54 protein-coding genes and 1 pseudogene (1 of these 55 running past the window's edge) are annotated in these 56,543 nt (G+C 69.7%); 29 read left to right on the top strand and 26 right to left on the bottom strand.

Annotated elements, in window-relative coordinates:
• On the bottom strand, positions 1-207 hold the 5' portion of the coding sequence (locus C464_RS11165) for a DUF1405 domain-containing protein (protein WP_049911090.1). It extends 492 nt beyond the left edge of the window; only the first 207 of its 699 coding nucleotides appear in the window; it begins with the start codon at positions 205-207; the stop codon falls past the left edge of the window.
• A 107-nt stretch (positions 208-314) separates the two neighbouring features.
• On the opposite strand from C464_RS11165, the gene C464_RS11160 reads away from it, so the two are divergent.
• Genes C464_RS11160 through C464_RS11130 form a run of 7 tightly spaced genes read left to right on the top strand, consistent with a single transcriptional unit; the run spans position 315 to position 9,591 of the window.
• On the top strand, positions 315-4,172 hold the full coding sequence (locus C464_RS11160; protein WP_006113805.1) for an ATPase, T2SS/T4P/T4SS family: 3,858 nt from the start codon (positions 315-317) through the stop codon (positions 4,170-4,172).
• 27 nt (positions 4,173-4,199) lie between these two features.
• Positions 4,200-6,236 (top strand): type II secretion system F family protein, encoded by a 2,037-nt coding sequence (locus tag C464_RS11155; RefSeq protein WP_006113804.1) that lies wholly within the window; start codon positions 4,200-4,202, stop codon positions 6,234-6,236.
• Positions 6,226-6,753, top strand: a complete 528-nt coding sequence (locus tag C464_RS11150) for a DUF7287 family protein (protein WP_006113803.1) — start codon at positions 6,226-6,228, stop codon at positions 6,751-6,753. Before C464_RS11155 ends, C464_RS11150 begins: the two co-directional genes overlap by 11 nt.
• A 1-nt stretch (position 6,754) precedes the next feature.
• A complete protein-coding gene (locus tag C464_RS11145) occupies positions 6,755-7,366 on the top strand; it encodes a DUF7288 family protein (protein ID WP_006113802.1) in 612 nt (203 codons plus the stop codon).
• Positions 7,354-8,343, top strand: a complete 990-nt coding sequence (locus tag C464_RS11140; protein WP_049911089.1) for a DUF7261 family protein — start codon at positions 7,354-7,356, stop codon at positions 8,341-8,343. Before C464_RS11145 ends, C464_RS11140 begins: the two co-directional genes overlap by 13 nt.
• Positions 8,336-8,821, top strand: a complete 486-nt coding sequence (locus C464_RS11135; protein WP_006113800.1) for a DUF7266 family protein — start codon at positions 8,336-8,338, stop codon at positions 8,819-8,821. The genes C464_RS11140 and C464_RS11135 overlap by 8 nt, the downstream gene beginning before the upstream one ends.
• A complete protein-coding gene (locus tag C464_RS11130; protein ID WP_006113799.1) occupies positions 8,818-9,591 on the top strand; it encodes a DUF7289 family protein in 774 nt (257 codons plus the stop codon). The genes C464_RS11135 and C464_RS11130 overlap by 4 nt, the downstream gene beginning before the upstream one ends.
• A 61-nt stretch (positions 9,592-9,652) precedes the next feature.
• On the opposite strand, the gene C464_RS11125 is transcribed toward C464_RS11130, so the two are convergent.
• Positions 9,653-11,476 carry a DUF7289 family protein gene (locus tag C464_RS11125; RefSeq protein WP_006113798.1) on the bottom strand — a complete coding sequence of 608 codons (1,824 nt, stop codon included), beginning with the start codon at positions 11,474-11,476 and terminating at the stop codon, positions 9,653-9,655.
• A 147-nt stretch (positions 11,477-11,623) separates the two neighbouring features.
• On the opposite strand from C464_RS11125, the gene C464_RS11120 reads away from it, so the two are divergent.
• The 3 genes from C464_RS11120 (at position 11,624) to C464_RS11110 (ending at position 13,425) form a co-directional block, all read left to right on the top strand.
• Complete coding sequence (locus C464_RS11120; RefSeq protein ID WP_006113797.1) at positions 11,624-12,421, top strand: alanyl-tRNA editing protein; 798 nt, start codon at positions 11,624-11,626, stop codon at positions 12,419-12,421.
• Positions 12,422-12,505: 84 nt separating this feature from the next.
• On the top strand, positions 12,506-12,826 hold the full coding sequence (locus tag C464_RS11115; protein ID WP_049911088.1) for a transcription factor S: 321 nt from the start codon (positions 12,506-12,508) through the stop codon (positions 12,824-12,826).
• A 68-nt stretch (positions 12,827-12,894) separates the two neighbouring features.
• Positions 12,895-13,425 carry a DUF6517 family protein gene (locus C464_RS11110; RefSeq protein ID WP_006113795.1) on the top strand — a complete coding sequence of 177 codons (531 nt, stop codon included), beginning with the start codon at positions 12,895-12,897 and terminating at the stop codon, positions 13,423-13,425.
• Positions 13,426-13,468: 43 nt separating this feature from the next.
• Here the strand turns inward: C464_RS11110 and C464_RS11105 are convergent, their stop codons facing one another.
• Both C464_RS11105 and C464_RS11100 read right to left on the bottom strand, forming a co-directional pair.
• Positions 13,469-14,041, bottom strand: a complete 573-nt coding sequence (locus C464_RS11105) for a DUF7332 family protein (protein WP_006113794.1) — start codon at positions 14,039-14,041, stop codon at positions 13,469-13,471.
• A 46-nt stretch (positions 14,042-14,087) separates the two neighbouring features.
• The gene (locus C464_RS11100) at positions 14,088-14,468 is read right to left on the bottom strand and encodes a methylglyoxal synthase (RefSeq protein ID WP_006113793.1); all 381 of its coding nucleotides are present in this window, start codon (positions 14,466-14,468) and stop codon (positions 14,088-14,090) included.
• Between the two features lie 138 nt (positions 14,469-14,606).
• On the opposite strand from C464_RS11100, the gene C464_RS11095 reads away from it, so the two are divergent.
• The 4 genes from C464_RS11095 to C464_RS11080 all read left to right on the top strand — a co-directional run bounded on the left by C464_RS11095 (position 14,607) and on the right by C464_RS11080 (position 20,701).
• Entirely contained in the window at positions 14,607-15,359 is a 753-nt protein-coding gene (locus tag C464_RS11095) for a type IV pilin (protein ID WP_006113792.1), read from the top strand.
• Positions 15,360-15,553: 194 nt separating this feature from the next.
• Complete coding sequence (locus C464_RS11090; protein ID WP_006113791.1) at positions 15,554-17,569, top strand: hydantoinase/oxoprolinase family protein; 2,016 nt, start codon at positions 15,554-15,556, stop codon at positions 17,567-17,569.
• The gene (locus C464_RS11085) at positions 17,566-19,197 is read left to right on the top strand and encodes a hydantoinase B/oxoprolinase family protein (RefSeq protein WP_006113790.1); all 1,632 of its coding nucleotides are present in this window, start codon (positions 17,566-17,568) and stop codon (positions 19,195-19,197) included. The genes C464_RS11090 and C464_RS11085 overlap by 4 nt, the downstream gene beginning before the upstream one ends.
• A 91-nt stretch (positions 19,198-19,288) precedes the next feature.
• Positions 19,289-20,701 carry an APC family permease gene (locus tag C464_RS11080; RefSeq protein ID WP_049911086.1) on the top strand — a complete coding sequence of 471 codons (1,413 nt, stop codon included), beginning with the start codon at positions 19,289-19,291 and terminating at the stop codon, positions 20,699-20,701.
• Between the two features lie 132 nt (positions 20,702-20,833).
• Here the strand turns inward: C464_RS11080 and C464_RS11075 are convergent, their stop codons facing one another.
• Positions 20,834-22,759, bottom strand: a complete 1,926-nt coding sequence (locus tag C464_RS11075; protein ID WP_006113788.1) for a beta-CASP ribonuclease aCPSF1 — start codon at positions 22,757-22,759, stop codon at positions 20,834-20,836.
• A 216-nt stretch (positions 22,760-22,975) separates the two neighbouring features.
• Here C464_RS11075 and C464_RS11070 point away from each other — a divergent pair, with 216 nt between their 5' ends.
• The gene (locus tag C464_RS11070) at positions 22,976-23,491 is read left to right on the top strand and encodes a hypothetical protein (RefSeq protein ID WP_006113787.1); all 516 of its coding nucleotides are present in this window, start codon (positions 22,976-22,978) and stop codon (positions 23,489-23,491) included.
• A 24-nt stretch (positions 23,492-23,515) separates the two neighbouring features.
• On the opposite strand, the gene C464_RS11065 is transcribed toward C464_RS11070, so the two are convergent.
• From C464_RS11065 to C464_RS11035, 7 genes are all read right to left on the bottom strand, one after another.
• Positions 23,516-24,382 (bottom strand): SDR family oxidoreductase, encoded by an 867-nt coding sequence (locus C464_RS11065; RefSeq protein WP_006113786.1) that lies wholly within the window; start codon positions 24,380-24,382, stop codon positions 23,516-23,518.
• Positions 24,383-24,445: 63 nt separating this feature from the next.
• On the bottom strand, positions 24,446-25,219 hold the full coding sequence (gene psmA / locus C464_RS11060; protein ID WP_006113785.1) for an archaeal proteasome endopeptidase complex subunit alpha: 774 nt from the start codon (positions 25,217-25,219) through the stop codon (positions 24,446-24,448).
• Positions 25,220-25,223: 4 nt separating this feature from the next.
• A complete protein-coding gene (locus C464_RS11055; protein WP_006113784.1) occupies positions 25,224-25,703 on the bottom strand; it encodes an Rpp14/Pop5 family protein in 480 nt (159 codons plus the stop codon).
• A gap of 7 nt (positions 25,704-25,710) precedes the next feature.
• Positions 25,711-26,334 carry a class I SAM-dependent methyltransferase gene (locus tag C464_RS11050; RefSeq protein WP_006113783.1) on the bottom strand — a complete coding sequence of 208 codons (624 nt, stop codon included), beginning with the start codon at positions 26,332-26,334 and terminating at the stop codon, positions 25,711-25,713.
• Positions 26,315-27,067 carry an RNase P subunit p30 family protein gene (locus C464_RS11045; RefSeq protein WP_049911084.1) on the bottom strand — a complete coding sequence of 251 codons (753 nt, stop codon included), beginning with the start codon at positions 27,065-27,067 and terminating at the stop codon, positions 26,315-26,317. The genes C464_RS11050 and C464_RS11045 overlap by 20 nt, the downstream gene beginning before the upstream one ends.
• A gap of 125 nt (positions 27,068-27,192) precedes the next feature.
• A complete protein-coding gene (locus tag C464_RS11040) occupies positions 27,193-28,026 on the bottom strand; it encodes a DUF6498-containing protein (RefSeq protein ID WP_006113781.1) in 834 nt (277 codons plus the stop codon).
• Positions 28,027-28,092: 66 nt separating this feature from the next.
• Positions 28,093-29,784 carry a pentapeptide repeat-containing protein gene (locus C464_RS11035; protein WP_006113780.1) on the bottom strand — a complete coding sequence of 564 codons (1,692 nt, stop codon included), beginning with the start codon at positions 29,782-29,784 and terminating at the stop codon, positions 28,093-28,095.
• 128 nt (positions 29,785-29,912) lie between these two features.
• Between C464_RS11035 and C464_RS11030 the strand changes: the two genes are divergently transcribed.
• The 10 genes from C464_RS11030 (at position 29,913) to ftsY (ending at position 36,326) form a co-directional block, all read left to right on the top strand.
• Complete coding sequence (locus C464_RS11030; protein ID WP_006113779.1) at positions 29,913-30,197, top strand: DUF357 domain-containing protein; 285 nt, start codon at positions 29,913-29,915, stop codon at positions 30,195-30,197.
• An 82-nt stretch (positions 30,198-30,279) separates the two neighbouring features.
• On the top strand, positions 30,280-31,398 hold the full coding sequence (locus C464_RS11025) for a M20 family metallopeptidase (RefSeq protein WP_006113778.1): 1,119 nt from the start codon (positions 30,280-30,282) through the stop codon (positions 31,396-31,398).
• A gap of 104 nt (positions 31,399-31,502) precedes the next feature.
• Positions 31,503-31,655: a 50S ribosomal protein L39e gene (locus C464_RS11020; RefSeq protein ID WP_004050128.1), complete on the top strand. Its 153-nt coding sequence runs from the start codon at positions 31,503-31,505 to the stop codon at positions 31,653-31,655.
• Positions 31,656-31,934: a 50S ribosomal protein L31e gene (locus C464_RS11015; RefSeq protein WP_006113777.1), complete on the top strand. Its 279-nt coding sequence runs from the start codon at positions 31,656-31,658 to the stop codon at positions 31,932-31,934.
• A 1-nt stretch (position 31,935) separates the two neighbouring features.
• Positions 31,936-32,601, top strand: coding sequence for a translation initiation factor IF-6 (locus C464_RS11010; protein WP_006113776.1), 666 nt, complete (start codon positions 31,936-31,938; stop codon positions 32,599-32,601).
• 105 nt (positions 32,602-32,706) lie between these two features.
• Positions 32,707-33,681 (top strand): ABC transporter ATP-binding protein, encoded by a 975-nt coding sequence (locus tag C464_RS11005; protein ID WP_006113775.1) that lies wholly within the window; start codon positions 32,707-32,709, stop codon positions 33,679-33,681.
• Positions 33,678-34,493 carry an ABC transporter permease gene (locus tag C464_RS11000; protein ID WP_006113774.1) on the top strand — a complete coding sequence of 272 codons (816 nt, stop codon included), beginning with the start codon at positions 33,678-33,680 and terminating at the stop codon, positions 34,491-34,493. The genes C464_RS11005 and C464_RS11000 overlap by 4 nt, the downstream gene beginning before the upstream one ends.
• A gap of 97 nt (positions 34,494-34,590) precedes the next feature.
• A complete protein-coding gene (gene rpl18a / locus C464_RS10995) occupies positions 34,591-34,767 on the top strand; it encodes a 50S ribosomal protein L18Ae (protein ID WP_049911083.1) in 177 nt (58 codons plus the stop codon).
• Complete coding sequence (pfdA, locus tag C464_RS10990) at positions 34,767-35,225, top strand: prefoldin subunit alpha (protein ID WP_006113772.1); 459 nt, start codon at positions 34,767-34,769, stop codon at positions 35,223-35,225. Before rpl18a ends, pfdA begins: the two co-directional genes overlap by 1 nt.
• 15 nt (positions 35,226-35,240) lie before the next feature.
• On the top strand, positions 35,241-36,326 hold the full coding sequence (gene ftsY / locus C464_RS10985; protein ID WP_006113771.1) for a signal recognition particle-docking protein FtsY: 1,086 nt from the start codon (positions 35,241-35,243) through the stop codon (positions 36,324-36,326).
• Between the two features lie 88 nt (positions 36,327-36,414).
• Here the strand turns inward: ftsY and C464_RS10980 are convergent, their stop codons facing one another.
• The 5 genes from C464_RS10980 to C464_RS10960 form a co-directional block, all read right to left on the bottom strand.
• Positions 36,415-37,275: a phosphatase PAP2 family protein gene (locus tag C464_RS10980; RefSeq protein WP_006113770.1), complete on the bottom strand. Its 861-nt coding sequence runs from the start codon at positions 37,273-37,275 to the stop codon at positions 36,415-36,417.
• A gap of 196 nt (positions 37,276-37,471) precedes the next feature.
• Positions 37,472-38,503 (bottom strand): tyrosine-type recombinase/integrase, encoded by a 1,032-nt coding sequence (locus C464_RS10975; protein WP_006113769.1) that lies wholly within the window; start codon positions 38,501-38,503, stop codon positions 37,472-37,474.
• On the bottom strand, positions 38,496-38,876 hold the full coding sequence (locus C464_RS10970; RefSeq protein WP_006113768.1) for a DUF5805 domain-containing protein: 381 nt from the start codon (positions 38,874-38,876) through the stop codon (positions 38,496-38,498). The genes C464_RS10975 and C464_RS10970 overlap by 8 nt, the downstream gene beginning before the upstream one ends.
• 790 nt (positions 38,877-39,666) lie before the next feature.
• A complete protein-coding gene (locus tag C464_RS10965) occupies positions 39,667-41,325 on the bottom strand; it encodes an MFS transporter (protein WP_080510431.1) in 1,659 nt (552 codons plus the stop codon).
• A gap of 298 nt (positions 41,326-41,623) precedes the next feature.
• Complete coding sequence (locus C464_RS10960; RefSeq protein ID WP_080510430.1) at positions 41,624-42,094, bottom strand: DUF1269 domain-containing protein; 471 nt, start codon at positions 42,092-42,094, stop codon at positions 41,624-41,626.
• 572 nt (positions 42,095-42,666) lie between these two features.
• Between C464_RS10960 and C464_RS10955 the strand changes: the two genes are divergently transcribed.
• Positions 42,667-43,995, top strand: a complete 1,329-nt coding sequence (locus C464_RS10955) for a metallophosphoesterase (RefSeq protein ID WP_006113765.1) — start codon at positions 42,667-42,669, stop codon at positions 43,993-43,995.
• Between the two features lie 146 nt (positions 43,996-44,141).
• Here the strand turns inward: C464_RS10955 and C464_RS10950 are convergent, their stop codons facing one another.
• The 4 genes from C464_RS10950 to C464_RS10935 form a co-directional block, all read right to left on the bottom strand.
• Positions 44,142-45,047, bottom strand: a complete 906-nt coding sequence (locus C464_RS10950; RefSeq protein WP_006113764.1) for a hypothetical protein — start codon at positions 45,045-45,047, stop codon at positions 44,142-44,144.
• A gap of 108 nt (positions 45,048-45,155) precedes the next feature.
• On the bottom strand, positions 45,156-46,982 hold the full coding sequence (locus C464_RS10945; protein ID WP_006113763.1) for an alanine-zipper protein: 1,827 nt from the start codon (positions 46,980-46,982) through the stop codon (positions 45,156-45,158).
• A 93-nt stretch (positions 46,983-47,075) separates the two neighbouring features.
• Complete coding sequence (locus C464_RS10940; protein WP_006113762.1) at positions 47,076-47,909, bottom strand: MBL fold metallo-hydrolase; 834 nt, start codon at positions 47,907-47,909, stop codon at positions 47,076-47,078.
• A gap of 222 nt (positions 47,910-48,131) precedes the next feature.
• Entirely contained in the window at positions 48,132-48,785 is a 654-nt protein-coding gene (locus C464_RS10935; RefSeq protein WP_006113761.1) for a potassium channel family protein, read from the bottom strand.
• A 204-nt stretch (positions 48,786-48,989) separates the two neighbouring features.
• On the opposite strand from C464_RS10935, the gene C464_RS10930 reads away from it, so the two are divergent.
• Positions 48,990-50,444, top strand: coding sequence for an APC family permease (locus tag C464_RS10930; RefSeq protein ID WP_006113760.1), 1,455 nt, complete (start codon positions 48,990-48,992; stop codon positions 50,442-50,444).
• Positions 50,445-50,448: 4 nt separating this feature from the next.
• Positions 50,449-51,102, top strand: a complete 654-nt coding sequence (locus tag C464_RS10925) for a potassium channel family protein (protein WP_006113759.1) — start codon at positions 50,449-50,451, stop codon at positions 51,100-51,102.
• Positions 51,103-51,130: 28 nt separating this feature from the next.
• Here the strand turns inward: C464_RS10925 and C464_RS10920 are convergent, their stop codons facing one another.
• From C464_RS10920 to C464_RS10900, 5 genes are all read right to left on the bottom strand, one after another.
• On the bottom strand, positions 51,131-52,495 hold the full coding sequence (locus tag C464_RS10920; protein ID WP_006113758.1) for a glutamate-5-semialdehyde dehydrogenase: 1,365 nt from the start codon (positions 52,493-52,495) through the stop codon (positions 51,131-51,133).
• Entirely contained in the window at positions 52,479-53,354 is an 876-nt protein-coding gene (proB, locus tag C464_RS10915; protein WP_006113757.1) for a glutamate 5-kinase, read from the bottom strand. Before proB ends, C464_RS10920 begins: the two co-directional genes overlap by 17 nt.
• Positions 53,347-54,123, bottom strand: a complete 777-nt coding sequence (proC, locus tag C464_RS10910) for a pyrroline-5-carboxylate reductase (protein ID WP_006113756.1) — start codon at positions 54,121-54,123, stop codon at positions 53,347-53,349. The genes proB and proC overlap by 8 nt, the downstream gene beginning before the upstream one ends.
• Positions 54,124-54,211: 88 nt before the next feature.
• On the bottom strand, positions 54,212-55,246 hold the full coding sequence (locus C464_RS10905; RefSeq protein ID WP_049911092.1) for a glycosyltransferase family 4 protein: 1,035 nt from the start codon (positions 55,244-55,246) through the stop codon (positions 54,212-54,214).
• Between the two features lie 34 nt (positions 55,247-55,280).
• Positions 55,281-56,144, bottom strand: a complete 864-nt coding sequence (locus tag C464_RS10900) for a hypothetical protein (protein WP_006113754.1) — start codon at positions 56,142-56,144, stop codon at positions 55,281-55,283.
• A gap of 119 nt (positions 56,145-56,263) precedes the next feature.
• On the opposite strand from C464_RS10900, the pseudogene C464_RS10895 reads away from it, so the two are divergent.
• Positions 56,264-56,543, top strand: a pseudogene (locus C464_RS10895) (hypothetical protein); the annotation flags it as partial.

Genomic DNA, 56,543 nt, shown 5'->3' with positions numbered 1-56,543 from the left:
CAGCGGCCAGAGGGCGACCGGCACCTCGTCCGCGGTCGGCGCGTAGTAGCCGAGCCCTACGGCGAACATGAACGCCGTGAACGCGCAGACGACGGCGAGGCTCCGCGGCGTCCCGAGCAGCTCCTCGGCCACCGCCGCGCGGACCCGTCGCCTGATCGCGGGTCGCCGGAGTCGCCGGAGCCGTCGAAGTCGATCGGCGGGTGACACGGTCGACCGTCGGTGCGCGGGGACCTAAAATCCGCCCGTCGCACGCCATTATCAATCGCGGTGTTTTGCGAGACACCTTTTTCAACGGATACGGCGTTCTCGCGATTATGGACAGTGAGGACGCAGAGCGGCCCGCCCCCCGATCCGGTCCCGAGGGCGCTCGCTCGGCGTCCGACGCGGGCGGATCCGGGGACGAGGACGCCGACCCGGACGCGGTAGCGGCGGACGCGACGGGTACAGACGCGGTGGAGACGGACGCAGGGGTGGCCGAATCCGAGGAGGAAGGCACCGAGCCGGACGCGACGAACGGGGGCCCTTCGGCCGTCACCGACAGGTACACGTGGCGGTCGCTGCTCGCGGATCGGGGGCACGAGGCGGCCGCAGAGCGCGTCTACGCCGACGTGCCGGACGTGCCGGCGGTCCCCGCCGACGCCGTCGCGCTCCACCGCCCGAACGGCGTCGGCGATGTCGTCCGGGCCGCCGGCGTCGACGAGCCCTTCGAGGCGGACGGCGAGACCGCGGTCCCCGGTCACGGGACTCCGGAGCGAGGCACGCTCGTGGTCGCTCCCGACGCCGTCGTCCTCGACGGGAAGGCCGTCGTCCCGACCGGGGAGCGGCGAGCGGCGTCCCCGGCGGCCGACGGTCCCGAAGACGACGGCTCCGAGGAAGACACCGAAGCCGGGGCCGAAGCGGACGCGGACCCCGAAACCGACAGCGACGCGGACGCGGACCCCACCGAAGGCACGGTGACGGAAGGATCGGTGAGCGACGCTGCGGAGCCGGACGCGGACGAGACCGCGGAGACGGACGGCGATGACGCGGACGGAGACGACGCTGACGAGCGCGCGGACGCGACGCCCCCCGACGGTGACGCGGCGGCCGGTGACGACGTCGGCCGAAGCCGTGAACGCGACTCCGAGGGGGCCGAACCCGTCGACGCGGCCCCGGACACCGTCTTCGACGAGCCGGTCGGTCGCGGCGGCGTCTCCGGCGTCGTCGTCGTCGCGTCCGCGGACGGCGTCGAGTCTGTTCCGTCCCGCCCGCCCACGTCGGAGGAGTGGGACCGGGTCGAGTTCGATCCGGCGGCGCTGCTCGGGTTCGACCCGAGCGAGACGGACTACCGCTTCCGCGCCGCCGCGGCGGTCGGCGACGCCCTCTGGGACCTGTGCGCGGCCCGGTACGACCCCTACTCGGTCCCCGTGTTGAAGGGGTACTACACGTGGGACGACTACCGCGAGGAGTTCTTCCTCGACGAGGAGGGGAACCCGCCGACCGAGGAGAACGAGGAGGGAGAGGCGGTGCCCCTGGAGTTCACCCACGAGGACAAGACCGAGGCGCTCGGCTTCGACCCGGACCGAACGGCGGAGCTGCTCGGCGCGGGCGGCGAGACCGCGTCCGACCTCGCCGACCTCGTCGACGAGCGCACCGTCGACGTCAACCCGGAGATTGACGAGGACGCCTTCTTCTCGACGTCGGAGGGCCGCACCACGCTGACGAACCGGTACGACCTGGAGAAGGCGGTGCCGATGCCGAAGAAGACGCACTTCCGCGAGGAGGAGCGCTACTGGGTGAACAAGCCGTACGCGTTCGTCATCGTCTTCCGGTCGCGGAAGGAGAACGAGGCGAAGTACTACGCCGTCCAGCCGTACCGCACCGAGATCGAGACGGACCTCACGGCGTTCCTCACCGGCAAGCTCCGGACCTCGATCAAGTACACCGACGAGTCGATCGCGGGCGGCGACGAGGCGTTCCGCGAGGAGGTGATAGTCGACGAGGCGCGCTCGCTGCTCGACCGGTACGGGCTCTACGAGGACGACGCCGACGAGCGCGGGATCGCGGACGCGCTCGTCGACCGGTTCGGGGTCGACCCGACCGAGGGGATCGCGGGCCGGATCGCGGAGTCGCTCGGGTACGAGCCCCCGGTCGAATCGCCGTCCGACCCGCCGGAGATCAGCGCTCGGCCCGAACCCGCGGTGCTCGCGGAGGACGCGCGAACCCTGTCCGATCATCAGGTCGAGAAGCTGCTGTACTACCTCAAGCGCGACTTCGTCGGGTACGAGCGGATCGACCCGATCAAGTACGACATCAACGTCGAGGACATCTCCTGTGACGGATACAACTCCCCCGTCTTCGTCTACCACTCCGAGTACGAGCAGATCATCTCGAACATCCGCCACGGCACCGACGAGCTGGACGACTTCGTCGTGAAGCTCGCGCAGCGCTCCGGGAAGGGGATCTCGAAGCGCAGGCCGCAGGTGGACGCCACCCTCCCGGACGGCTCGCGGGCCCAGCTCACGCTCGGCCGCGAGGTGTCCGACCACGGGACCAACTACACGATCCGCCAGTTCAACGACGTGCCGTTCACGCCGATCGATCTCATCAACTGGAAGACGTTCTCGCTCGACGAGATGGCCTTCCTCTGGCTCTCCATCGAGAACCACAAGAGCCTGATCTTCGCCGGCGGCACCGCCTCCGGGAAGACGACGAGCCTCAACGCCGTCTCCCTGTTCATCCCCTCGAACGCGAAGATCGTCTCCATCGAGGACACCCGCGAGGTGGAGCTCCCCCAGCGAAACTGGATCGCCTCCGTCACGCGCCCCTCCTTCTCCGACGACGACAAGGGCGACATCGACGAGTTCGACCTGCTGGAGGCCGCGCTCCGCCAGCGCCCGGACTACATCGTGATGGGCGAGATCCGCGGCGAGGAGGGCCGAACCGCCTTCCAGGTGATGTCGACCGGCCACACCACTTACACCACGTTCCACGCCGACTCCGTCGGCGAGGTGCTCAAGCGGTTCACCACCGACCCGATCAACGTCTCGAAGACGATGTTCACGGCGCTCGATCTGGTCTCCATCCAGACCTCCACCCGCGTCCAGGGGAAGAAGGTGCGCCGGAACAAGTCGATCACCGAGATCAACCACTACGACGCCGAGAACGACGAGATCAACGTCCAAGACGTGTTCCAGTGGCAGGCCGAGACGGACGAGTTCCTCCAGATGGGCGACTCGAACACCCTCGAAGACATCATGTTCGACCGCGGCTGGAGTCGGGCGACGCTCGACGAGGAACTCCGCAAGCGGCGGGTCGTGCTGGCGTACCTCATCGACCGCGGGCTCAACAGCTACGCGCAGGTGGCGGCGACGTTCCAGGCGTTCATCAACGACCCGGAGACGGTGCTGGCGCTGATGGCTAACGACGAACTGGAGCGCTCGCTGGAGGACCTCCGCGAGATGGAGTCCGTACTGATCAACGTCGACCGCGAGAAGGAGGAGCTGGTCCCCCGTCCGACGCCCGACGACGACGGCGAAACGGAGGCCGCCGAGATACTCGACGCGGCCGAGGACCTGTTCGAGACGTACCGCGGCGAGGTCCCCGACTCCGTCGCGGACGCCCTCTTGGAGATGGACCACGCCGCCGACGTCGAGGCCGCGCCGACGGCCGACCGCGAGGCGCTCGCCGAGACGGCGCGCGAGGCGGACGCGGCCTACGAGACCCCAATCGGTCCGGAACCCGCGCCGGACGCGAGCGACCCGGTCGAGCCGGGGTCGACGCGACGGCCCGGGGACGACTCGCCGCCTCCGAGCGCTTCGGCGGCCGCCTCCGACGGCGACTTCGAGGGCGTCCCCGAGGCGGCCGGCGACGGCTCCGGCGAGCCGAGCGACATCGACTTCGGGGAGCCGTTCGACGAGGGCGTCGACGTCCTCTCGTCGCCCGCGGAGTCAGGGCGAGACGCGCGACCCGACCCGGACGCGTCGGCCGACGTGAGCGAGGGGTTCAGCCCCGCGGAGCCCGTGTCGAGCGAGATCGACGAGCCCGAGCGCGAGGCGACCGACAGCGAAGGCGGCGAATCGGTGGGTGACGGCGACGGGGAGGACGCGACCCAGAGCGACGACGACGGCGAATCGGGCGACGACATCGACGACTGGGGGTTCGGCACGGTCGAGCCCGCGGAGGACGGGTGACGCCATGTCCGGCGTGAGGGCCGAGGCGTGAGCCTCGACGTGGACGCGGGCGACGGCGGCGTCGACGCGAACGTCCTCGCGGAGCTGTGTTACCCGGTGTTCGAGCTGCTGTTCGACGACGACGGGGACTTCGTCGGGGACGTCGAGCGCAAGCTGGCGGAGGCGCGGATGCCCGATCAGGTCGAGATGTACGTCTCGCTGGCGCTGGCGGTCGGTCTCCTCGTCGGCGGGGCGCTCTGGGCGTTCGGCACGCTGGTCGGCTACGGCGCGTTCTCGCTCGGCCTCATCGACCCGGAGGCGCTCTCGCTCGGGGCCCCCGCGCCGACGCCGGAGATCCGGACGCTGCTCCGGTCGCTCGTCGTGCCGACGGCGGTGCTGCTCAGCGGGCTCGTCTTCGGCTCGATCGGGTTCGCGGTCGGGTTCGGCGGCGTCGTCGCAGTCCCGTACTCGCGCGCCTCCTCGCGGAAGCGGGAGATCAACCTCCTGCTCGCGGACTCCGTCTCGTTCATGTACGCCCTCTCCGTCGGCGGGCTCAATCAGCTCGAGATCCTGCGCGCGATGGCGACCGCCGAAGACACGTACGGCGAGGTGTCCCGCGAGTTCCAGAGCATCGTCAACGAGACGGAGTACTTCGGCACCGACTACCGCAACGCGATCCGCCAACAGTCGATGGAGACGCCCTCCGACGAGCTCTCGCAGTTCCTCGCGGACATGCTCTCCATCGTCAACTCCGGCGGCGACATGGAGGGATTCCTGAAAGACAAGAAGGAGAAACACCTCCGCACGTCGAAACAGGAGCGCGAGATGACGCTGGAGACGCTGGAGCTGTTCGGCGAGATGTACATGACGCTCTCGCTGTTCCCGCTCCTCCTCATCATCATCCTCGTCATCATGGGGATGATGGGGGAGGCCGACGACCGCCTGCTGTACGTCACGGTGTACCTGCTCATCCCGCTCGTGGGCGTCGGCTTCCTCGTGTTGGTCTCGACGGTCAAGCAGGACGACCCCGGCGACGGCTACCTCCAGCCCGACGGCGGCAGCGAGCGGCTCCGGCAGACGAGCCGGGAGGGACTGCTCCACTTCGGGCTCGTGGAGGCCTTCGTCGGGAGCTTCGGCGTCTTCGACCGCATCCGCGACCGCGAGGGGACGCACAAGACGATGGAGATCCTCTCCGCGCCGCACCTCTTCCTCCGCGAGAACCCGCTGTACACCCTCGCGTTGAGCGTCCCCGCGGCGCTCGCGCTCGTCGGCATCGCGGTCGCGTCCGGCTCGGCTCCGACGACGGTCGACGGCTGGATCGCGCGCCCGGTGTGGTCGGCGTTCGTGTGGCTCTACGTGCCCGCCTACGTCGTGATGATCCCGCTCGGCGTCTTCTACGAGTGGCACCAGCGCTCGCGGCGCGCGGTGACCGGGAAGCTCTCGGAGACGCTGCGGAAGCTCTCGTCGGCGAACGACACCGGACAGACGCTGCTCGAATCCGTGCGCACGGTCTCGGCGACGTCGACCGGGAAGCTCGCGGAGGAGTTCGAGGTGATCCACGCGAAGGTGAACTACGGGATGAGCCTGCGCGACGCGCTGGTGGAGTTCAACAACTCCTACGCGGTCCCGCGGCTCGCCCGGACGGTGAAGCTGATCACCGAGGCGCAGGAGGCCTCCTCGCAGATCACGGACGTGCTGACGACGGCCGCGCAGGCCTCGGAGAACCAAGACGACATCGAGCGCGAGCGCAAGTCCCGCACCCGGATGCAGGTGGCGATCATCGTGATGACGTACGTGACGCTGCTCGGCGTGATGGCCATCCTCCAGACGCAGTTCATCGACGTGATGGGCGATCTGGTCGCACAGAGCGAGGGCGGCGGGAGCGCCGGCGGGGCGGGGTTCGGCGGCGGCGGCAGCATCGACCCCGAGGTCCTCTCGCTCCTGTTCTTCCACGCGGTGACGATACAGGCGATCCTCTCGGGGTTCATCAGCGGCTACATCCGCGACGCGGAGCTGATCTCCGGCGTCAAGTACGCCGTGATCCTGATGACGCTGGCGCTGGGGGTGTGGATCTATGTCGGCTGACCGCGGGCAGACGGTCCTCGACTTCGTCGTCGGGATGTCGGTGTTCCTCGTCGCGGTCGGGTTCACCTTCGCGTTCGTCCCGTCGCTTCTGGAGCCGTACGCGGTCGGCGAGGGCGCGACCGTTATCGTCGCCGAGCGCGGTGCCGCGCGGCTCGCGGAGTCGTCGCTCGCCGGGAGCGGGTCGGCCGCGACGCTGTCGCACGCTTGTACGCTCGCGTTCTTCAACGGGACGGACCCGGAGACGGCGAGCGACGAGTCGGACTGCGCCTGGACGGCGAACGCCGACGACCTCCACGCGGAACTCGGGGTCGACGACGTCCGCGGACTCAACCTCACCGTCACGCAGGGGGGGACTCTCGCGACGCTCGACGCCGGAGGCACCGCGGTCGCCATGCGGGCCGGGCCCGCGCCGCCGCGCGACCGGAGCGTCGCGGCCGCGAGCCGCCTCGTCACCGTCGACGACCCCGAGGACAGGGCAGCGCCCGAGACCTACCGGCTCACGCTGCGGGTGTGGTGAGATGTTCGTCGAACACCTCCCCGACGACCGGGGGCAGGCGCACACGCTGGAGGCGTTCACGGCCGCGATGCTCCTCGTCACCGGCCTCATCTTCGCGACGCAGGCGACGGCGGTGACGCCGCTGTCCGCGAGCACGTCGAACCAGCACGTCGAGAACCAGGCCGCGATCGCGGCGCAGGACGTCTTGGCGACGGCGGGCGACAGCGGAGCCCTGTCCGCGGCGCTGTTGTACCACGACGGGGACGGGTTCGTCGGCGCGGGCGACGACGGCACCTACGCGTCGGTCCCGAACGCCACACACCCGCTCCACGCGCCGCTGCGGGAGGCGTTCGGCGACAGACAGATCGCCTTCAATATCGACGTGTACTTCCCGGAAGACGGGGGGAACAGCACCGGCCGCGTCTCGATGGTCGACATGGGGTCGCCGAGCGACAACGCGGCCACGGCGAGCGCGCGGGTGGCGCTGTACGGCGACGATCGGTTCGGGGCGAGCGACGAGTACGCCCTCGCCGAGAACGGCTCCGCGTCGTACTACGCCCCGCCGGTCGACGCGGACCGCGCAGAGGTCCTGTACACGGTCGCGGAGGTGAGGATCACCGCATGGCAGATGTGAGTAGCTTCCCGCGGCGCGGGCGCGACGCCGACGGCGACGGCGAGGACCGCGCGCAGATCATCCTGATCACGGGGCTGACGCTCGCGGTCCTCTTCGTCGCGGTCGTCCTCCTGTTGAACACCGTCATCTACACCGAGAACCTCGCGACCCGCGGCGCCGACGCGGGCGGGGCGGAGGCGATCGAGTTCCGCGACGGCACCGTCGACGACCTCGCCGGGATCTTGGAGCGCGAACACCGGAACGGAACCGCCGACGCGACGGACCCATTCCTCGCGAGTGCGGAGCGGTACGGGCGCACGGTCGCGGACCTCCGGGCGCGCGACGGGGTGGTCGCCGACGTCCGCGTGAACGACTCCACCGTCGAGCCGGGCTATTTCATCGCGCAGAACGAGACCGACGCCGGGTTCCGCGACATGACGGCCCCCGACGGGACGACCGACTGGACCGTCGCGAGCAACGTCACCCGGACGCGGAACTACCGGCTCACCGTCGACAACGCCTCGCTGTCGGACTCGGCGAGCGGTGCGTTCACGGTCGTGGCCGACGGGACCAACGAGACGTGGTCGGTGGCGCTGTTCGACTCGGGCGGCGACCTCAACGTGACGGTCGACAACGGGACGACGGCGGTCACGGAGACGTTCAGACCGCGGCCGGACGGGAACCACACCGTGGACCTCACCGCCGGAACGGTCAACGGAGAGCCGTTCGACGCGCTCGTCTGGGCAGAGGGGGTCCGGACCGAGAGCGGTCCGTTCGAGATCCGGTACGAGAACGGGGGCGAAGCGCGCGGAACGTACAGCCTCGTCGTCGCCGTCGACGACGGTATCGACCGCGACGAGGCCGGGGTTCCGGACGCCTCTTCGCGCCCGTACGCAGTGAAGGGGATCTACAGCGTCGAGGTCGAGATCCTCCACCGGACGCCGGAGCTGACGTACGGCGACGTGGTCCTGCTCGCGCCGGGTGAGCCCGATGCGTGAGGCCCCCGGCGGGACGGACCGCGCCGTGTCGGTAACCGTCGGCTACGTCATGACGCTCGCGATATCGACGCTGCTGCTCTCGGGGTTGTTCGTCGCCGGCGGATCGTTCGTCGAGACGCAGCGCGAGCGCGCGGCCCACGGGGAGCTTACCGTCGTCGGCGAGCGGATCGCGGCCGACCTCGGAACGGTCGACCGGGTGGCGTCGAGCGCCTCCTCGCCGGACGAACTCACCGTCAATCGCTCCCTGACGCTCCCGAACAGGGTCTCCGCGAGCGGCTATCGGATACGCGTCACCGAGAACGGTACGGCGGGGGCGATCGCCTTGGAGAGCGACGCGACCGACGCGAGCGTCGAGGTCCCGTTCCGCACGAGCGGCGACGTCGCAGTCCGGAACGCGACCGTCGACGGCGGCGACCTCCGGATCTGGTGGGACCCGGACGCCGGGACCGACGGCGAAGTGGTGGTGGACGACCGATGAGGCCGCCCGACTCCGACGCCGGACTCCTCTCTGACGACCGCGGCGTCAGCGAGACGATCGGGTTCGTGCTGGTGTTCGCGCTGATCACGTCCACCATCGCCGTGACGTTCACCGTCGGGCTCGGCGGTCTCGAAGACGCCCAGCTCGCGGAGCGCGATAACAACGTCGAGCGCGCGTTCGACGTGCTCCACGACAACCTCAACGACGTCAGCCGCGACGGCGTGCCGAGCCGGGCAACGGAGATCAGTCTCGGCGGGGGCGAGCTCCGGCTCGAACAGGAGTCGACGTTCCGGCTCAACGGGAGCGGGCTGTCCCGCCCGGTCACGGAGACCGGATCGCTCGTGTACCGCGGCGCCGGCGACACGCGCATCGTGTACGAGAACGGGGCCGTCTTCCGGATGGATGGGGACGACGGCGTGATGATCGAAGCGCCCGACCTCCTCGTCGGCGACACCGTCGTCTACTCGCTGTACGGAGTCGGCGGGCCGGCGCAGTCCGCGGGCGGCGAGCGGACCGTCCTCGTCGTCGGGCAGCGGGCCACCCGGGAGACGGCGGTCGACGACCGGACGGCGACCGGGAACGTCACGCTCTCGATCAACTCGACGCGTGCGAGCGCTTGGCGACGATACTACGAAGACCTCGCGTCCGAGCACGACCAGGTCTACGTGTCGACCGGCGGAGGCCCCGACCTCACCGTGACGTTCGACGCCGACCGCTACGACCGGTTCGTCGTCCAGCGGACCGTCACCAGAATCGAGTTCGTCGACTGAGCGCACGGCGAGCGGCCCGCCGCGTCGGTCGGTGTGCGCCTTCGACGGCCCTCGTCGGTCGTCAGTCGGACTCGACGACGACGCCGTGTCTCGAGACGTGGAGGTGGCTCACCACCGGGACCGAGTTCCCCTCGAACGGCTGCTCCGTCTGGAGCGACTCGTCGTAGTGGATGTCGATCTCGGCGTCGTCGAACGAGAAGGTCTCGAACGTGAACGACCCGTATATCTCCATCTCGTCCGCGAGCGAGGCGGCGCTCTGCGGCGCGTAGAACATGCCGGTGAACCGCACGCCGTTCCCCACACCGCCCTCGAATTCGATGGTGTCCGCGCTGGAGTACGTCCAGAGGTTCCCGCTCTTATCCTCGTCTGCGGTCATCGACGCGGCGTCGTCGATGTCGATGTCGCCGGTGTTGTGGACCTCCAAGCGCGTGTCCGCGCCGGTCGTCACCGACGCTGTGCCCGCGAGACTGAGCGAGTCGTCGACGGACAGATCAGCATTTCCGCCGCCGAGAGACCTAATCGTCGCGTTCTCGGTGAGGTTCACTGCCCCCTCCGTGAGGACCTCGACGTCGCCGCCTCCGGAGTCGAGTTCGACGCGGCTCGCGGTCCCCTCGGCGGTCAGCGTGCCGTTGACGTGGAGGGTCGCGCCGTCGGTGACGATCAGCGTCGCCTGGTCTACGAGCGAGACGTCGCCGTCGACGAACGTGTCGTTTCTTATCTCCTCCACGTCGTCACCGGAGAGGTCGAAGCCGCTTCCGCGGTAGTCGCCGTTCGCGGCGAGGTCTCGGTCCCGGACGTCGTCGATCCGCGCCGTGATCGCTCCGTCGACCGCCGGGAGCGAGTCGAACGCCGCTTCGGTCCGGCGGTCGCCGGTGACGTTCAGTTTGTCGGACTGCCCCGACGGGATATTGTACGACTCCGCGATCAGGTCTCCGCGGATCGTTATCGTCTCCGTGTTACCGCCGCCGCCGGCGGTGAGGCGGAACTGGTCTCTGGTCTGGATGACCGCGCCGTCGGACGGCGTCTGGTTGGCGTACGTCTCGTCCGTCGAGTCGTAGCTGTCCGCCTCGAGGCGGTCGACGCCCCCGGTGTCGAACGTCGACCGACCGGTCGCGGAGACGCCGGCGCTGAGCGTCGGGTGAATCGTCTTCGTCCGGAGCCGCACCTCGACGCGCCGGTCCGTCAGGTCCGTCACGCTCGCGCTCGTCCGCGTCTCGAAGAACCGCCCCCACGCGTCCGCGTAGTCGCTCTGGACCGTGATCGTGACGTTGCCGCCGAGGAGCGGGTTCGAGCCGTTCGGCGACGGGAACACCTGCTCCGGCCGCGCTCCGGACCCCGTGATCCGCACCTCGTCGCCGAGCCGCTCGGAACTGTTCTCGATGGTCACGAGCGGGAGCGTGAGCGTCTCGGTGCCGCCGGTCCCGCGGTAGTGGAACTCCGGCGGCGAGACCATCGTCGACCCGCCGCCGGTCGAGCGCCAGACGCCGCCGCCCTGATACGCCACGGTGTCGCCGCCGCGCTCGTAGACGACCGCGCCGAGCGGGACCGTCTCGTTCGTGGCGTTCGGGCTCTCGCTCGTCGTCACCTCGATCCGCATCCAGCCGGCGTCCTCGTCGACGCGGAGATCGGCGTTCCGACGGACGTCCATCCGGACGCGCTGCGCCGGCGACTCCCCGTGCGCGACGAGGCTGGCCTTCGAGTCCACCTGCGTCATCGCCCCCTCGACGCGCTGGAAGTCCGCCGTCCGCTGGGAGTCGTCGAGCGCGGCCCCGCCGAGCGCGACCGTGGTGCCGACGACGGCGACGGTGAGCCCCAACAGCAGCACCGTGCCGAGCACCTCGCTCTGCGCGCGCTCGGACGGAGCTCCGCGCTCACCGCAGTTCATACGGTCCGGTTGCCCGACGGCGCTGATAAACGTGGAGACCCGTCTATCAGTCGCGATAGCCGTAGCTCCGGCGCGACCGCCTCGGAGGGGTCCGGAGCGACCGCGGAGAGCCGTGGATATATCTCCGTGCCGCGCCTTCGCACGGCCGTGACCGAGCGACTCTACCTCACCGACGACGCGGTGACGACCTTCGAGGCCACCGTCGAGCGCGTCCTCTCGGACCCGGACCGGCTCGTCCTCGACCGGACGCACTTCTACCCGACGGGCGGCGGCCAGCCGCACGACACCGGAACGGTCCGCGAGGCCGACGGCGACGCCCGGTGGCGCGTCGTCGACGTCGAGATGGCGGACACGGTCCATCACGCGGTCGAACCGGCCGAGGAGCACGAGGGTACGGGTGACGCGGCCGACGCGTCCGCGCTCCCGGAGCCGGGGACCGAGGTCGTCTGCGAGATCGACGCTGACCGGCGCGCGGCCCACTCGCGGTACCACACCGCCCAGCACCTGCTGTCCGCGCTGCTGCTCGACGAGTTCGACGCGCGGACGACCGGCAATCAGCTCTACCGCGACCGCGCGCGCCTCGACGCGGCCTACGACCGGTTCACCGACGACGATCTCGACCGGATCGAGGCACGGCTCAACGAGCTCGTCGCCGACGGGCGCGCGGTGTCGAGCTACACGATGGACCGTGAGACCGCGGAGGCGACGCTCGACACCGACCGGACGCGGATCGACCTCCTCCCCGACTCGATCGAGGAGCTCCGGATCGTCGAGATCGCGGGCGCTGACGGTGACGACGAGCCGTACGACCGGACCGCCTGCGCCGGGACGCACGTCGCGGACACGGCCGAGATCGGCGAGGTCGTCGTCACCGGTCGGGAGACGAAGGGCCCCGACGAGGAGCGCGTGCGGTTCGCGCTCGCCGAACACCTCGACGACGACTGACGGCGTCGCTCGCGGGTCAGAGCGCGCTTCGCGCCCCTCGCCCGCGATCCCGCCGCTTATATGCGATCCGCGGTAGGTTCGGGCATGAAGTTCTGCGACAAGTGCGGATCCATGATGAAATCCGGCGCGGGCGAAGACCACTGGGTGTGCGACTCCTGCGGCCACGAGATCGGGCGCGAGTCGGACGACAGCGAGTGGACGACCCAGTCGCAGGTCGAGTCCGAAGTCGTCGACGTGAGCGACGCCGAGGACAAGGGGCTCCCGACGACGACCGCCCAGTGCCCGGAGTGCGACAACGACCGCGCGTACTGGTACATGCAGCAGATCCGCTCGGCCGACGAGTCGGAGACCCGCTTTTTCGTCTGTACCGAGTGCGAACACAAGTGGCGCGAAGACGACCACTGACCGGGTCCCTCACGCCGATATCCCTCGCCGCCCGTCCGTTTTATTCCCGTCCGGAGAGATGCGCATCCATGGAGCCACCAACCGTCACCGGCGACCTCGACGGGTGGACGCTCGTCGCGGAGGCGACCGAGCGCTCCTTCGACGCGGGACCGGTCTCGGTCACCGCCGGCACGGCGCGCTACGAGCGCGAGACCCCGCCGCCGCGGCCGTTCTTCTTCGCGAGTCGGCTCCGGATCTCGCCCGACACCGGACCGAACCGGGCGCTCACGCGACTCGTCGAGTCGCGGGCCCGCGAGGGGTTCCGCGAGCGCCTCGCCGAGCGGAACATCGGTGACCTCGAACGCCGCGACGACCGCCGCCTCGACGTCGACGACCCCGGCGCGTCCCGCGCGACGCTCTCGGTGTTCCACGGGCGCTGCGCGGTCGACGGCGAATCGGTCCCGGTGGAGGCGCTGCTCGCGGTGTGGGCGTCCGGCGAGTACCTCCTCGCGGGCGGGGCCTACCCGACCGGTGACGGCTTCGAGGCGACGAGACAGGCGGTGTTGGCGCTGATACGCGGCGTCAGGCCGGCGGGCTCGACCGGCGAGCGGTCGGGCTGAGCGGTCGGAGAGAGCGGTCGTGACGAGCGGTCGCGGCGAGCGGTCAGCAGTCGACCGCGCCGGCGCTCGACCCGATCGGCGAGCCGTCGTCCTCGTAGTCGGCGTCGCCGACCGACCCGGCGAACATCGGGAGCTGTAGCTCGTACGTGTACAGCACGTCGAACGCCGCGAACGGGTCGAAGCCGTTCGCGACCGCCTCACGCCCCGTGAGCCTGACGCCGGCCGCGAGCGTCACGATCGACTCGCCGTCGAGCCGCCCCGCGGTCTCGAGCCCGAACTCGTTGCCGGCCCGAGGGTCGGTCAGCACCGAGAGGTGGATCACCGTGTCCATCGTCGCGCCCCCTTCGTCGCCGCCGATCGAGATGGGGTATCCGCTCCCGGTGAAACACCGGGTGATCGGCGCGACCTCGCTCCGGTTCGCGTCGACGCCGGGGCCGGCGGTAGCGGGACCGGGCGCGGCCCCCGCGACGGACGCGCGGGTCGGCGCGCTCGACCCGTGGGCCGTCGCTCCCGGCGACGCGGCCTGTCCCGCGACCGCGCCGACGCCGACGCTCGCGAGGACGAGCAGCAGCGAGAGGGCGAGGGCGCGGACGCGAGTCCGTTGCGAGCGCGTCATTACCCGTTCTTCGCGCGGTCGGGTTAAATCACCGCTGGTAGCGGTATCAGTCGAGAGAATCGCCGTCGAGCAGTCCGTCGACGAGCAGCTCCGCAGACGCGACGTTCGTCGCCAGCGGCACGTCCTTCACGTCGCAGACCCGGAGCAGCGCCGAGATATCGGGCTCGTGCGCCTGCGCGGTCAGCGGGTCGCGGAGGAAGACGACCCCGTCGATCCGGTCGTCCGCGATCATCCCGCCGATCTGGAGGTCCCCGCCGTACGGCCCCGACGCCTGCCGGTTCACCGACAGGCCGGTCGCCTCGGCGATGCGCTTCCCCGTCGTCCCGGTCGTCACCAGCTCGCACTCGTCGAGGGCGTCGGTGTGTGCCTCCACGAACGCGACCATCTCGTCTTTGAGCTCGTCGTGAGCGATGAGCGCGACGCGCATACGCATCGTTCACGCGTCCGGTATAAGTGTGTACTGACGACCAGTATCTCGAATGATAGGTGGGTCGACACAGCTATCCGGGCGACGGCGAACCGATCGCGATATGATCCGCAGTCACGTCGAGGGGAACGGAGTGCGATGAACGGACGCGACGACCGCGGCGTCTCCACCGTCGTCGCCACCGTCCTCATGGTCGGTATCGCGGTGATACTCTCGGCGAGTATCGGGATCGTCGCCCTCGACCTCGGAGGCACGCTCACGGAGCCGCAGGAGCCGCGCGCGTTCACCGACGCCACGGTGACGCTCGGGCCCGAACACCGGTCTTGGAGCGGTTGGAACGACGGCGTGACGGACGCGCCGCGCGGCGACGTCGACGTCGTCCGGCTGGCGTACGCCGCCGGCCCGACCTTCGAGGGCGACGAGGTGGGGTCGATACTCGTCCGGTGGGAGGGGAGCGACGGGGAGGGAGGTCAGGTCCGATTTCTGAACCCGAACCGCTTCAGCGACGACACCGAGCAGCGGGAGCACCCGGGGGAAGTCGCCGGCGAATTCTGTACGGCCGATTTCGCCGCCGGCGAGGCGCTGACGATTCGGATGGCGCACAACCGGTACCAAGACGGCGGGCAGACGGACCCGCCGTCCGCCGACGGACCGTTCCGGTACGTCGAGTCGAATCAGAACGACGTCTCGCGCAGCGGCGACGAGCCGTTCTTCCGGGTCGAGAACAGGTACCCCGTCGAGTTCAGCGGCGACCGGCCGATGGAACCCGGCGACTCGGTCGAGATCCGGTTCCTCGGGACCGAGGACGAACTGTCGATCACGCGCGTCACGGCGGTCGCGACCGCGGCGACCGGCGATCCGGCCGAACGGAGCAAACCCGGGTGCCCCTGATCCGGGCCCGGCTCGCGGATCGGCGCACCGCGGAACGGGGTTCCCTGGGGCGGGCGCGGGACGACGCTGACCGCCGCACCGCGGAACGGGGCGGTCTTAAGCCCGTCCGGTAACGATTGGCTCTCATGCCACGCGAGCGAGACATCGCGCCGTCCGGCGTCCGGGGCCCCCGCGACGCCGCGGAGGTGTCGTAGATGGACGGGAGATCGGCGGAGAGTCGGGCGATCGGCGTCGACGTCGGGGGGACGTTCACCGACGTGGCGCTCTCGCTCGACGGCGACCTCGTCACCGCGAAGGTGCCGAGCACCGACGACCAGAGCGAGGGCGTCGCGGCCGGGATCGAGAAGGCCTGCGAGGCGGCCGGCGTCGACCCCGGGAGCGTGCGCGAGTTCTCTCACGCGATGACCGTCTCCGTCAACGCGCTGCTGGAGGGCGACGGCGCGCGGACCGCGCTCGTGACGACCGAGGGGTTCCGGGACGTGCTGGAGATCGGTCGGCAGACCCGCCCGTCGCTGTACGACCTCGACGCCGAGAAGCCGACGCCGCTCGTCCCCCGCCGCCGCCGGTTCGAGGTGGCCGAGCGGACGAGCCCGGACGGGGTCGAGCGGCCCGTCGACGACGCCGAGATCGAGTCGCTCGTCGCCGACCTCCGCGACGTGGGCGTCGAGTCCGTGGCGGTCTGCCTGCTCCACGCGTACGCGCACCCGGAGAACGAGGCGCGCGTCGCCGAGGCGCTGCGCGCGGCGCTCGACGTTCCGGTGTCGGCCTCCCACGAGGTGCTGCCCGAGTTCCGCGAGTACGAGCGGACCTCGACCACGGCGGTCGACGCGTACGTGCGGCCGGCGATCGACGGCTACGTCGGCCGCCTCACCGAGCGGGCCCGAGAGATGGGCCTCCCGCAGCCGCAGATCATGCAGGCCAACGGGGGCGTCACCGACGCCGACACCGTCCGGCGAAACGCCGTGACGACCGTCCTCTCGGGGCCCGCGGCGGGCGTCGTGGGCGCGAGCGCGACGGCGGCGGACGCCGACCGCGACGGCCTGATCACCTTCGACATGGGCGGCACCTCCAGCGACGTGAGCCTCGTCCGCGACGGCGAGGTCGAGCGCACGACGGAGTCGGCGATCGCCGACCGACCGATCGGGACGCCGATGGTCGACGTCGAGACCGTCGGGGCCGGCGGCGGGTCGATCGCGTGGGTCGATTCCGGCGGCGCGCTCCGGATCGGCCCGCGCTCGGCCGGCGCTGAGCCGGGCCCCGCCTGCTACGGCAAGGGCGGCACGGAGCCGACCGTCACCGACGCGAACCTCGTCCTGGGGTACGTCGGCGCGGACACCAGCCTCGGCGGCGACCTGTCGCTCGACGCGGCGGCCGCCCGCGACGCGCTCGCCGACCTCGCCGACGAGGCGGGCATGGAGGGCCCCGTCGCGGCCGCGCTCGGCGTCCACCGCGTCGCGAACGCCGACATGACCCGCGCCATCCGCTCCGTCACCGTCGAGCGCGGCCACGACCCCCGCGAGTTCGGCCTCGTCGCGTTCGGCGGCGCCGGGCCGATGCACGCGGTCTCGATCGCGGACGGGCTCGACGTCGACCGCGTCGTCGTCCCGCACGCGTCCGGCGTCCTCTCGGCGTACGGCCTCCTCGCGGCCGACGAGACGCGCGACGCCGTGCGGACCCGCCAGGGGCCGCTGGCCGAGGTCGACGCCGAGGCGATCGACGCGCTCTACGGAGAGCTGGCCGACGGCCTGCTCGGCGAGGTCAGCGATCCGGACGCGGCGCGCGTCGAGTGCGCCGCCGACCTCCGCTACGCGGGGCAGAGCTTCGAGCTCACCGTCGACGTGGCGCGCCCGTTCGACCCCGACGCGGCCGCTGAGCGGTTCGCGGCGGCGCACGAGTCGGCGTACGGCTACCGCGCCGACGAGCCGGTCGAACTGGTGAACTGCCGCGCGACGGCGACGGTGCCCCGGAGCGCGCCGGCGATCGAGTCCGTCGGAACCGGCGAGGCCGACCCCCGGACCACCCGGGAGGCCGTGTTCCCCGACGGACCCCGCGAGACGCCGGTGTACGACCGGGAGCGGTTCCCGGCGGACGGGCGCGTCGAGGGGCCGGTCGTGGTCGAGGGCGCGGAGAGCACGGCGGTCGTCCCGCCCGGGTGGAGCGTCCGACTGCGCGGCGACGGCGCGCTGGTCGCGGAGGTGAGCGACGCGTGAGCGGCCCCGACGTCGACCCGGTCACGCTGGAAATCCTCCGCAACCAACTGGAGAGCGTCGCGGCCGAGATGGGCCACGTGCTGATCCGGGGCGCGTACTCCCCGAACATCAAGGAGCGACAGGACTGCTCGACGGCGCTGTTCGACGCCGACGGCCGGATGATCGCGCAGGCCGAACACATCCCGGTCCACCTCGGCGCGATGCCCGACGCGGTCGCGGTCGCCTTAGAGAAGGACCCGAAGCCCGGCGACGTGTTCGTCGTCAACGACCCGTTCGCCGGCGGGACGCACCTCCCGGACGTGACGCTGGTGTCGCCGATCGCCCCCGACGGCGAGATTGTCGGCTTCGCGGTGTCGCGCGCGCACCACGCGGACGTCGGCGGGAGCGCGCCCGGGAGCATGCCGCCCGGGGCCCGAGAGATATTCGAGGAGGGACTCCGGCTCCCGGCGGTCCGGCTCGTCGACGGCGGCGAACCCAACGATGGCGTCCGCGACCTGCTGCTCGCCAACGTCCGCACGCCGGACGAGCGCGAGGCCGACCTCCGCGCGCAGCGCGCCGCGAACGACCGCGCCGAGCAGCGGATCGGCGAACTGCTCGACGAACACGGCCCGACCCTGCTCGACGCCTTCGACGCCGTCGTGGACTACTCCCGCGAGCGCGTCGAGACCGAGATCCGGGACCTCCCGGACGGCACGTACCGGGCGCGGGACGTCCTCGAAGGCGACGGCGTGACCGACGCGGCGATCCCGATCCAGGTCGCGGTCACCGTCGACGGGGCCGCGCTCGACGTCGACTTCGCCGGCACGGCCGACCAGGTGGACGGCAACGTGAACGCGCCGTTCTCGGTCGCGAAGAGCGCGGTGTACTTCGTCGTCCGAGCGATCACCGACCCGGAGATACCGCCGAACCACGGCTGTTACGAGCCGGTCTCGATCACCGCACCGGAGGGGTCGCTGCTCGACCCGCGCCCGCCGGCCGCGGTCGTCGGCGGCAACGTCGAGACGAGCCAGCGGGTCACGGACGTGACGCTGGCCGCGCTCGCCGAGGCGGTCCCCGACGTCGTCCCCGCGGGCGGGCAGGGGACGATGAACAACCTGATCATCGGCGACCGCGCGGGCGGGTTCACCTACTACGAGACGATCGCCGGCGGCTTCGGCGGCCGCCCGGCCAAAGACGGGATGGACGGGGTTCAGGTCGGTATGACGAACACGCTCAACACGCCGGTCGAGGCGCTGGAGACGGCGTACCCGCTCCGCGTCGAGCGGTACGCCCTGCGCCCGTCGAGCGGCGGCGACGGCCGCCACCGCGGCGGACTGGGGATCGAGCGGACCGTCACCGTCGAGACCGACGCGACGGTCTCGCTCCTGACCGAGCGCCGGCGGATCGCGCCGCGGGGCCTCGACGGCGGCGAGGACGGCGCGGTCGGTGAGAACCGCATCGACGGGGAGCCGGTCCCCGCGAAGACATCCGTCGACGTCGCGGCCGGTGCGACCGTCTCCGTCCGCACGCCGGGCGGCGGCGGCCACGGCGACCCGGCGGAACGGGACCCGGACGCTCGGGAACGGGATCGGCGCGACGGGAAGGTCGACGACCGACCCCCCGAGGCCGACGGCGACGACCGCGTGTGATAATTCAATTGTCACTTTCTACTGGCCCGGTACGCGGCCGGAATACTGCCGATCGCGAAGGATTAACTGTGGGTATCCCAAGGGAAACGTAATGAGCGACGGGGACCTGAGCCGAGACTTAGGGCTCTATTCAGCGGTCACGCTGAGCATGGGCGCGATGATCGGCGGCGGGATCTTCGTCCTTCCCGCGGTCGGATTCGAGAAGGCCGGACCGGCGGTCGTCTTCGCGTACCTGTTGGCCGGACTGACAGTTCTGCCGAACGCGCTCTCGAAGGCCGAGATGGCGACGGCGATGCCGGAGGACGGCGGCACCTACATCTACATCGACCGCGCGATGGGACCGCTGTTCGGGACGATCGCGGGCATCGGCGTCTGGTTCTCGCTCGTGTTCAAGAGCGCGTTCGCGCTCGTCGGGCTCGGGGCCTACCTGCTGCTGCTCGTGAACATCCCCGCGGGGCTCGTGAAGGCGGTCGCGCTCGTGCTCGGCGTCGTCGTCATCCTGCTCAACATCGTCGGCACCGAGAAGAGCGGGCAGGTACAGAGCGTCCTCGTCTCCCTCGTCGTCCTCGTCCTCGGCGCGTACGTCCTCGGCGGGGTCCAGCCCGCGGAACCCTCGCAGTACGCCCCGTTCACCACCCACGGGATCGGCGGCGTCGCGACCGCGACCGCCTTCGTGTTCGTCTCGTACGCCGGGATCGGCGAGGTCGCGTCCGTCGCCGAGGAGATCGCCGAACCGAGCCGGAACATCCCGCTCGCGATGCTCATCTCCATCGGGGTGATGATGGTCATCTACACGGCGGTCGTGGCCGTCGTCGTCGGCGTCGTGCCGGGCGAGACGCTCGTCGGCGGCGGCCCGGGCGGCGGGACCTCCCTCACGCCGATGGCCGACAGCGCGGCGCGGGTGTTCGGCGGCGCGGGCGTCACCGTCGTCGCCGTCACCGCCGTCCTCGCGCTCACGAGCATGGCGAACGCGGGCGTGCTGGGCACCTCTCGGTTCCTGCTCGCGATGAGCCGCGACTCGCTCCTGCCGGAGCGGGTCGGCCGGATCAATCCCCGCTTCCTGACGCCCGTGACCGCCGTCCTCGTCACCGGCGGGCTGCTCTTGGCGCTCATCGCGTTCGTTCCGGTCGTCGACTTGGCGAAGCTCGCGAGCGCCTTCCTCATCCTCGTCTTCTCGCTGGAGAACCTCTCCGTGATCGTCTTCCGGGAGGCCGGCGTCGACTCATACGACCCGGACTTCCGCTCGCCCGGCTACCCGGTGGTACAGATACTCGGCGTGATCGGCGGCGTCGTGCTGATCGTCCAGATGGGCCTCCTCTCGATACTCGGCGCGGTCGGCATCAGCGTCGGCAGCCTCGCGTGGTATCTGGCCTACGCGCGCCCGCGGACCACCCGGACCGGCGCGCTGGCGACGTACTTGGGTCGCGATGCGGACCCCTCGGATCCGACCGACCCCTCGGAACCGTCGGACGAGACCCCCGCCGCGAAGCGGCAAGACGACTGAGCGCGACGCGCTCGCCGGCGTCGATCGGTCGGAGAAACGCGGGCAAGCGATCGGTCCGGAAAGCGCGTTTCAAACCCTCAGTCCGCGAAAACACCTCGACAGCCCCGTCCCGCCGCGAATTCGCCCTCGGGTCTACTTGAACCGGAACGTCTCCAGGTTCTTCGGCGCGAACGTCCGCATGTTGTAATCGTGGTACAGCGACGACGAGAGGTCCTGTACCGAGCTCTCGTCGCCGTGGACGCAGAGCACCTTCTCCGGGCGCGGGTTCATCGTCTTCACGAAGTTCTCTAACCCCTGCCGGTCGGCGTGACCGGAGAAGCCGTCGACGACCTCCACGCCCATCTCCAGCGTGAGCGTGTCGCCGCGGCTCCCGCCGCCCCAGCCGTCGACCGGGATCTCGTCCCAGCCGTTCTGGATCCGGCGGCCGAGCGTCCCCTGCGCCTGATAGCCGACGAAGACGAGGTTCGAGTCCGGGTCGGGACCGATGTGGCGGAGCCACGACATGATCGGGCCGCCCTCGATCATCCCCGACGTGGAGATGACGATACACTCGTCGCCGTCGGCCACCTCCTGTCGCTCGTCCTCGCCGGCGTCGATGTGGTTGAACTGGTCGGCGAGGAACGGGTTCTCGTCCTCGTGGAAGATGCGGTCGCGGAGGTCGTCGCGGAGATACTCGGGGTACGTCGTGTGGATGGCGGTCGCCTCCCAGATCATCCCGTCGAGGTGGACGGGCATCTCCGGGATCTCGCCCTCGCGCATCGCCTCCTCCAAGACGAGCATTATCTCCTGTGACCGCCCCACGGCGAAGGCGGGGATGACGACCTTCCCGCCCTGCTCGTACGTCTCGTTGATGACCTCCTTCAGCGCCTCCTCGGAGTCCTCTTGGTCGGTCTGGTAGTCGTTGCGACCGCCGTAGGTTGACTCCAGCACGAGCGTCTCGACGCGCGGGAAGTCGTTGACCGCGCCGTTGAACAGGCGCGTGTCCTCGTAGTGGATGTCGCCCGAGAACGCGACGTTGTAGAGGCCGTCGCCGATGTGGAAGTGGGTGACCGCGCTCCCGAGGATGTGGCCCGCGTTGTGGAACGTGAGCTTCACGTCCGGGGCGACGTCGGTCACGTCGCCGTACTCCAGCGGGATGGTGTGTTTGATCGCGTCGCGGACCTGCGCGGACTCGTACGGGGGCGTCCGGCCGTCCTTCGCGGCGACGTCGAGGTAGTCGAGGGTGAGCAGGCCCATCAGGTCGCGGGTCGGCTCCGTCGTGTAGATGGGGCCGTCGTACCCGTACTTGAACAGGAGCGGCACCAGCGCGGAGTGATCGAGGTGCGCGTGGGTCAGGATGACCGCGTCGAGCGTCGCCGCGCCCGCGCCGAGCGCCTCGGGCACTTGGAGGTACGGCACTTCCCCTTCCGCGCCGGGCTTGTCGCCGCAGTCGATGAGGATCCGCGTCTCGGGCGTCGAGAGAATGAACGCCGCGCGGCCGACCTCGCGGCAGCAGCCGAGCGTCGTGATCCGGACCCACTCGTCGTCGGACATCTCCTCGCGGTGGATCTGGCGGCCGACGCGTTCGAGGATGTCGCGGCGCTCCTCGCGCTCGTTCTTCAGGAAGCCGCGGACGTTCGAGACGGTCGACGACTCGATCGGCGGCGTCCGGACGACCTCCGGGGTCCACCCGACCTCCTGGGTGATCTCGCGGAGCGTCGAGCCGCGGCGGCCGATCACCATGCCGGGCTTCTCGGCCTCGATGACGACCTCGCCGGTGTCCTCGTGGAAGTCGAGGTCGGTGACGCCGGCCTCGTCGGGGATCACCTCGCGCACCTGCTCTTCCGCCCGGACGGGCGGCGAGAGGGCGCTCGGGTCCGGGCGGACCGTGATCCGCTTCCGGAGCTTCGAGGCGAGCCGGCGGATCAGGTCGCCGTCGCCGGCGAACCGCTTGGGGTCGCGGGTGTAGACGACCAGCTCCGGGCCCTCGTATTTGACATCTGTGACCGTGATGTCGTTCGGAATCTCCTGTTCGATCTCGGATTTCAACGTATCGAGTTGCTTATCGACTTGACTCATATCTCACTGCGGGTCGTCGAGGCCGCCGTCGTCGAGCCGCGCGCCGCGCGGCGACTCGCCGCGATCGGTCGACCGTGACGGGGTAGGCATAGTGGAAGTACTGTCCGTAGTGTTCCGTGCGGGAACAGCCAGCGAAAACCCGCTTGGATCACGCTACTGCCCCGCCGTTATAAAAGCCTTCGCAAAGGGCAAGCCGACGGCGGCCGAAATCGGCCCATGCGCGTCACACCGGAGACCGTCCGCGACGAACACGCCTGGGTCCGCGACCGCGCCGACGTGGTGGTCCCGGTCCTCAACGACACCCGCGACCGGCTCGGTCGGCTCTTCGGGGCGGACGTGGACGCGGTGACGGCCGACGCGTACCGTCGCGAGGCCGATATCGTCTTCGCCGACGGCGAGGTCGCGGTCAACGTCGCGGCCTGCGTCGTGCTCCTCCGCGATCTGGACGTGGCCGACGACTATCCCGGCTTCGTCGTCGACGAGGTGCTCGGCCGGGAGCTGGCGGCGACGATCGCCGGCGGCCGCCCGCTCTCGCTGCTCGCGCAGGCGACGTTCCACGTCGCCGACCTCTACGTGGACCGCGACGCCACGGCCGATTCGGACCGTTCGGGCGCGGGGACGGCCGGCGCGGACGACCTCGACGCCGCGCTCGCCGCGGGGTTTCAGACGCGGCTTCCGGGATGGGACTGGCGGGAGGGAGCGAGCCCGTTCGCGGTCGACGCCGACGAGTGAGACGGTCGAGTCGGTCGCGGTCGCTTACGACGTGAAGCTCCGGACGAACCCGTACGCCTTGTCGAGCAGCGCGTCCGGGAGGAACCGCGCGAGGACGCCGACGCGAGCGACGGTCCCGGGTTGGACCCGCGCCGGCGGCTGCGTGGCGCTCGCGGCGTCGTAGATGGCGTTCGCGACGAGCTCCGGCTCGACCGAGCCGGGGCCGTCGCCGCCCATCAGCTGCGTGTCGTCGAACATCGCGTAGAGCGAGTCGTACGCCTCGGTCCGCTCGATCCCCTCGCGTTCCTCGGGGTCGGCCTCCGACGCCGCGCGATCCGAGAAGTTCGTCTTCACGGGGCCGGGCTCGACGACCACCACGTCGATCCCGAGGTCCGCGACCTCGTTGCGCAGCGCGTCTGACATCGCCTCCACGGCGAACTTCGACCCGCTGTACACGCCGCCGCCGGGAATCGACACGCGGCCGGCGACCGAGGAGACGTTGACGATGGTCCCGTCGCGCTCGCGACGCATCGCCGGGAGGACCGCCCGGATCAGTCGGTGCGGCCCGTAGACGTTCACGTCGAACTGCTCGTGGACCCGCTCCGTGGTCACGTCCTCGACCGGGCCGAACTGCCCGTAGCCGGCGTTGTTGATCAGGGCGTCGATCGCGCCCTCCTCGTCGAGAACGCGGTCCACGACGCGGTCGACGTCGTCCTGCTCGGTGACGTCGAGCGTGGCGAGTTCGCAGCCCGCCTCGCCGAGCGCTTCGATGTCCGCCGGGTTCCGCGCGGTGGCGTACACGGTCCATCCCTCGTCGAGGAACGCGTGCGCCGCGGCGCGGCCGATACCCGAGGAACAGCCGGTGATGAGTGCCGTCTTCTGCACGCGTTTCCGGTCTGTCTCCGACGGCATAACTCTCCCGACCGGCGATCGGCTACGCAAGGGGCCGACCGCCGGCCGGAGACGACAGGGTCGTTACTCCTCGTCTGCGTTCTCGTCGTCCGCCTCGTCCTCGTCGGTCGCGAGCAGGTCGCGCTCGTCGAGGATCGACTCGATCTCGTCGACCGGTCGCTCGGCGTACTCGGGGTCGTCGACGGTGATCGTCGCGACGCCGACGCCGTCCGGGGACAGCTCGCCGTCGTTCGACTGCGCGAGGGTGTCGAGCGCGAGCCCGACCGCCTCGTCCGTCGAGACGCCCTCCTCGTACTCCGTCTCGAGGTAGTCGCGGAGGTCGCTGCGGTCCGAGCCGATCGACAGCGCCTGCCACTCGTACGGCGTGCCGGACGGATCCGTCTCGAACAGGCGCGGCTCGCCGTTCTCGATGCCGCCGACGATGAGCGCGACGCCGAACGGCCGCGCGCCGCCGACCTGCGTGTACTGCTGGATGTGGTCGGTGATGTTCTTCGTCAGCGTCTCGATGCCGACCGGCTCGCCGTAGCGGAGGCGGTTCACCTGCGCCTGCCGGCGGGCGAAGTCGATGAGCTGGCGGGCGTCGGCCACGTGGCCCGCGCTCGCGACGCCGACGTGGTCGTCGGCCTTGTGGAGCTTCTCGATGCTCTCCGGTTCCATCAACGGGGAGCGGGCGCGCTTGTCGGCCGCGAGGACGACGCCGTCCTCGGCGCGGATCCCGACGCTCGCCGTCCCCCGTTTCACCGCCTCCCGGGCGTACTCGACCTGGTAGAGTCGGCCGTCCGGAGAGAAGATTGTGATGCCGCGGTCGTACGCCTGCTGTTGGGATTGGCCCTGCATGATATCACTCAGTGTCGAAGGTCGTCGCGCCGACGCGGTCCGACTCGGTCTCCACGTCGCACGCGTCTCCGCGCACGACCGCGGGCCGCTCGGACCCCCCGAACGCGACGTCTCGCTGTGTCGAACTGGCGGTCGCGCGACCCATATATCTTTCCTCACAGGCACGTACCGTCCCCGAAATTCCCCTGACGAGGGTTCCGACCGGCTCGCCGTCGACCTCGCTCACGCAGGCGACCGCCGCGCGCGCCTCGTCGACGTGGCCGTGCCTGGCCCTGACGACCGCCTCCCCGGTTCCGTCGGCGTGCGCGAACGACAGCAGCGTGAGGTCGGCGTCGGCGCTCCCGGCGTCGCCGAGCAGGTTGCCGGCGCTGTACCACAGCGCGCGCTGGAACGCGCGCCGCCCGATCGCCGCGTCCGGCCACGACTCGAGCCCGACGGCGAGGTACCGCCACCGCGGCCGGAGGTGTTTCGGGAGGTGCTTCACGGCGATATCACGCCGGGAGCTCGGGGATCCGGTCCGCGACGATCACCGCGACCTGGTCGTGGACGCGCTCGACGGCCGTCACCGCGAACCCCTCGTCGGTGAACGCCTCGACCAGCGTCCCGACCGTCGCGGGGTCGTCGACCTCCGGGCTGTAGAACGGGGCCTCGGGGTCCGGGTCCTCGAAGAAAGCGACGTCGCCGAGGACGATCCGCCGCGCGCCCATCTCGCCCATCACCCGGATCGCCTCGCGCATCTCGTCGTCCGCGAGGTGGTGGAGCGCGAAGTTCGAGGTGACGACGTCGACCCTCTCGTCCGCGTCGAGCCCGGGGTCGCGGAACTCGCCGTACGCGAACTCGACGTTGTCGAGGCCGCGATCGGCCGCCTTCCGCCGCCCCTCGTCCATCATCCCCTCGCTGATATCGCGGGCGAGGACGCGGTCGGCGTCCTCGGCGACCGCCAGCGCGATCGCGCCGGTCCCGGCCCCCAGATCGAGGACGACGTCGTCCGACTCCGGCGAGGCGCGGTCGATCACGAGGCTCGCGCAGGCGTGGTACTCGTCACTCTTCGAGTCGTCGTACGCCGCGGCCTTCTCGGAGAAGCGCTCGGCGTGTTCAGCAACCGTCTTCTTCATACTTGCCACGTCGAACCCCCGGCTCTATGAAGCCCTCGGAGCGCCGGTCCCGGTTCCGCTCGGCGAGGTCGCCCCACGCTTGGAGCCCCTCGCGGACGGCCTCGGCGTCGAAGCCGATCGCCTCGCCGACCGCGACGAGTTCGCGGGGCGCGCGGAGTTCGAGGTGCGACCGCGCGTTCGCGCTCACCACGTACGGCGCGTCGTAGTGGGCGACGATCTCCCGGAGTTTCCGGAGGTCGGCGAGCGCCCGGACCCGCCTTCCGCCGGTCTCGCGGAGGACGGGGCCGAAGTCGAACTCGACCCGGACGCCGTTGTCGCGCGCCGCCTTCGCGAGGACGTGGTTAAAGTCGCCGCCGCCCGCCATCGGCCGGACGAGGACGTCGACGCGGGCCTGCTCGACCGCGAACCGGTTCAGGGCGTCGTCGCCGCCGACCACGCAGACCACGGTCCGGTCGGACCGGTAGTTGCCGACCGCGCCCGAGGCGCTCGTCGGGTCGTCGGCGTCGATCTCGACCGCGTCGACGACGTCGATCCCGTACTCCTCGCGGAGCGCGTCCGGATCGCGGGCCGGGCTCTCGCCGCGGTCCGCCGCGGACGGGCCGCCGTCCCCCGCCGCCGCCAGCGCGTCGCGCGACCGCACCGCGATCCCGTCGTACCCCTGCCGAGCGGCGGTCGCGGCGTGGCGCGCGACGGTCGCCTCCCCGTCGGGATAGGCGTGAACGGCCTCGTACATGCCCCGCCGTTTCGCGGCCGGGGGTATCGGCGTTGCGCTTTCGGGACCGCGACAGTGAGCGCGCTTTGCCGCGTCGTCGCCGCGGCCGCTTTCCCGCGTCGTCGACGCGTTCGTTCTCTCCGACATCAGCCGTCTCCGGCCGACTCCTCGTCTTTCTTCCACTCCCGCCTGGGGTCCTCGCCCGTGAACCACGTCGCGACGCCGTCCGGGTCGTCCTCGCTGGCGGCGCGCCGCCGGCTCCACTCGACGAGCGCCTTCCCGAGCGCGATCGGGAGCAGGTACGGGAGGAGAACGACCTCGACGCCGACCGCGTCGGCGACGGCGTCGAGCAGCCCCGGGGCGAGCGCCGCCTCCACCGCGAAGATCCCGAAGGTGACCGGCACGACGGTCAGCGTCCCGACGACGAAGTAGAAGAAGACGACGCGCTGGGCGGCCTCGACGACCATGTACGGCGACCGCTCCTCGTAGGCGCGCTCGGCGAAGAACTCTCGGCGCACCTCCGCGACCTGAGCGCCGCAGACGCCGAGCGTCGCCAGCCCGACCGTGGGCGTGAGATACGAGAGCGCGTCCCAGCCGACCGCGACGAGCGGGAACAGCAGGAACGCGAAGACGCCGAGCGAGCGGCCGACAACGCGGACGTTCCGGCGGTAGATCGGCGGGAGCCGCGAGGCGAGGCGGATCGGCACCGGGTCGCTCTCCCACACCTCGTCGCGCTCGTCGTCCTGCGAGTACCCGACGATGTAGAACGAGCGGTCTTCGAGGCGGATCGGCCGCTCGGCGAACAGCGCGGCGACGCTGTGGGCGACCACCAGGACGGCGACCTCGATCCAGTACACCGCGAGCAGCTCGCCGACGCGCCAGCCGAACCCGACGACGCCGGCGAGCGGGAGGAGGTTCGTCGCGACCACGACCGCGAGGGCGAATCGCCCCGTCTCGGGGAGGCGACTGCGGGGATTCATCCGTTTCGTTCGTGGCGCCGCGAGAAATAAAATCGCTCGGGGCGTCCTCCCGGCTCTCCCGCGGGATCACCTCCCGACGGACTGCGTGATCGCGAAGACGAACAACGCCACGAAGAACGGCCCGATGAACGCCTCGCTGGCGACGACCACGCCAAGCGCCGGCGTCGACACCTCCGGGATCCCCAACACGAGGGCGTTGAACGACTGGAAGCTGAACGCGAGCGCCGCGAGCGGCCCCTCATACGTCAGTTCGACGCCCAACCAGGCGTACGCCGCGGCGTAGAACGCGATGACGGCGACCGAGGCGTAGACGACGCGTCCCGCGCGCTCGCCGTATCCGCACGTGTACCGCAGTACCTGATTGCTCAGCCACTTCCGCGCGAAGCGGAGCCGCGCCCGCCCGTCCGCCTCCCGCCGGTCCGAGTCCTCACCGCCGAACGCCGCCCGGCGATACGACCGGCCGCGGTTGAGCATCTCTCGGAAGTGGAACTCGCGCGCCGCGGTGTTCTCGCCCACGTCGACCGCGCCGTTCTTCGCCCGGAGGTACGTGTTCTCGCGCTCCGCCGGGGTCGCCCCGTCGTCCCCGTGGAGCCGCCACTCCAGCCGGTCGAACAGCGACCGGTACGCGCCGAAGTCGAACCCGTCGAAGACGGCGTTCTCGAACCGGAACCGCTCGAGGTCCGGCTCCGCCGACGCGGCCCCCTCGAGCACCACGTCGCCGAGGACGCTCCCGCCGAAGTCGAACGCGTGGTCCCCCGCGACCTCGATCACGCCCGAGACGGCGTCGACGTTCCGGAAGTCGACGGTGACCGGACCGTCCCCTCCGGCGGCCAAGTCCCGCAGTTCGACGTCACCCCGGAGGTCGACATCCCTGACGAGGATCCGGGACTCGGCGGTCGCGTCGGCCAGCTGGATGTCGCCGACGCACACTCCCGACGTGAGCACCAGACACGTCTCGGGGATCGCCCCGTCGCTGTACGGCAGGCCGGAGCCCGCGAGCGACGGGTCGTCGACGAAGTTCGTGCCGACGGCGACGGGCGCGCCGAGGTCGCTGCCCGTGAACTTCGCGTCGCCGCGGAACGTCGCGGAGGAGAACAACCCCCCGCGCTCGAACGTCGCGTCGTAGAAGTTCGCGACCGAGTCGAAGTCGGCGTTCATGAAGTCCGCCGCGCCGCGGAAGGCGACGCCGACGCCGAACAGCCCCTTCTCGAACGCCGCGCCGCGGAAGCAGGCCTCGTCCCGGAACGTCGCGTCCTTCAGGTCGGCCCAGCGCCGGAACGCCGTCAGGTTGAACGAGACCGGGCCGCGGAACTTGACGCCGGTGAAGCTCGCGCTGGCGGCGAAGCTCCCGTCCTCGAACACGGCTCGCGACTCGAAGACGGACCCGTCGAATCGGACGACGTTCTCGAACCGGCAGTTGTAGCACTCGACGTCGCCGAGGATCCACGACTCGCGGAGGTCGATCGGGTGCGTCGTCTCGCCGTCGACGACCGCGTATTCGAGGTCGATCCCCGGGCAGACGGCGCCGAACAACCGGTTCTCGCCGGCGTTTTCCGACTCGACGACGTCAACGATCGCCGCACCGAGGCGCTCGGCCGAGACGCCCCGCTCCGGGAGCGACCGGATCGGTTGGTGAAAGACGCAGTAGTCGGTGTCGGCGTGAGCGTCGTGCGGGCACCGCCACACGTCGCCGTCGACGTCGTCGAAGCGATCGCCGCTGACGTCGTGGACGTACGCGCACGCCGCCGCTCCGGTCATGCTTCGCGCTCGCACGGACGGATTGAAAGCCTTCGGGTCGGGGGCGCCGGCGCTCCGACCGCCCGTTGCGTCCGCGCCGCCCTCGCCCCGACCCCGTCGCTTTTGTCCGCCGGACGGAACACTCGGACATGGCCGCCGACCTAGAGGAGAAGACGGACCGCTACGAGCGGATGCTCGCGGACGCGCTGGCCGTCGCGGAGCCGCGGCCCCCCGCCGACACGCCGCTGGGCGAGGCCGCGGCGGACGTGACGGAGATGGCCGAGTCGTACCTCGACGACGGCCGCCACTTCCGCTCCGACGGCGACCCGGTGAACGCGCTCGCCTCGTACTCGTACGGGTACGGCTGGCTCGACGCCGGGGTCCGGCTCGGGCTGTTCGCGGTGCCCGACGACACGGAGCTGTTCACGACCTGAGCGCCGGTCCCCGCCGGCGTTCGCGCTCGCGGCGACCGCCGAGAGGGGCGACGCTTATGCGTCGACGACCGCCACTGCCCCCATGGACGAACTCGCGGACCTCACCGAGCGGCTCGTCTCGATCCCCTCTCACGAGGACGAGACGGCCGCCGGCGACGCGATCGAGGAGTGGCTGCGCGCGGAGACCGACGCGACCGTCGAGCGCGACGACGCCGGCAACGTCCTCGCGTTCGCCGGCGCGACCGACGACCCCGACGCGGCGTCGCTCGCCTTGGTCGGCCATCACGATGTCGTCCCGCCCGCGCCCGAGCAGACGGCCGGCGAGGGGCTCGCCGGCGAGTACGTCGTCGAGCGCCGCGACGGCCGGATCTACGGCCGCGGGACGGCCGACATGAAGGGGTCGGTCGCGGCCGCGATGCTCGCGTTCCGGGACGCGACGCCGCCCGCGGGCCGGGAACTGGTCTTCGCGTCGTTCGTCGGCGAGGAGGTCGGCGGCGAGGGGGCGCGGCACGCGATCGACGCCGGGTTCGCGCCGGACCGCGCCGTCGTCGCGGAGGGGTCGACGGACTACTCGAAGCCGGGCGTGACCGACGTCGTCGTCGCCCACCGCGGACGGCGCGGGTCGCGGCTCGTCGCGCACGGCGAGGCAGCGCACGCCTCGGAGCCCGAAGCCGGCGAGAACGCGATCTACCGCGCCTGCGACGCCGTCGACGGGGTCCGGGGGCTCGACGCGCCCGAGGCGACGGTCCTCGGGAACGACGTGTCCGGGTCGCTCGCGGTCACGATCGTCGACGGCGGCGAGACGTGGAACGTGATCCCGGAGCGGTGCGAGGCGACCGTCGACGAGCGCACCGTCCCCGGCGACCGCGCGGACCTGGCCGGCGTCGCCGACGCGACGCCCGGCGTCGAACTCGTCGTCGATCAGGACCTCCCGCCGATGGCCTGCGGCGACGCCGCGTTCGCGGACGCCGCCCTCGACATCGCCCGCGCGGTCCACGACGAGCGGGACCTCGACGCGCCCGAACACGTCACGAAGCCGCACGCGACCGACGCGGGCTGGCTCGCGGAGGCGGGCACCGACTGCCTCGTCTGCGGGGCCTCCGAACCGGGCGAGGCGCACACGGACACCGAGAGCGCGAGTCTGGAAGCCCTCGACCGCTGTCGTCGGATCTACGCGGGGATCGCCGAGCGGGAACTGTAGCGGCCGCGGAGAGGGGAACTCCCGACGGGAGGGGGGTCCGCGGCGGCCTCGCGCGACCCCGTATGGAAGGGGTTTTATGCGCGCCGCGGAAAGTGTGCGCCACTATGGGAGACAAGTCGAAGGCTCAAAAGAAGCGTCTGGCGAAGGCGGAGCGCCAGAACACCCGCGTCCCCGCGTGGGTCATGATGAAGACTGACATGAACGTGACGCGAAACCCCAAGCGGCGCAACTGGCGTCGGAACGACCTGGACGAGTAAATGTCGACGAACGACTTCGAGGAGCGCGTCGTCACCGTCCCGCTCCGCGACGCCAAGGAGAAGCCCGTCCAGCAGCGCGCCGACTACGCCATGAAGATCACGCGCCAGCACCTCGCCAAGCACTTCTCCGTCGACGAATCCGACGTGATCATCGACGGGTCCGTCAACGAGGCCGTCTGGGAGAACGGGCGACAGAACCCGCCCAGCACCGTGCGAGTCCGCGCGGCCCGGTTCGTCGAGGACGGCGAGCCGGTCGTCGAAGCCGAACACGCCGAGTAACGTGTTACGGGCGACCTTCACCGGCTCGTCGTACGTGGGCGTGTTCGCCCGCGCCGTCGACGACCTCCTGCTGGTCCGACCGGACGTCGACGAGACGCTCGCCGAGGACCTCGGGGCGGAACTCGGCGCGGAGCCGCTGCTGACGACGGTCGGGAGGTCCAACACGGTCGGTGCCCTCGCGACGGGCAACGAGAACGGCATCCTCGTCTCGTCGCGCGCGACCGAACGCGAGAAGGACCGAATCGCCGACGCCGCCGGCGTGCCGGTACACGAACTCCCGGGCGAGATCAACGCCGCCGGCAACGTCGTCCTCGCGAACGACTACGGCGCGTACGTCCATCCGGACCTCTCGCGCGAGTCGATCCAGAGTATCAAAACGGCGCTCGACGTCCCGGTGATTCGGGGCGACCTCGGCGACGTCCGCACCGTCGGGACGGCGGCGGTCGCCAACGACACCGGCGTGCTCTGTCACCCCCAGTCGACGGAGTCGGAGCTTCAGGCGGTCGAGGAGGCGCTCGACGTCCGCGCCGACCTCGGCACCGTCAACTACGGCGCGCCGCTCGTCGGCTCCGGCCTCGTCGCCACCGACGAGGGGTACGTCGTCGGCGAGGACACGACCGGGCCCGAGCTCGGCCGCATCGAAGAGACGCTCGCGTTCATCGACTGAGCCGCCGGTTCTCTTCGACCGAGGCGCCAGTCGTCTTCGGCTGCGCCGCCATCCCTCCCTCCGCGTACTCTCACATTTAACAGCCGCAGCGGTGTTGGGGGCGGTATGCCCGCCATCGAGTGTCGCGGCCTCTCCAAGTACTACGGCGACGTCCGCGGGATCGAAGACGTCTCGTTCGCCGTCGAGGACGGCGAGGTCTTCGGCTTCCTCGGCCCGAACGGCGCGGGGAAGACGACCGCGATCCGCACGCTGTTGGGGTTCCTCTCGCCGACGAACGGCGGTGCGACGCTCCTCGGTCACGACGCGACGGATCCGGTCGAATCGCGTCGCGCCCGCGAGCGGATCGGGTACCTCCCCGGAGATCCGGGGCTCGACCGCGACCGCACCGCCGGGGCGTTCCTCGACCATCAGGCGGCGCTGCGCGGCGAATCGAGCCGCGACCGACTGGTCGAGCGGTTCGGGCTCGACGAGTCGCGCCGCGTCGGCGACCTCTCGCGGGGGAACCGACAGAAGGTGGCGCTGGTGGCCGCGTTCATACACGACCCGGACCTCCTGCTGCTCGACGAGCCGACCTCCGGGCTCGACCCGCTGCTTCAAGAGGAGTTCGCGAGCCTCGTCCGCGAGCGCGTCGACGACGGGGCGAGCGTCCTCCTCTCCTCGCACGTGCTGGGCGAGGTGGCGGCGCTGTGCGACCGCGTCGGCGTCCTCCGGGAGGGGCACCTCGTCGCGGTCGAGTCCGTCGCAGAACTCCGCTCGCGGGGCGGCAAACAGGTCCGCGTCCGCGTCGCGGAGGACGTCGAGCGCGGCGACTTCGAGCGCCGCGGGATCATGAACCTCCGCGTCGGCGAGACCGTCTCGTTCACTTGGACCGGCGAGTACGACGCGCTGATCGACCTGCTCTCCGGGTACACCGTCCGCGACCTCGACGTCGTCGACGCGCCGCTCGAAGAGGCGTTCATGACGTTCTACGACGGCGACGTGCCGGGGCCGGTCGGCGGCGAGCGACAGCGATCCGAGGGGACTACCCCTGCCGAGACGCCGGCGGATTCGACCGCCGCGTCGGGAGGTGACACCCGATGAGCGACCGCGCGACCCCGTGGCTCGCGATCGCGCGGTACGACGCGGCCGGCCGGGCCCGCGGGTCGCTCGTGTTGACCGGCCTGCTCTCCGCGTTCCTCCTGCTGTTCCTCGCCTTCTTCCCGTCCTTGGCGACAGCGGACGTCGACCTCGACGCGTACGTCGAGGCGTTCCCGCCCGCGCTCCGAGAGGCGTTCGGGATCATCGCCATCTCCTCGATAGAAGGGTTCCTCGCGGTGGAGTTCTATCAGTTCGCGTGGCTGCTGTTGGTCGGGCTCTACCTCGCGTACCTCGCGGGGGGAACGATCGCCGGCGACGTCGCCTCCGGGCGGATGGACCTCACGCTGTCGGCCCCCGTCGCGCGCCGCGACGTGGTTATCGGCCGGTTCCTCGGGCTGGTCCCGCTCGTCGTCCTCCTGAACGTCGCGCTGCCGGTCGTCGCCTACGTCGGCGTCCTCGCGGTCGGCGAGACGATCGCGGTCGGACGGCTCCTCGCGGTCCACGCGCTCGCGGTGCCGTATCACCTGACCTGCGTCGGTCTCGGCCTCGCCGTGTCGACGCTCGTCTCCCGGCCCGGCGTCGCCCAGCGCGTCGCGCTCGGCGCGTTGTTCGCCCTGTTCATGTTCGAGTCGCTCGTCGCGAACACCGAGTTCTCGGCGGCGGCCGACCTCAGCCCCACGGCCCACTACGACCCCTCCGCCGTGCTCGTGTTGGGCGAGTACGATCTGGCGGGCGCGGCGACCCTGACCGCCGCGGCGGCCGTCCTCGTCGCGCTCGCGGTCGTCCGCTTCCGGCTCGCGGATCTCTCCGGGTGAGAGCGCCCGTTCGCGGCCGCTCCGCGTCGCTCGCGGCGGCGAATTGGTCTGTCCCCTTTTAGGAAGATACTTCCCTGTCCCTGCCGGATCGAGGAACATGAGTACCTACACAGTGAGCGGACGGTTCCAGAGCCGAGACGGCGACCAGCCGTTCACGAAGGACGTCGACGCGGAGAACGAGGACCTCGCCCGCGAGCGGATCTACACGACGGTCGGGAGCCAGCACAACCGGAAGCGCACGCAGATCGAGATCGAGGAGGTGTCCGAGGCATGATGGGTGGCGGACAACAGCAGCTCCAGCAGCTCTCGCAGGAGATCCAGGCGCTCGACGAGGAGATCGAGGCCCTCGAAGGCGAAATCGCCGACTACCGCGAAGAGAAGGCCGACATCGACGACGCCATCGAGGCCATCGAGACCCTCGACACCGGCGCGACGGTTCAGGTGCCGCTCGGCGGTGGCGCGTACCTCCGCGCGGAAGTCCAGGACATCGACGAGGTCATCGTCTCGCTCGGCGGGAACTACTCCGCGGAGCAGGAGCAGGACGACGCCATCGACGTCCTCCGGCGCAAGCAGGAGGCGCTCGACGACCGCATCGCGGAGACGGAAGAAGAGGTCGACGAGCTCGAGTCCGAGAGCGACGAGCTCGAACAGCAGGCCCAGCAGATGCAACAGCAGATGCAGCAACAGCAGATGCAGCAGATGCAGCAGGCGCAGGAAGACGACGGGGAGTAACCCGGGGATTCGACCGTGTTCGACGGACTGAAAGACAAGCTCTCCGGCTTCCGGGAGGACGTCGAGGAGTCGGCCGAGCCCGAGGAGGACGCATCGCCCGACGACGAGGCGAGCCCCGAGAGCTCCGCCGACGCGAGCGACGCGCCGGCCGACGGAGCCGCCACCGAAGCCGGTGCGAACGAGGCCGACTCCGACGAGACCGACGCGGACGAGCCGAGCACGTTCCAGCGCGCGAAGGCGTTCGCGACCGGCCGGATCATCATCGAGGAGGAGGACTTAGAGGAGCCGCTGTGGAACCTCGAGATGGCGCTACTCGAGAGCGACGTGGAGATGAGCGTCGCCGAACAGATCCTCGACAGCGTCCGCGAGAGCATGCTCGGCGAGTCGCGCAAGCAGGTCGAGACGACCGGCGAGCTCGTCGAGTCGGCGCTCCACGACGCCCTCCTCGACGTCATCGCGGTCGGGCAGTTCGACTTCGAACAGCGGATCGCCGAGGCCGACAAGCCCGTCACCATCGTCTTCACCGGCGTCAACGGCGTGGGGAAGACGACGAGCATCGCGAAGCTCTCCGAGTGGCTGGCCGACCGCGGCTACTCCTCGGTCCTCGCGAACGGCGACACCTACCGCGCGGGCGCGAACGAGCAGATCCGCGAACACGCCGACCGGCTCGGCCGCGACCTGATCAGCCACGATCAAGGCGGCGACCCGGCGGCCGTCATCTACGACGGCGTCGAGTACGCGGAGGCGAACGACGTCGACGTCGTGCTCGGTGACACGGCGGGACGACTCCACACGAGCGACGACCTCATGGCGCAACTGGAGAAGATCGACCGCGTCGTCGACCCGGACATGACGCTGTTCGTCGACGAGGCGGTCGCGGGCCAAGACGCCGTGAACCGCGCGAAAGAGTTCAACGACGCCGCGGCGATAGACGGCGCGATCCTGACGAAGGCCGACGCCGACTCGTCCGGCGGGGCGGCCATCTCGGTTGCGTACGTCACGGGCAAGCCGATCCTCTTCCTCGGGACCGGACAGGGGTACGACGACATCACCCTGTTCGACCCCGAGGACTTGGTCGAGAGCCTGCTCGACGAGGAGTGACTCCCGGCGAGGAGCGATCCTCGACGCGTTCACCTCTCTCTGAGACACAGACTCCTAGAGCCTCGGCTCTCGACTTGCCCCGAGACAGCTAGTCGTCGCCGGCCCGACCGGCGGGCTCTCGGCGCTGGTCACCGTCGGCCGCGACCGACGGCGGCTCCGCCCGATCGACGATTCGGGCCGCGGCGATCACCGACCCGACGCCGAGAGCGACGCCGACGACGACGTCGGTCAGCCAGTGGATGCCGAGGTACATCGTCGAGAACACCACGGCGGTCGCGACCGCGGCGGCGACGGGCGTCCACCGGGGGTGCGTACGGCGCGACCGCCACGCGACGACGAGGACGGCCACCGAGAGCGACGTGTGAAGCGACGGGAACACGTTGGTGTTCGACGCCACCGCCGCGGTGAGGTCCTGCGTCTGCGGGTACACCCGGTACATCAGACCCGACACCGTTTCGAGGTGGTTCCGCGGGCCGTACGAGATGAACAGGGTGTAACAGACGGTCCCGACGGCGTAGTTCAGCATGTACGCGACGAGCAGTTCCTTCAGGTAGCGCCGTCCGCCCTCGGCGGAGAGGAAGTACGTCACCGGTGCCGCGACGAGGAGGAACGCGAACCCGATCATGTAGCTCACGGTGAAGAACTCCAGCGTCGCCTCCGGCGTCAGCCGCTGGAGGCCCGCCACGAATCCGCCTTCGAGCGCGTACAGCTCGTCGGTGATGTTCCAGTCGAGGGCCCGCGAGAGCCGCAGCCGGTAGCCCTGCGTGAGCTGTTTGACCGCGAGCAGCGCGAGCGCCGCGCCGAGGTAGGGAGCGACCTCGCGCACGCGGTCGTCGACGTCGGTCATCGCTCGGGACACCTGCCGCGGTCCGACACAGAGGAGGGCTGTCACGGCCGTTCCGGTGACCACCGAGAGGCCGGTCGCGGCCGTCACTTCGAGAAGCGCCATCGTCGTTCCACACGCCCTTCGCGACACATGAGTGACACGGTGTCTCCGCGCGGCCGACACCCTCCCGTTGACCGGAGCTGAACGGGGCGCGCACTCATCTATTCGGTATAGCGATATACAATTTACTTGTCGGCGAGCGGACGAAATTCGTCGTCTACGGGACAACTAAAAACGCGAGGCGGAGCGGCAGATCTGACTAGGGGAACAGTCGGTAGACGTTCGCCTCGTACGTCTCTCGGACTTGGTCCCCCCAGTTGTGGGTGTACGTGTCGATCACGTCGTCGGCGACGTCACCCCGGAGATACTTCACCACGCCGCGGTCGCCGGTCCGGTCCCGGAGGTGCGTCGTGAAGAAGTGGCGGAAGTAGTGAGGAGTGACGTTCTCGTCGGCGCCGCCGCCCGTGCGATACCACCCCTCCTCCCTAGCGTATCGCTCGACCGCGTGCCTGACCGCCTGCGGTTCCAGCCGCTCGCCCCACCCCTCCGCGGTGCCGACGAACAGGGGCTCGGCCGGCGACGGCGAGTCCGGTCGGACCGCGAGCCAGCGCTTCAGCGTCCGACGGAGTTCGTCGTCGACCGGAATCACGGTCCCGCGCTTCCGCTTGTTCGCGGCCGTCCGCACCTCGCCGTTCAGCTCCTCGCCGACGGCGGCCTCGGCCGTCACGAAGACCGAGTCCGGCCGCTCGGAGAGCGCCGGTCGGTCCCCGAGCGAGTACGCCGCTTCGAGCTCCGCGTCGACGACCGAGACGTCGCGCAGGTCAAGGTTACACAGCTCTCCCACCCGCATTCCGGTCTTCAACAGCGTCACGACGAGCGCGCGGTGGAGCGGGTGGCGGATCCCGGCCACGAACGACCGCATCGCCGGGATCGAGACGTCGCGGCGAGCGGGGTCCTTGTCGACGGTCTCGTCCATCTCCTCCATCACGAGCGTCATCGGGTTCCCGTCGAACGCGCCCACCTCCGTCATATAGCCGTAAAACCGGTGGAGGTACGCGGCGTAGGTCGCGACGGTGCTGTCCGCGACGTCCCCCCGCAGCGAGTGGACGAACGACATACAGTCGCGATGCGACGCCGACCCCGGGTCGGCACCGTCGAGGAACGCCTCGAACCGCCGGAGGACTCGCTCGTACGCCTCCCTGGTTCGGTCCGTCTTCCCGTGGTAGGTGAGGTCTTCGAGGAAGTACCCGACCGGGTCGTCGGGGTCGGGGGCCGCGCGCGTGCTACTCATCGGTCAACACGTACCCCCCGTCGCGACCGCTGTATCGAACGCGGTTTCGATCTTGGAGCTCGTCGAGCGTCGCTTCGAGCTCGTCTTCCACGTCGCCGACCACCGCCTCGACGAGCTCGTCCCACGAACGGGGGCCCGATTCAAGGGCCTCGCGGACGCCGCTTTTCAGGTCGTGACCCCTAGGGTCAGAGGGTTCGGAAGCGGGTTCCTCGCGCTCCGGCGACTCGGCCGGCGCGAACCCTCGCCGCCCGGCTTGGACCATCGTCCTGACGAACTCGCTCAGCGACATGTCGAGTTCGTCGGCGTGGTCGCGCCACACGTCTTTCTGTTCCGTCGGCACGTACGTCTTCACCGACTGTCGGTCGCCTCCCATCTCTCGAACGAGGGTTCTCGTTCGGGTCACTTCAATATATCCCAGATTTCCGGATAAGGTCACTTATCTTCTAGCGTAGGCCCTCTAACTGGGCGCGTTCAATTTAATATCCGTATTTGAGGCGCTACAAAGCAGACAGAGTAGTACTACAATATCGTATACACGAAGCGGCTCCGCGGATGCGTCCGATGTCGCGCACGCACTTCACATCGGTCGAGAAGCGGGCGGGGGCAGCCGACGAGAACTGGGCTGTGACCGAGCCGATGTCTCGCGTGGCTTGAATCGATCTCCCGAACACCGCGGATCGCGTACTCGGTGACGAGTCGCAGACCACCGAACGCGAATTAAACGGCCTCGTCCCTCGACGTGCGGACACGTATATCGCATGTCGCGATATCGTCGCCGGCGTCCGGAAGAAGCGACACCCACCGACCGATTCAGTCCCGCGGTGCCGAATCGAAGAGAGACACTATCGACGTCGAGAGGGTCTATCCGATGCGTAACCGAACGAAGGCCGCTCCGGCGGTCCTCACGACCGCTCCTGATCGAGTCATACTGCTGGCCGTGATCGCGCGAGCGACTTCGACCGATACCCGGTGCTAGTGCGGCGAACCCACAGGGGGTGTGCCGAAGCAGCCCTCAGTGAGTCTCCGGTCGCAGCAGCATCTACGGGAGAGGCGGAACGCACGGCTGAGAGTCGGTCACTGGCAGTTGCTACAGCGGTAACGCACGGCTTACTTGATAACGCCGACGGCGCTAGGCAATTGACAGCGTACGGGCGATCGACGTTTCACGGATTCTCGGGGTTACGCGGCAAGAACGCCGAAATGAGGAGGGTAAGCCCCGCGAACACGGCTAGGAGTAGCAACGTCGCGCGCTGGGCGCCGACGAACGCGGCCTCGAAGATCTCTTCGAGCAGCGCCTGCTCCGCGGGGGTCAACCCGGCGAGGAACGCCTGTCGGGTCGGCTCCGTCGCTGTCTCTGCGGCCCGTTGTAGCGCCCGGGCGAGTTCGTCGCGTCGGGGTATCGACACTGCGGCGCCGGTCGCTCGGAACGTGCCGTCTATCACGCCGCGGTAGAACTCCCCGAGCAGGAAGGCTCCGACGATGGCCGTCCCGAGCGCGTACGCGAGCATCCCGGCCGCGTTCATGACGCCCGAGGCCTCCGAGGAGTTCGCCTGGGGGACCGCCGACAGCGTCGAGTTGACGAGCTGAGGCGTCATCAGCCCGATACCGACGCCGACGACCGCCATCGGGACGGCCATACTTCGCACCGTCTGGTCCGGGTTCGTGTCCCGGAACAGCAACAAGAGGCCGACGCCGACCAGCACGGCCCCGACTTGGACGAGGGTCTTCGGAGCCACGTACGCGCGCCAGCCGGTGGTGAACGTCGAGACGAGGAGCGTCCCGACGGAGAACGGGAGCATCGCGACCCCCGCCTCGAAGGCGGTGTAGCCGAGGCCGGACTGGAGGTACACCGGGATGACGAAGATGAACCCGGCCATGACGAGCGCCCGGGCGCCGAAGGTAAGCGATCCGGCGGTGAAGGTGCGGTTCGAGAGCATTCCCATCGGGACGAGCGGCGAGTGGCCGGCCCGCTCGAGGCGGTACTCGTACTGGACGAACGCGGCGAACGCGAGCAGCCCAAGGCCGACGGTCCACAGCGCCGGCGACGTCCCGAAGGGATTGAACCGGACGCCGAAGGCGACGAACGGACGCGTCGCGACCAGCCATCCGAACCTGCCGGCGAGGAGGAAGCCGACGACGAGCGACGTCGCGCCGACGATGGAGAGGACGGTCCCTCCAACGTCGAGCGAGTCGGGGTCGGACGTCAGCGGGGCGGCACTCACGTAGCGAACGAACACTAGCGCGACGGCGACGACGACCGCCTCGAGGGCGAACCCCCACCGCCAGCTCGCGAACGTCGTCAACGCCCCACCGAAGATCGGCCCGACGGCCGCGCCCGCCGCGCTCACGCCCGCCAGCACCCCGAGGGCCCTCGCGCGGTCTCTCCCGTCGTAGGTGACGATGAGCACCGTGAAGGTCAGGGGCATCAACACGGCGGCCGCAGCGCCCTCGACGAGGGACCAGCCGAAGTACAGGACGGCGGGGCTCCAGCTGACGGCTGCCAGCAGCGTCCCGGCGGCGTAGACGACGAGCGTTCCCTGCATGAGCCGCCGAACGCCGTAGATCGACGGGAGCTTCCCACCGGGAAGCATCAGCGCCGCCATCACGAGCGAGTAGACCGCGATCGCCCCCTGGACGACGGAGACGGTGGTGTCTAGGTCCGACACGATAGCGGGGATCGCGACGTTCATCAGGGTCGAATCGATGACCGCGATAAACATCGACAGGCTCACCGCGATGGCGGGCCCCCAGTATGCCAGCGTCCCCTGCTTTTGTTTTGGGGCGTCGACTCCGTCCCGGGGTCCGCTCTTTCCGGTGCTCATTGGGACGTTCTAAGCGAGATCGCTCGCTCGCGCAGACGGTTCCGCCGTCGACCCGCCTCTTGGCTGCGGGCCCGCCGTACGTCGACACGTTCGACGCGGGCGACGACGGGCCTAGTACACCGTGCGGTAACGCGGTCGTCGATGGTGGCGAGGGTGAGCGAGCGGGTTCTCTTGAGGACCGACGAAGCGGTTGGAGGCATATGAGTCGGAGTGTCGATCGTGCGATCGGTCGAGACGGCGGAACGGAATCGGTCCCCGCCCGGAGACTCGACCTGCGACGGTGCTGCGCGTCAGTGGGTTACCCGGCCACTTCCTCCGCGGCGAAGGTCTCGCGGAGGTTCCTCTCGTCTTCCGGGTCGAGGTTCGTGTCGATGATCTCGAAGTCGTACTCGAAGTCAGACAGCTCCTCTTTGATGCGGTCGGTGTTTCCCTCGCGGGCCAGCAGGAACAGGGCGGAGTTTCCGGGCTCGATCGCGTCCCGAACTTCGTCGATGAAATCGTCGTCGACGCCGATGTCGCCGAGTTTTCCGGAGAGCGCGCCGCCGGCGGCGCCGGCCAGCAGCCCGAGCCACGGAGCGAAGAACAACAACCCGATGAGCATGCCCCAGAAGGCACCGCCAAGCGCGCCCGCACCGACGAGGCTGTGCGCCTGTTTGACCTTCGCACGCCCTTTCTCGTTCCGGACGACGACCGCTGCGTCCTCGATCTTGACCAGTTCCCGCTTCTGGAGGCCGTACATCCTGTCGCGCATGGCTTCAGCACCGTCCATGTCGCCGAATCTGAGTACAACGAGTGAACTCATACCGACGCTACCCTTGCCAGGGAGTTAGTTAGGAACAGGCATTCGAACGAAAGACTTGCTTACCCCTCCGCGCGTCCCACGGGAGGACACGAGGGGGGAATCGAGCCGGTCTCCGTGGTCTCGGAACGTCGTCAAGGGGGAGCACCGGCTCGGAGAGCAAAGAGTATCCGGTCGTGTGTTCGTTTCGGTGCGGGCTCCTCGGACGCCCGCTCGTCTATGCCGACCTTTCTCACCGGCGGTTCGATCACCGCCCGTGTAACGCGGTAATAACTATGTCCGACACGATTCAGTCGCTGGTATGTGTACGTTCGGGAGATCGACCTTCGGCGCGACGGGGACGCGAGACCGTTGTCTCCGAGGACGTCACCGGCCGCATCGCCGTCACGATGTCGTCCACCTCGATGGTCGGTGTCCGGCGGCCACACTGCGGTCGGAACCGACGCGAGCGGTCGTTCGACGCGCCGGAGAGACGCGGACCGTAACCGACCAGATCGAATCGAGGGGCCGGAACTCCGGAACCCCGGACAGCGAGTAGCGATATGGCCGACGTGTACTACTTCATCAGCGACCTCCACGTCGGCGGGGACGAGCAGCTCCGGCAGGTGGACTTTCTCGACGAACTGCTCGCATTTCTCGGGGACCTCGAAGAGCGCGACGAGGACGCCGAACTGATAATCAACGGCGACGCGTTCGGGCTCTGGGAGTTCACCGAGGTCGAGGGGCCGGCGAAGTTCGACGCGCTCCTCGACCGCTACCCCGAACTGTTCGAGCAGCTCGAAGCGACCGGCCGAGCGGTCTCGATCACGCTCATCCCGGGGAACCACGACTACGAGCTCGCCGCCTACCCGGAGTACGTTGATCGACTGGCGGAGTACAACGTCACGCTGGAGCAGGAGGTGTCTATCGAACGGACGGTCGGTGACTCGCTCGTCCACGTCGAACACGGCATGCAAGAGGACCCGAACAACCGGACTCCGGACTTCGGGAATCCGTACGCGAACCCCCCGGGCTACTTCGTGAACCGACAGATAACGAGTCGCGCGGGACAGCTCTCCGACCGTGGAAAGTACAACTGGCTGAAGGACATTCAGGCCGTGACGCCGATGACCGAGATCCCCGAGTGGCTGGTCTCGAACTACTTCTACCGGGAGATGAGTTCGTGGCTCCGGTTCTCGGTCGTTCCGTTCTTCCTCCTGTTCAACATCGGTGTGCTGTACGTCGCGATATTCGCGCTCGACTGGTTCGACGTGTGGTCGCTGCCGCTCACACTGGTCGAGGAACTACTCGGCTCCTTCGGGCCGGCCGGGCGACTGGTCGAACTCGTGCTCGCCGGAAATCTGGTCATGATCGTCCTGATACTGGCGATCTCCGTCCCACTCGCCGTATTCGTGTGGGATGCCCGCAGGACGCTCAGGCGGTTCGGACTCGTCCGGCCGTCGACCGAACGGGAGCCCGTCGAGAAATACCTCGACAGGGCCAGAGACGTGTTCGCGTCGGAACCGCGGGTCGCCGTGTACGTGTACGGGCACACGCACCGTCCGTCGGTGACCGAAATCGACGAGCGACTCGTCGTCAACACCGGAACGTGGCTGAAACGCCTCCGCCGAGTCGACCCGCTGCTCGGGGTTCTCCCACCGGTCTACTACGCCGCCTACCAGCTCAACTACTTCCGGCTCTCCGCGGCCGATGACGGCGACGTCCTCGTCGAGTACGAGGTGATCGAGAAATCGGACCCGGACGACGAGACGGTGCTACAGCGATTGCTCACCCGACCGCCGCGACGACGGAAGGAACTCCCGGAGAAGACGGTTGTGAACGGTTCCCGGGAGCGAGGTCCGCAACCGGACCGGTCGGAGGTCACGGAGTGAGTGGCGCTTCAACGTCCCCTCGCGAGCTCGTCCCCCCGTACCCGGTGGAGGAGCGGCGCTCTGACGGGTGATTTATTACGGGCTCTCGACGATCGCGCTGTTCTGTCGCCCGTGTATCGAGCGGATCAGTCTCGACTACCGCGGGGTCAGACGCGGATCTCCGAGTCGGCCGCCTCGCGTTCGAGCGCTCGGAGGACGCGGGAGACGGACTCCTCCGTCTCGGCCGCGTTACGCATCAGGACCGTCTCGCTCGGGAACAGGTGTTCGCCGACGGAGAGGCCGTGTTCCCGGGCCGTCGACCCGGTGACGGTGAGGTACACCCCGAGGCCGAACCGGGCGATTGCGCCCTCCTCCTCCTCGTGTGCGTCCGGGTAGACGAACTCCACGCCGTCGAGCGCGTCGGTCCCCAACACCGCCGTGACGAGGCGCTCGTACCGCGGCGAGATACACAGCGGCCCCTCGTAGTCGGTGAGATACTCGCGGTCGAACGTCGTGTTCGGGTCTCGACGGTCTTGGCGCCCCATCAGGGTGTGGTACACCGTATCGCCGAGTCCGGTCACGACCCGCACGTCGGTGTCGACCGGGTCGATGCGGTCGTTGATGTCGGCGATGGTGCCGAGCCCGCTCTCTCTGATCTCGACCACTTCCTCCAGAACGAGGTCCGCGGAGTCGAATCCGAGCGCGAACTCGTGGGTTCGCAGCGCCCGAAACGGCTCCTCGCGGCCGACGAGTTTGACCGTCACGTCGCCCAACTCGACCGTAGCGGCGTCGAAGACGATCCGGCGGGGCTTCCCGTCTCTGTCGTCGCGCAGCAGCGTGAACTCCGGCTCCGCCGGAGTCGCGGGGTCGGAGTACTCGGCCAGCCGCTCGTAGGGCCCCTCGTCGGCCTCTACCGACCCCTTCGTGACGGCCTTCTCGTACCGGAGCGTGTTGCTCACGTCGTCCGCGAGCCGGTCGAGACGCTCGCCGTCAGTCACGGCCGCGAACCGCTCTAAGACCGCTTCGAGCGGGCGTCCTTTGCGGGGGACGGCGACCGGAACCGGGTCTGTCATTGCGCTATCTGCGGCCGCACACCTGAAACGGGTTGCGTTTTCTCCACGGACGGGCGCGGACCGTCGGCGAAGCGATAGGACGGTCGATCGGTGCTCGAACGCGTCGGCTTACGGACCGAACGCTTCGTTGAGGCGCGTCCGGAACTCGTCGAGCTCGTCGAGGTGGTCGTTGATCTCGTCGATCTCGGCGGCGACGTCGTCGAGGTCCTCGCCGAGGCGGTCCTCGATGTCGGTGAGCCGCGAGTCGACCTCCGCGAGGTCGCCCCACAGGTCGTCGAACTCCTCGTCGAAGCGGTCGAGCCCGGACTCCACGCCGTCGACGCGCTCCGCGGTGTCCGCCGCCAGTTCGTCCGCGCTCTCGGCCGCCTTCTCGGCGTCCTCGGCGCGTTCGGCCGCCTTGTCGACCTCCTCGTACAGCGTCTCGACGTCGTCGCCCAGGTCGTCGACCGTCTCCGCGACGGCGTCGGCCTCTCCGTCGACCCGCTCGACGTCGGCGGCGAGGTCGCCGACGTCGCCCTCGACGGCGTCGACGGCGTCTCGAACCGATTCGACGCTCTCGTCGACCGACTCGACGTCCGTCTTGACCGCCTGAACGTCGTCCTCGACGTCGCGCACGTCGGCGTCGACCGTCTCCACGTCGCTCTCGACGGAATCGACCCGGTCTTCGACCGAGTCGACCGCCTCCGTCGCGGAGTCGACCGCCGAATCCACTCGCTCGACGTCCGACTCGATCGCCTCGCGCTCGTCGTCGGCGGTGTCGAGCCGGTCGTCGAGGGCGTCGACCTCGGACTCGACGGCGTCGACGCGCTCGTCGATGCCGTCGAGGATCTCCCGGGCGGTCCCCTCGCCGTCGATGAACTCCGCGAGCGCGTCGGCGTACGCCTCGATGTCCGCCACGCTCGACTGGAGACGGGCGATCCGCACGTCGACGCTGCGCGGGACGCCGGCGTCGAACGCCTCTTCGATGGTCGCGATGTCCGCCTCGTCGGCGGCGCCCGAGCGGATCTCGGACGCCAGCGTCGCCGCGAGCCCCCCCTCTCCGGGCAGGTTCGGCGTCTCGTCGGCCTCGTCCGCGTCGGCGACTTCGCTCTCCTCGTCGGTGTCCGGCGCCTCCGCGTCGTCGACTTCGGGCGTCTCGTCGCGCTCGTCGACATCGTCGCCGCTCGACTGTTCGTCTTCGGTCGGCGATTCGGCATCCGGCTCGATCTCCGGATCCGATTCGGCATCTGGCTCCGATTCCACCGCTGAGACGGCCGAATCGCCTCCGTGAGACGTCACGGCGGCCATGTTCTCGCTCTCGACCGCGCGCGGCTCGGGCGCGTCGACCTCGGGTTCGGCGTCGGCTTCCGGCTCGGCGTCGACCTCGGCCTCATCGTCGGCCTCCGGCTCGGCGTCGACGTCCGGCGCGTCGCTCGGTTCCGCGTCCGACTCGTCGGTCGCGGGCTCCTCGGCGGGGTCTTCCGGCAGGAGCTCGTCGCCCTCGGCCATTCCCGGGAGCGTCGCGCGGTCGCCGGAGAGGACCTCTCTCACGGCGTCGGTGTCGCCCGCCCCGAGGACGTCTTCGATCTCCTCGCCGACCGGAACGTGTTCGATCACCGGCGTCCCGAGGAAGCCGTCGAGGTCGGGGTCGTCGTCGCGGATCCCGAACACCGTCTCGACGGTCTCGTCGGGGTCTATCACGCGCTCGAACTCCACGCGGTGGTCCTTGTACGCGGTCCAGTTCTCGCTCTCGTACTCCGGGTGGAACCCCACACGGTCCATCGGGAACGACTCCGGGATCCGGTCGACGATGCGCACCCGTACGGGGTCCTCGCGGTGTGAGGAGAGGGTGTACATCACCGCGGGCACGGGGAACGCGTCGTCAGTGAAGGATTTCTCGACGCGGATCCCGTCCTCGTCGACGGTCGTGGCCGCCTCCGCCGTCCGTTCACTCATATCCGCACGTCCCGGAGCAGGGGCTTAAATTCCACGGGCCGCGTTTCGTGGGTGATAACCGAAACGCCGTGAAAACAGGCGTTCGACTGCGGTTTACAGGTCGATTCGGTCGCCGATCTCGACGATCTCCAGCCGGTTCGGCGACGCGTAGCTCCGGACGTGGTCGTGGAGCGCGGTCGGGTCCGCGGTCAGGCCCTTCCACATGTCCCAGTGGGTCGGGACCAACCGGTCGAGGCCGAGGTCGTTCGCCGCTCTCGCGACCTCGTTTTCGTCGCTGTACCACTTGGTCCGGACCGGTTCACCGGTCTCTTTGTCCGGGACCGTCCCCTCGGAGCCGAACGCGAGGATCCCGAGGTCGATGTCGAACCGATCGGCGAGCCCCGTGAACGACGGCGAGGGCTTGCTGTCGCCGGCGTGGAACACCGTCCCGGCGTCGTGTTCGATCACGTAGCCCACAGGATGGGTCGCGTCCGGGTCGTGCGTCTCGACGACGTGAACGGTGAACTCGCCGATCCGAAGCTCGTCGCCCTCCGTCACCTCGGTGAACGCCGCCTCGTCGACGGCGTACTCGTCAGTCCAGCGCTCCTCCTCGCGCGCGACCGCGAGCGAGTCGTCGGGCGCGACGAGGTCGGCGTCGGTGTCGGCGAGGATCGGCGCCTGCGAGGGCCCGTGGACGTGGTCCGTGTGCTCGTGCGTCGCCAGCACCGCGTCCGCGACTTCGATGTCTTCGGGGTCGAAGGGAACTGGGATCATCCGAACGGTCCGCGGCGGGTCGCCCGTCCCGACGTACGGGTCGATCCAGAGGACGGTCCCCTCGCGCCCCTTGATCGCGAAGCCGTTACAGCCCAGGTACCACAGCGCCACCGTGTCGGGGTCGGCGTCCGCGACCGCGCGCGGCAGCCAGTCGCCCCAGTCGGAGTCGGTCATACCCCGTGCTGCGTGAGCGCCGAGGGTAATGATTCCGGAGTGAGCCCGAATTCGGCTCGATGTGTTCGAATCTGTCGGACTCGAAGAAACGCATTTTCGTCTGAGGTGGGACAGGTAAACTGTATCTCGCTATATGGAATTCGGTTGTCGCGCTACCGGACACGGTCAGTCACGAACGGACCCGAAGCGGCCGCGACGGGCGTCGCTCCCGTCGCGCGGCGGTCACCCGCGAAAGAGGTTGACGACTTCGTCGACGACGTCCGACTCGACGGCGAGGATGTACTGTTCGGACGGTTCGAGCAGCGTGTCGGGACCGGCGAGCGACTCTCGGTCCGACGTGGAGATGAGGAGGCTCCCGGCGGGAAGCGCGATCTCGTCGAGCCGTCGTCCCGCGACGGGGGCCGACTCGGCGACCGTCACCTGGATGATGTCGAGGTCGGCGGTGGGGAACACGAGCGTTCGGATCTCCTCGCCGGTGAGCATGTCGGCCGCGTGGTCGCCGCCGAGCGACTGCGGCAGCAGCGTGGCGTCGACGACCTCGCCGTAATCCCCTCCGGTCCGGTCCTCCGACCTGGCCAGAGTCCGGATGGTCGGCGCGAGGTGGTGGGCGGTCATACAGATCTCCGTGTTCGTCCCCGTCTCGTCGGTCAGCGCCGCGATGGCGTCGGCGCTCCCGAGGTTGGCCTGTCTGAGGATCGACTGCTCGGTGGCGTCGCCGTGGATCACCGGCCCGAGGTACGCGTCGGACAGCTCCTCGACGCGGTCGGCGTCGGCCTCGATCAGCAGCACCTCGTGCCCCTGATCGGTGAGGTTCTCCGCGGTCTGGAGCCCGACGCGCCCGCCGCCGGCGATGACGAATCGCTTAGATTGGGTCATCGTGTCATGCCTCGGCGTCCGACTCCTTTAATCCGGGCCGTATTCCGCGTGGCTGGGACGGCTACGTGCGCTTTCTCGAAGGACGGGCGTATCAGGCCCCCCCAAGATTCCGAGACCGCCCGAATTCACCCGAGGGATAAAGTGGCAAGAATACGGTATACCGGAGCGTACGATGGACGACACGGGACACGACCCCCCCGACCGATGAGTGGAAGCAAGACTCGGTCCCCGGAGGCCGAACTCGGACTGCTCGACGCGACGATGATCGGCATGGGAGCGATGATCGGTGCCGGCATCTTCGTACTGACCGGACTCGCCGCGGAGATCGCCGGGCCGGCGGCGATCGTCGTCTTCGCGCTGAACGGGGTCGTCACCGCGTTCACCGGGCTCTCGTACGCCGAACTCGCCAGCTCGATCCCGAAGAGCGGGGGCGGATACGCGTTCGTCCGCGAGATATTCGACGACCTCTCGTCGTTCATCATGGGCTGGATGCTCTGGTTCGCGTACATGATCGCCGGGGCCCTCTACGCGCTGGGATTCGCCCCGAACTTCCTCGAACTGCTCCACGTCTACGGGGCCGTCGCCCCGCCGGACGAGATCGGGGCCGTCGTCCTGCCGGTCGTCGGCGCGGAGCTCAGCCCGGGTTTCCTGCTCGCGTTCGTCGCCGTCTTCGGGCTGGTGGCGCTCAACGCCGTCTCCACGGCCGCCAGCGGGAAGGCCGAGACGGTGTTCACGATCATCAAGGTGAGCATCCTAGTGGTGTTCGTCGCGTTCGGGCTGGCGTCCCCGATGTTCTCCGGCGCGGAGTTCCAGCCGCTGTTCCCCGCCGGCAGCGGGGCGGGAGCGGTCCTGCCGGCGATGGGACTCACGTTCATCGCCTTCGAGGGGTACGACCTGATCACGACCGTCACCGAAGAGGTGGAGAACCCGCGAGAGAACATCCCGAAGGCGATCTTCGTGAGCCTCGCCGTGACCGTGGTGGTCTACCTAGCGGTCGTCACCGTCGCCGTCGGAACCCTCGGGGCCGAGGGGCTCGCGGAGGCGGGAGAGGCCGGGATCGCCACGGCCGCGACCTCGTTCATGCCGACCGGCTTGCCGATCATCCAGAACGGCGGCGCGCTGGTCGTCTTCGGCGCGGTGTTCTCGACGCTGACGGCGCTGAACGCGGTCGTGATCGCCTCCTCGCGGGTCGTGTTCTCGATGGGACGCGAGGGGCAGCTGCTCCCCTCGTTCGGCCAGATCCATCACCGGTACGGGACGCCGTTCGTCGCGATCCTCGCGAGCGCCGTGGTCATGTTGGGCTCCGTCGCGCTGCCGACCCAGAGCGCGGGGAACATGTCGAGCCTCTTCTTCCTGCTCTCGTTCGTCATCGTCAACGTCGCAGCGATCCGGCTCCGCCGCGAGCGACCCAACATGCACCGGCCCTACGAGATGCCGTTCTACCCGGCCCCGCCGCTGATCGGCATCGCGCTCAACCTGGTCTTGACCGGGGTGCTCGTGGAGTACCTGCTGCGGACGGACCCGTTGGCGCTGGCGCTCAGCGCGGCGTGGATCCTGCTCGGCGGCGCTGCGTATCTCGCGCTCAACAGACTGCGGGCGGAACCGGACGCGGACTCCCCGGCGACGGACGCGACGCCCGCGCCGGAAGCGGAGGACTGAACTCATGACGAGCTCACTCGACATCGTGATCGCGGGCGGCGGACGTGTCGGCTTCCAAACGGCTGAGATCCTCGCGGAGCACGGCCACGAGGTGACGATCGTCGAGCGCGACGAACGCGTCGTCTCCGAGATCGCCGACGCGTACGTCGCGACGGTGATCCGCGGCGACGCGACGAACCCCGACATCATCGAGCAGGCCGGCATCGAGCGGGCGGACGTGGTCGCGGCGCTCACCGGGGAGACCGGGCTCAACCTCGCCGTCTGTCTGGCCGCTCGGCAACTGGCCCCGGAGATCCGGACGGTGGCCCGCATCGACCGCGCCGCCGGCGAGGCGTACACGCGCTTTGTCGACGCGGTGCTGTTCCCGGAGCGAGCCGGTGCCCGCGTGGCGGCGAACGAGGTCGTCGGCGACGACGTCCAGACGCTGGCGGACGTGACGGGGGACCTCGACATCATGCTCGTCCGCGTCGCGGAGGGCGCGCCGGCCGCCGGGAAGCCGCTCACGCAGGTCCGGTTCCCGGACGGTGCGGTGGTCGTCTCCGCCGACGACGCGCATCGGGTCGCCCGGTCCGACACGACGCTCACACCGGGGAAGCGCTACGTCGTCGCCGTCGAGCCCGAGGTCACCGACGAGGTGCTGAACCTCCTTCAGGGGTGAAACCGGCCGAGCGGTCGCCGACCCCGGCTTACTTCCCGCCCGGCGTCCAGTCGACGCCGCCGAGTTCGCGGTGGGTGAAGGGGACGGCGTCCTCGCCGCTGTAGCTGGCGACGAGGTGGCCGTCGCCCTCCAGGTAGTACTTGTAGGTAGTGAGTCCGGCCAGTCCGACCGGGCCGCGGGCGTGGATCTTGCCGGTCGAGATGCCGACCTCCGCGCCGAGCCCGTAGCGGTAGCCGTCCGCGAACCGCGTCGACGCGTTGTGGAACGCGCTCGCGGCGTCGACGCCGGTCATGAACGTCTCGGCCGTCCCGGGGTCCTCGGTGATGACCGACTCGGTGTGTTTCGACCCGTGGTCGTTGACGTGTTCGACCGCGGCGTAGACGCCGTCGACGACGGCGATCGACAGTTCGAGGTCGCCGTACTCGGTGTCCCAGTCGTCGTCGGTCGCGGGGTCGACGTCGACGACCTCGCGGGTCCGCTCGTCGCCGCGCAGCTCCACGCCGGCCGCCTCGTACCGCTCGACGAGGTCGGGGAGGAACGCGTCGGCGACGGAGTCGTGGACGAGCAGCGTCTCGACGGCGTTACACACCGCCGGATACTGGACCTTCGCGTCGAAGGCGACGTCTTCGGCCATCTCCAGATCGGCCGCCTCGTCGACGTAGACGTGGCAGATACCCTCCGTGTGGCCCAACACGGGAATCTGCGTGTTCTCTTGGATGTACGAGACGAACTCGGAGGAGCCGCGCGGCATCACGAGGTCGACGCGGTCGTCGAGTTCGAGGAGGCGGTCGACCTCCTCGTGCGCCTCGATGTGCGCGGCCCAGCCGTCGGGGAGGTCCGCGGTCGCGTCGAGGATCGCCTCGTGGAGGACCCGGTTCGACTCGCTGGCCTCGCTGCCGCCCTTGAGTACGACCGCGTTACCCGACTTCAGCGCGAGCGCCGCGATCTGGACGAGGGCGTCGGGCCGCGACTCGAACACGGTCGCGACGACGCCGATCGGGACGGCGACCCGGTACAGCTCGAGGTCCTCGTCGAGTTCGCGGGCCGCGAGCGTCTCGCCGAGCGGGTCGTCCTGTTCGGCGACCGACTCGACCATCGACGCGATCTCCTCGATCTTCGTCTCGTCGAGCTTCAGGCGGTCGACGAGCGCCTGCGTGTACTCGCCGTCCGCGAGCATCGCCTCCGCCTCCTCGACGTCGACCGCGTTCGCGTCGAGGATCGCCGCCTCGCGCTCGCGGATCTCGTCGGCGATGGCCCGGAGCGCCTCGTTCCGGGTCGCCTCGTCGGCGTTCGCGAGCCGAAGCGCGGCGCGCTCCGCCTCGCGGGCCAGTTCGTCCGTGTCGGCTTCCACGTCGGTGTCCGGTTCCGTGTCGGTGTCACTCATCGTCGTCACCCGTCTTCGGCACGAATAGCGTGCCCGTCGGCTTACCCGCTGCGATCCGGTCTAACACGTCGCGCTCGGCCGAGCCCGCGATGATCGCGGGGATCCCGTGGCGGCTCACGTCGTGGGCACCCTCCACCTTCGTCCGGATCCCCCCGAAGTCGGTCTCGGTGCCGTCGCCAACGATCTCCCGCAGGCGGTCGTAGCCGTCGTCGACCGCCTCGACCAGCTCCGCGCCGGCGTCGCGCTTCGGGTTCCCGGTGTAGACGCCGTCGACGTCGGTGAGCGTCACGAGGAGGTCCGCGTCGAGGCCCATCGCGATCGACGCCGACAGCATGTCGTTGTCGCCGATCCGCAGCTCGTCGGTCGCCACCGCGTCGTTCTCGTTGACGACCGGGACGACGCCCCACGAGAGGAGCGTCTCCACCGTGTTGGTGAAGTTGTCGAAGCGGTCGGGCGCGTCGAGGTCTGTGCCCGTCACGAGGATCTGCGCGACGTCCTGGTCGAACCGCTCGAAGCTCTGCGTGTAGTGTCGCATCAGCAGCCCCTGTCCGACCGTCGAGAGCGCCTGGCTCTCCGCGATCGAGTCGACGCCGTCCCGTGACTCCGGTCCCACGTCGAGCCGACCGGTCCCCGCGCCGACCGCGCCCGACGACACCAGCACGACCTCGGTGCCGCGCTCGCGGAGGTCCATCACGTCCGCGACGAGCTTGTCGAGCTTCACCCGGTCGAGCCGGGAGTCGTCGTCGGTGAGCGAGTTCGTCCCGGCCTTGACGATCACTCGGTCCGCCGTGGCCGCCTCCCTCCGAGCGGCCGCGACGCGCTCGCCGTCGGTCGCGCCCACCCGCTCGACGCCCGCGTCCTCAGGCATCGTCGAACGCCTCGGCGAGCTCGCGCGACCGACGCTCCGCGGCCGCGACGGCCTCCTCGACCGCGGCGTCGGCGTCGCTGTCCCACAGCACGTCCATGCCCTCGATGGTCGTGCCGTTCGGCGAACAGACCGCGTCGATCAGCTCGTCGACGCTCCGGTCGTCGCGCAGCACCGTCTCCGCCGCGCCCTTGAACGTCTGCGCGGCCAGCGTCTCGGCCTGCTCGGGGTCGAGCCCGCTCTCGATCCCGCCCTGTTTCATCGCGTCGATCAGGTAGAAGGCGAAGGCGGGACCGCTCCCGTTGACGGCCGTCGAGACGTGCATCAGCGACTCGTCGACCTCGACGAACTCGCCGACGTCGTCGAGCATGGCTCGCACCTCGTCGGTGAGGCCGGCGTTCGTCGCCGCGGCGGCCATGTCGCCGGTCTCGGCCGCGAGGTTGGGCATGATGCGGACGACCGACGCGTCCGTGCGCTCGGCGACGAACTCGCGGGGGAGGCCCGCCGCCAAGGTCACGAGCTGCTGGTCGGCGCGGAGGTCGAGGTCGTCGAGCACCGCCGGGGCCACGTCCGGCTTCACCGCGAGGACGGCGATGTCGGCGTCTCGCGCCGCCGCCACGTCTTCCGTCGTCTCGTCGACGACGCCTTCGATCGCGGCGAGCGCCTCGGGGTCGAGGTCGATCGCCGTGAGGTGGTACCCCTCCGCGCGGGCCAACCCCCTGAGCAGGGCACCCCCCATGTTGCCGCAGCCGATAACGCTCACTCGGATCATTTGGCTCTACGGACTCGGTCGCCCGACATACCAACTGCGGTTTTCGCAAATTTCCGAACGCCGGCCGAGAGACGGCCGCGAGGGGGTCTCAGGCCAGTTCCGCGTACAGCGACCGGTACCGGTCGGCGATCGCGTCGAGGGCGAACGCCTCGCTGCGCGCGGCGACGTTCGCGCCGAGTTCCGCCCGCCGGTCCGCGTCGCGTAGCTCGTCGATCGCGTCGACGAACCCCGAGACGTTGTCGCCGGGAGCGCCGTCCGCGGGCGCGCTCGCGGCGTCCGATCCGTCTCGCCCGTCGCCCACCTTCAGACACTCCTCGCCGTCGTCCAGCCACGAGAACGTCTCGATGTCTCGGACGACGACCGGCTTCCCGGCCGCCATCGCCTCCAGCAGCGCGATCCCCTCGTTCTCCTCGTGGGTCGGGAAACAGAACACGTCGCCCGCGGCGTACGCGCCGCGGATGTCGTCGACGAAGCCCGTGAACGTACAGTTCGACGGGGCCTCCTCGATGAGACGGGTCGTCTCGCGACCCTTCAGCGACCGGTCGACGGGACCGAACCACGCGAAGTCGACGTCGGGCATGCGGTGGGCCGTCTCGACGAACGTCTCCAACCCCTTCCGCTTGATCACGTGACCGACGAGGAACACCGTCGGGGGGTCGAGGTCGTACCGCTCGCGGTACTCGGCCTCGAGCGACTCGAACCCCGCCAGCTTCTCGCGGTCGACCCCGTTCGAGACGACCGTCGTCGGCACGTCCGCGTACCCCTCGATCAGGTCGCGGTTGTACTCCGAGGGGCAGATCAGCCGGTCGGCGAGCCCGTACGCCCGGCGGAGGTACGGCCTGAGCGGGCGCGCGAGCGCGTTGGTGAACCGGAAGCTATCGCCGAAGTCCTCGGCCGTGACGTGGGTGTGCGCCACGACGGGGACGCCCGCCTTCCGGGCGCGGCGCGCGTGCCAGACCGAGCGCGGGCCCATCAGGTTGCAGTGGAGCACGTCGGCGTCGAGCGTCGGCTCGGTCGTGTACTCGATCCCCGCCAGGTCGAACATCTTGCGCTGGTGGTCGACGGAGGCGGCGATGCCGCCGGTGACGTGCTCTCCGAACTCGAAGTAGTGGCTGACCCTCATCGTCGACACGGGGAGCGGGCCGGGACGCGGTCGATCACTCGACTTCCAGCCACGGGACCTCCATCAGCGCGGGGATGTACGTCTCGATGTGGTGTTCCCAGACGCCCTCCTCGCCGAACGCCTCGCCGTGGTCGGCCGTGACGACGACGTCGCCGTCGAGCTCGTCGACGAGCTCGGAGACGCTCTCTAAGGCGATCCGGAGGTTCTCCTCGTACATCGACAGCGCCGTCACGCGCGTGCCGTCTCTCACGAGGTCCTTCGGGTCGAGTTCGAGCCACAGCCCCGCCTTCTGGGCGAACTCGCTGTCGTCCAGCCGGCTCTCGATCTTCGGCCGGACCGAGTCGCTGAGCGAGGAGAGCAGCCCGCCGTCGTCGTCGTCCCCGTGGTCGTCTTCTTCCCCCTGCTCTCTGATCCCCTTCTGGATCTGCTTGAGCTTCTGGCCCTTCCCCCGGGAGAGGTACGGGGCGTGCGGCTGCATGTAGTGGAGGACGGTGCGGTCTGCGCGCTCGACCGCGTCGAGGTTGTTCCGGTACGCCCGGGTGAGCCCCTCCGGCGGGACCGTACCGAGGTCGTCGTCCCACTGGGTCTTCCAGACGTCGTGGATGTCGCTGATGTGCTCGGAGGCGGTCCACTCGTAGTCGCAGCTCGCGCCCCACTTGAGCTCGTTCAGCGGGATCCCGAGGTCGTTGATGAACGGGTTCCCGGAGAAGTACGCGATGTCGTGGTCGCCGGTGAACGTGCGGTAGGCCCACTCCGGCGTCGACGACCCGACGCTCTCGCGCTTTTCGAGCGTCCCGTCGAGGTACTCGTCGTACACGTCCGCGAACACGTCGTACCGGCACGCGTCGAGCACCAGACAGTAGTCCCACTCCGACTCGAGGAACCGCTGATCTTCCATTGGGTGAGTCGTCGGCCCGCCGGTACGTATGTATTCTCATTCCGGGCCTCCGCCGCGGCGGCCGACGCGCGACGGGCGGGAAGCAGACGTTTCAAGTTCGCTACGGTGTCACCTCGTCCATGGAAGGCCCACAACGGCGCGCGCTGATCCTCGGGGCGGGCGGCGCCGTCCTGCTCCTCGCGGTGCTGTTCGTCGTCGTGGGCGTCGACCGCGTGGTCGGCGCGCTCGCGGCCGCCGACCCGTCTCTCGTCGCCGCGGCGGCCGGGCTGGGGCTCTGCTGGCTCGCCGCGTGGAGCCTGATGCTGCGCGCGGTGCTGGGCGCGCTCGACGTCGAGATGTCTGTCCCGACCGCGTTCCTCGTGTACACCCTGTCTCTTATACACATCTCTGATGGCGCGA

Origin of the sequence: Halorubrum coriense DSM 10284 (assembly GCF_000337035.1) — an archaeon.
Lineage (GTDB): Archaea > Halobacteriota > Halobacteria > Halobacteriales > Haloferacaceae > Halorubrum > Halorubrum coriense.
The sequence above is the reverse complement of the archived record's forward strand: the minus strand, read 5'-3'. Positions and strand labels throughout refer to the sequence as shown.

Excerpts from the sequence above, each read along its gene's own strand:
- C464_RS10945 (WP_006113763.1), bottom strand. The coding sequence starts at position 46,982 with ATGAGTGAACGGACGGCGGAGGCGGCCACGACCGTCGACGAGGACGGG.
- C464_RS10980 (WP_006113770.1), bottom strand. The coding sequence starts at position 37,275 with ATGGCGCTTCTCGAAGTGACGGCCGCGACCGGCCTCTCGGTGGTCACC.
- C464_RS10925 (WP_006113759.1), top strand. The coding sequence starts at position 50,449 with ATGACGAGCTCACTCGACATCGTGATCGCGGGCGGCGGACGTGTCGGC.
- C464_RS10905 (WP_049911092.1), bottom strand. The coding sequence starts at position 55,246 with ATGAGGGTCAGCCACTACTTCGAGTTCGGAGAGCACGTCACCGGCGGC.
- C464_RS10950 (WP_006113764.1), bottom strand. The coding sequence starts at position 45,047 with ATGACAGACCCGGTTCCGGTCGCCGTCCCCCGCAAAGGACGCCCGCTC.
- C464_RS11150 (WP_006113803.1), top strand. The coding sequence starts at position 6,226 with ATGTCGGCTGACCGCGGGCAGACGGTCCTCGACTTCGTCGTCGGGATG.
- C464_RS11145 (WP_006113802.1), top strand. The coding sequence starts at position 6,755 with ATGTTCGTCGAACACCTCCCCGACGACCGGGGGCAGGCGCACACGCTG.
- C464_RS10965 (WP_080510431.1), bottom strand. The coding sequence starts at position 41,325 with ATGAGCACCGGAAAGAGCGGACCCCGGGACGGAGTCGACGCCCCAAAA.
- C464_RS11000 (WP_006113774.1), top strand. The coding sequence starts at position 33,678 with ATGAGCGACCGCGCGACCCCGTGGCTCGCGATCGCGCGGTACGACGCG.
- C464_RS11125 (WP_006113798.1), bottom strand. The coding sequence starts at position 11,476 with ATGAACTGCGGTGAGCGCGGAGCTCCGTCCGAGCGCGCGCAGAGCGAG.
- C464_RS11095 (WP_006113792.1), top strand. The coding sequence starts at position 14,607 with ATGAACGGACGCGACGACCGCGGCGTCTCCACCGTCGTCGCCACCGTC.
- proC (WP_006113756.1), bottom strand. The coding sequence starts at position 54,123 with ATGATCCGAGTGAGCGTTATCGGCTGCGGCAACATGGGGGGTGCCCTG.
- C464_RS11040 (WP_006113781.1), bottom strand. The coding sequence starts at position 28,026 with ATGAATCCCCGCAGTCGCCTCCCCGAGACGGGGCGATTCGCCCTCGCG.
- C464_RS10930 (WP_006113760.1), top strand. The coding sequence starts at position 48,990 with ATGAGTGGAAGCAAGACTCGGTCCCCGGAGGCCGAACTCGGACTGCTC.
- C464_RS11025 (WP_006113778.1), top strand. The coding sequence starts at position 30,280 with ATGGACGAACTCGCGGACCTCACCGAGCGGCTCGTCTCGATCCCCTCT.
- C464_RS10900 (WP_006113754.1), bottom strand. The coding sequence starts at position 56,144 with ATGGAAGATCAGCGGTTCCTCGAGTCGGAGTGGGACTACTGTCTGGTG.
- C464_RS11030 (WP_006113779.1), top strand. The coding sequence starts at position 29,913 with ATGGCCGCCGACCTAGAGGAGAAGACGGACCGCTACGAGCGGATGCTC.
- C464_RS11005 (WP_006113775.1), top strand. The coding sequence starts at position 32,707 with ATGCCCGCCATCGAGTGTCGCGGCCTCTCCAAGTACTACGGCGACGTC.
- psmA (WP_006113785.1), bottom strand. The coding sequence starts at position 25,219 with ATGCAGGGCCAATCCCAACAGCAGGCGTACGACCGCGGCATCACAATC.
- C464_RS10940 (WP_006113762.1), bottom strand. The coding sequence starts at position 47,909 with ATGACCGACTCCGACTGGGGCGACTGGCTGCCGCGCGCGGTCGCGGAC.
- C464_RS11075 (WP_006113788.1), bottom strand. The coding sequence starts at position 22,759 with ATGAGTCAAGTCGATAAGCAACTCGATACGTTGAAATCCGAGATCGAA.
- C464_RS10975 (WP_006113769.1), bottom strand. The coding sequence starts at position 38,503 with ATGAGTAGCACGCGCGCGGCCCCCGACCCCGACGACCCGGTCGGGTAC.
- C464_RS11045 (WP_049911084.1), bottom strand. The coding sequence starts at position 27,067 with ATGTACGAGGCCGTTCACGCCTATCCCGACGGGGAGGCGACCGTCGCG.
- proB (WP_006113757.1), bottom strand. The coding sequence starts at position 53,354 with ATGCCTGAGGACGCGGGCGTCGAGCGGGTGGGCGCGACCGACGGCGAG.
- C464_RS11115 (WP_049911088.1), top strand. The coding sequence starts at position 12,506 with ATGAAGTTCTGCGACAAGTGCGGATCCATGATGAAATCCGGCGCGGGC.
- C464_RS11050 (WP_006113783.1), bottom strand. The coding sequence starts at position 26,334 with ATGAAGAAGACGGTTGCTGAACACGCCGAGCGCTTCTCCGAGAAGGCC.
- C464_RS10970 (WP_006113768.1), bottom strand. The coding sequence starts at position 38,876 with ATGGGAGGCGACCGACAGTCGGTGAAGACGTACGTGCCGACGGAACAG.
- C464_RS10955 (WP_006113765.1), top strand. The coding sequence starts at position 42,667 with ATGGCCGACGTGTACTACTTCATCAGCGACCTCCACGTCGGCGGGGAC.
- pfdA (WP_006113772.1), top strand. The coding sequence starts at position 34,767 with ATGGGTGGCGGACAACAGCAGCTCCAGCAGCTCTCGCAGGAGATCCAG.
- C464_RS11035 (WP_006113780.1), bottom strand. The coding sequence starts at position 29,784 with ATGACCGGAGCGGCGGCGTGCGCGTACGTCCACGACGTCAGCGGCGAT.
- C464_RS11140 (WP_049911089.1), top strand. The coding sequence starts at position 7,354 with ATGGCAGATGTGAGTAGCTTCCCGCGGCGCGGGCGCGACGCCGACGGC.
- C464_RS11105 (WP_006113794.1), bottom strand. The coding sequence starts at position 14,041 with ATGACGCGCTCGCAACGGACTCGCGTCCGCGCCCTCGCCCTCTCGCTG.
- C464_RS11015 (WP_006113777.1), top strand. The coding sequence starts at position 31,656 with ATGTCGACGAACGACTTCGAGGAGCGCGTCGTCACCGTCCCGCTCCGC.
- C464_RS10960 (WP_080510430.1), bottom strand. The coding sequence starts at position 42,094 with ATGGACGGTGCTGAAGCCATGCGCGACAGGATGTACGGCCTCCAGAAG.
- C464_RS11110 (WP_006113795.1), top strand. The coding sequence starts at position 12,895 with ATGGAGCCACCAACCGTCACCGGCGACCTCGACGGGTGGACGCTCGTC.
- C464_RS11135 (WP_006113800.1), top strand. The coding sequence starts at position 8,336 with ATGCGTGAGGCCCCCGGCGGGACGGACCGCGCCGTGTCGGTAACCGTC.
- C464_RS11090 (WP_006113791.1), top strand. The coding sequence starts at position 15,554 with ATGGACGGGAGATCGGCGGAGAGTCGGGCGATCGGCGTCGACGTCGGG.
- C464_RS11130 (WP_006113799.1), top strand. The coding sequence starts at position 8,818 with ATGAGGCCGCCCGACTCCGACGCCGGACTCCTCTCTGACGACCGCGGC.
- C464_RS11065 (WP_006113786.1), bottom strand. The coding sequence starts at position 24,382 with ATGCCGTCGGAGACAGACCGGAAACGCGTGCAGAAGACGGCACTCATC.
- C464_RS11100 (WP_006113793.1), bottom strand. The coding sequence starts at position 14,468 with ATGCGCGTCGCGCTCATCGCTCACGACGAGCTCAAAGACGAGATGGTC.
- C464_RS10935 (WP_006113761.1), bottom strand. The coding sequence starts at position 48,785 with ATGACCCAATCTAAGCGATTCGTCATCGCCGGCGGCGGGCGCGTCGGG.
- C464_RS11080 (WP_049911086.1), top strand. The coding sequence starts at position 19,289 with ATGAGCGACGGGGACCTGAGCCGAGACTTAGGGCTCTATTCAGCGGTC.
- rpl18a (WP_049911083.1), top strand. The coding sequence starts at position 34,591 with ATGAGTACCTACACAGTGAGCGGACGGTTCCAGAGCCGAGACGGCGAC.
- C464_RS11070 (WP_006113787.1), top strand. The coding sequence starts at position 22,976 with ATGCGCGTCACACCGGAGACCGTCCGCGACGAACACGCCTGGGTCCGC.
- C464_RS11160 (WP_006113805.1), top strand. The coding sequence starts at position 315 with ATGGACAGTGAGGACGCAGAGCGGCCCGCCCCCCGATCCGGTCCCGAG.
- C464_RS11020 (WP_004050128.1), top strand. The coding sequence starts at position 31,503 with ATGGGAGACAAGTCGAAGGCTCAAAAGAAGCGTCTGGCGAAGGCGGAG.